At 65.7% G+C, this 56,135-nt stretch carries 53 protein-coding genes and 2 pseudogenes (1 of these 55 running past the window's edge); 25 read left to right on the top strand and 30 right to left on the bottom strand.

All coding sequences use genetic code 11. The features are described 5' to 3' along the window. Positions 1-472 precede the first annotated feature (472 nt). Both rpsT and AABA51_RS17115 read right to left on the bottom strand, forming a co-directional pair. Positions 473-739, bottom strand: a complete 267-nt coding sequence (rpsT, locus tag AABA51_RS17120) for a 30S ribosomal protein S20 (RefSeq protein WP_338273308.1) — start codon at positions 737-739, stop codon at positions 473-475. A 170-nt stretch (positions 740-909) separates the two neighbouring features. After that, positions 910-1,782 carry a LysR family transcriptional regulator gene (locus AABA51_RS17115; RefSeq protein WP_338273307.1) on the bottom strand — a complete coding sequence of 291 codons (873 nt, stop codon included), beginning with the start codon at positions 1,780-1,782 and terminating at the stop codon, positions 910-912. Positions 1,783-1,883: 101 nt separating this feature from the next. Here AABA51_RS17115 and glyA point away from each other — a divergent pair, with 101 nt between their 5' ends. Beyond that, positions 1,884-3,200 (top strand): serine hydroxymethyltransferase, encoded by a 1,317-nt coding sequence (gene glyA, locus AABA51_RS17110; protein ID WP_338273306.1) that lies wholly within the window; start codon positions 1,884-1,886, stop codon positions 3,198-3,200. A 164-nt stretch (positions 3,201-3,364) separates the two neighbouring features. On the opposite strand, the gene AABA51_RS17105 is transcribed toward glyA, so the two are convergent. Together AABA51_RS17105 and mutM are read right to left on the bottom strand one after the other, a co-directional pair. Next, complete coding sequence (locus AABA51_RS17105; RefSeq protein WP_338273305.1) at positions 3,365-4,141, bottom strand: enoyl-CoA hydratase; 777 nt, start codon at positions 4,139-4,141, stop codon at positions 3,365-3,367. A 75-nt stretch (positions 4,142-4,216) separates the two neighbouring features. Then, positions 4,217-5,095 carry a bifunctional DNA-formamidopyrimidine glycosylase/DNA-(apurinic or apyrimidinic site) lyase gene (mutM, locus tag AABA51_RS17100; RefSeq protein WP_338273304.1) on the bottom strand — a complete coding sequence of 293 codons (879 nt, stop codon included), beginning with the start codon at positions 5,093-5,095 and terminating at the stop codon, positions 4,217-4,219. 87 nt (positions 5,096-5,182) lie between these two features. Here mutM and ubiE point away from each other — a divergent pair, with 87 nt between their 5' ends. Together ubiE and ubiB are read left to right on the top strand one after the other, a co-directional pair. After that, positions 5,183-5,950 (top strand): bifunctional demethylmenaquinone methyltransferase/2-methoxy-6-polyprenyl-1,4-benzoquinol methylase UbiE, encoded by a 768-nt coding sequence (gene ubiE / locus AABA51_RS17095; protein WP_338273303.1) that lies wholly within the window; start codon positions 5,183-5,185, stop codon positions 5,948-5,950. Position 5,951: 1 nt separating this feature from the next. Beyond that, positions 5,952-7,481 carry a 2-polyprenylphenol 6-hydroxylase gene (gene ubiB, locus AABA51_RS17090; protein ID WP_338273302.1) on the top strand — a complete coding sequence of 510 codons (1,530 nt, stop codon included), beginning with the start codon at positions 5,952-5,954 and terminating at the stop codon, positions 7,479-7,481. A gap of 6 nt (positions 7,482-7,487) precedes the next feature. Here ubiB and AABA51_RS17085 read toward each other — a convergent pair whose 3' ends face one another. Together AABA51_RS17085 and AABA51_RS17170 are read right to left on the bottom strand one after the other, a co-directional pair. Then, entirely contained in the window at positions 7,488-8,147 is a 660-nt protein-coding gene (locus AABA51_RS17085; RefSeq protein ID WP_338273301.1) for a flagellar hook capping FlgD N-terminal domain-containing protein, read from the bottom strand. Between the two features lie 175 nt (positions 8,148-8,322). Beyond that, a pseudogene (locus AABA51_RS17170) lies at positions 8,323-8,616 on the bottom strand (flagellar hook-length control protein FliK); the annotation flags it as partial. Between the two features lie 1,659 nt (positions 8,617-10,275). On the opposite strand from AABA51_RS17170, the gene AABA51_RS17080 reads away from it, so the two are divergent. The 3 genes and pseudogenes from AABA51_RS17080 to AABA51_RS17070 all read left to right on the top strand — a co-directional run. After that, on the top strand, positions 10,276-10,590 hold the full coding sequence (locus tag AABA51_RS17080; protein ID WP_338273300.1) for a rod-binding protein: 315 nt from the start codon (positions 10,276-10,278) through the stop codon (positions 10,588-10,590). Next, a complete protein-coding gene (locus AABA51_RS17075; RefSeq protein WP_338273299.1) occupies positions 10,587-10,925 on the top strand; it encodes a hypothetical protein in 339 nt (112 codons plus the stop codon). Before AABA51_RS17080 ends, AABA51_RS17075 begins: the two co-directional genes overlap by 4 nt. A gap of 212 nt (positions 10,926-11,137) precedes the next feature. Continuing rightward, positions 11,138-11,224 (top strand): annotated as a pseudogene (locus tag AABA51_RS17070) (flagellin); the annotation flags it as partial. On the opposite strand, the gene AABA51_RS17065 reads toward AABA51_RS17070, so the two are convergent. The 5 genes from AABA51_RS17065 to AABA51_RS17045 all read right to left on the bottom strand — a co-directional run bounded on the left by AABA51_RS17065 (position 11,209) and on the right by AABA51_RS17045 (position 16,588). Then, positions 11,209-12,531: a flagellar hook protein FlgE gene (locus AABA51_RS17065; protein ID WP_338273298.1), complete on the bottom strand. Its 1,323-nt coding sequence runs from the start codon at positions 12,529-12,531 to the stop codon at positions 11,209-11,211. The pseudogene AABA51_RS17070 and the gene AABA51_RS17065 sit on opposite strands and share 16 nt — an antisense overlap. Before the next feature lie 100 nt (positions 12,532-12,631). After that, the gene (locus AABA51_RS17060) at positions 12,632-13,462 is read right to left on the bottom strand and encodes a flagellar motor protein MotB (protein ID WP_338273297.1); all 831 of its coding nucleotides are present in this window, start codon (positions 13,460-13,462) and stop codon (positions 12,632-12,634) included. 35 nt (positions 13,463-13,497) lie between these two features. Continuing rightward, on the bottom strand, positions 13,498-14,757 hold the full coding sequence (arsJ, locus tag AABA51_RS17055; protein WP_338273296.1) for an organoarsenical effux MFS transporter ArsJ: 1,260 nt from the start codon (positions 14,755-14,757) through the stop codon (positions 13,498-13,500). Next, the gene (locus tag AABA51_RS17050; protein ID WP_338273295.1) at positions 14,754-15,752 is read right to left on the bottom strand and encodes an ArsJ-associated glyceraldehyde-3-phosphate dehydrogenase; all 999 of its coding nucleotides are present in this window, start codon (positions 15,750-15,752) and stop codon (positions 14,754-14,756) included. Before AABA51_RS17050 ends, arsJ begins: the two co-directional genes overlap by 4 nt. Then, positions 15,749-16,588 (bottom strand): helix-turn-helix domain-containing protein, encoded by an 840-nt coding sequence (locus tag AABA51_RS17045; protein ID WP_338273294.1) that lies wholly within the window; start codon positions 16,586-16,588, stop codon positions 15,749-15,751. The genes AABA51_RS17050 and AABA51_RS17045 overlap by 4 nt, the downstream gene beginning before the upstream one ends. Positions 16,589-16,732: 144 nt before the next feature. Here AABA51_RS17045 and AABA51_RS17040 point away from each other — a divergent pair, with 144 nt between their 5' ends. Further along, a complete protein-coding gene (locus AABA51_RS17040; protein ID WP_338273293.1) occupies positions 16,733-18,418 on the top strand; it encodes an ABC transporter permease in 1,686 nt (561 codons plus the stop codon). A 67-nt stretch (positions 18,419-18,485) separates the two neighbouring features. Here the strand turns inward: AABA51_RS17040 and AABA51_RS17035 are convergent, their stop codons facing one another. Beyond that, positions 18,486-19,955, bottom strand: coding sequence for a fused MFS/spermidine synthase (locus AABA51_RS17035; protein WP_338273292.1), 1,470 nt, complete (start codon positions 19,953-19,955; stop codon positions 18,486-18,488). A gap of 147 nt (positions 19,956-20,102) precedes the next feature. Next, positions 20,103-21,122, bottom strand: a complete 1,020-nt coding sequence (locus AABA51_RS17030; RefSeq protein ID WP_338273291.1) for an extracellular solute-binding protein — start codon at positions 21,120-21,122, stop codon at positions 20,103-20,105. Between the two features lie 184 nt (positions 21,123-21,306). Here AABA51_RS17030 and AABA51_RS17025 point away from each other — a divergent pair, with 184 nt between their 5' ends. Continuing rightward, a complete protein-coding gene (locus AABA51_RS17025) occupies positions 21,307-22,482 on the top strand; it encodes an MFS transporter (RefSeq protein ID WP_338273290.1) in 1,176 nt (391 codons plus the stop codon). 248 nt (positions 22,483-22,730) lie between these two features. Here AABA51_RS17025 and AABA51_RS17020 read toward each other — a convergent pair whose 3' ends face one another. After that, the gene (locus AABA51_RS17020; RefSeq protein ID WP_338273289.1) at positions 22,731-24,032 is read right to left on the bottom strand and encodes a DEAD/DEAH box helicase; all 1,302 of its coding nucleotides are present in this window, start codon (positions 24,030-24,032) and stop codon (positions 22,731-22,733) included. A 445-nt stretch (positions 24,033-24,477) separates the two neighbouring features. On the opposite strand from AABA51_RS17020, the gene AABA51_RS17015 reads away from it, so the two are divergent. Next, positions 24,478-25,500 carry an aspartate-semialdehyde dehydrogenase gene (locus AABA51_RS17015; RefSeq protein WP_338273288.1) on the top strand — a complete coding sequence of 341 codons (1,023 nt, stop codon included), beginning with the start codon at positions 24,478-24,480 and terminating at the stop codon, positions 25,498-25,500. Positions 25,501-25,678: 178 nt separating this feature from the next. Next, on the top strand, positions 25,679-27,322 hold the full coding sequence (locus tag AABA51_RS17010) for a mucoidy inhibitor MuiA family protein (protein ID WP_338273287.1): 1,644 nt from the start codon (positions 25,679-25,681) through the stop codon (positions 27,320-27,322). A gap of 3 nt (positions 27,323-27,325) precedes the next feature. On the opposite strand, the gene AABA51_RS17005 is transcribed toward AABA51_RS17010, so the two are convergent. From AABA51_RS17005 to AABA51_RS16990, 4 genes are all read right to left on the bottom strand, one after another. Continuing rightward, positions 27,326-27,841, bottom strand: coding sequence for a hypothetical protein (locus tag AABA51_RS17005; protein WP_338273286.1), 516 nt, complete (start codon positions 27,839-27,841; stop codon positions 27,326-27,328). A gap of 45 nt (positions 27,842-27,886) precedes the next feature. Continuing rightward, entirely contained in the window at positions 27,887-28,198 is a 312-nt protein-coding gene (locus AABA51_RS17000; RefSeq protein ID WP_338273285.1) for a P-II family nitrogen regulator, read from the bottom strand. 5 nt (positions 28,199-28,203) lie between these two features. Beyond that, positions 28,204-29,184 carry a sodium-dependent bicarbonate transport family permease gene (locus tag AABA51_RS16995; RefSeq protein WP_338273284.1) on the bottom strand — a complete coding sequence of 327 codons (981 nt, stop codon included), beginning with the start codon at positions 29,182-29,184 and terminating at the stop codon, positions 28,204-28,206. A gap of 70 nt (positions 29,185-29,254) precedes the next feature. Continuing rightward, positions 29,255-29,905, bottom strand: a complete 651-nt coding sequence (locus tag AABA51_RS16990; RefSeq protein WP_338273283.1) for a carbonic anhydrase — start codon at positions 29,903-29,905, stop codon at positions 29,255-29,257. 141 nt (positions 29,906-30,046) lie between these two features. Between AABA51_RS16990 and AABA51_RS16985 the strand changes: the two genes are divergently transcribed. From AABA51_RS16985 to AABA51_RS16975, 3 genes are all read left to right on the top strand, one after another. Continuing rightward, positions 30,047-30,436: a hypothetical protein gene (locus AABA51_RS16985; protein WP_416914881.1), complete on the top strand. Its 390-nt coding sequence runs from the start codon at positions 30,047-30,049 to the stop codon at positions 30,434-30,436. Between the two features lie 63 nt (positions 30,437-30,499). After that, the gene (locus tag AABA51_RS16980; RefSeq protein ID WP_338273282.1) at positions 30,500-31,891 is read left to right on the top strand and encodes a leucyl aminopeptidase family protein; all 1,392 of its coding nucleotides are present in this window, start codon (positions 30,500-30,502) and stop codon (positions 31,889-31,891) included. After that, complete coding sequence (locus tag AABA51_RS16975) at positions 31,888-32,730, top strand: C40 family peptidase (protein WP_338273281.1); 843 nt, start codon at positions 31,888-31,890, stop codon at positions 32,728-32,730. The genes AABA51_RS16980 and AABA51_RS16975 overlap by 4 nt, the downstream gene beginning before the upstream one ends. Positions 32,731-32,829: 99 nt before the next feature. On the opposite strand, the gene AABA51_RS16970 is transcribed toward AABA51_RS16975, so the two are convergent. Beyond that, positions 32,830-33,168, bottom strand: coding sequence for a DUF2794 domain-containing protein (locus AABA51_RS16970; RefSeq protein WP_416916686.1), 339 nt, complete (start codon positions 33,166-33,168; stop codon positions 32,830-32,832). A 106-nt stretch (positions 33,169-33,274) separates the two neighbouring features. Between AABA51_RS16970 and AABA51_RS16965 the strand changes: the two genes are divergently transcribed. Both AABA51_RS16965 and AABA51_RS16960 read left to right on the top strand, forming a co-directional pair. Next, entirely contained in the window at positions 33,275-33,565 is a 291-nt protein-coding gene (locus AABA51_RS16965; protein ID WP_338273279.1) for a hypothetical protein, read from the top strand. Between the two features lie 133 nt (positions 33,566-33,698). Then, a complete protein-coding gene (locus tag AABA51_RS16960; protein WP_338273278.1) occupies positions 33,699-34,025 on the top strand; it encodes a hypothetical protein in 327 nt (108 codons plus the stop codon). 3 nt (positions 34,026-34,028) lie between these two features. Here the strand turns inward: AABA51_RS16960 and AABA51_RS16955 are convergent, their stop codons facing one another. After that, positions 34,029-34,898: a branched-chain amino acid aminotransferase gene (locus tag AABA51_RS16955; RefSeq protein WP_338273277.1), complete on the bottom strand. Its 870-nt coding sequence runs from the start codon at positions 34,896-34,898 to the stop codon at positions 34,029-34,031. 191 nt (positions 34,899-35,089) lie between these two features. Between AABA51_RS16955 and AABA51_RS16950 the strand changes: the two genes are divergently transcribed. From AABA51_RS16950 to dxs, 6 genes are read left to right on the top strand one after another with little or no spacing between them, the layout of a single operon-like run. Next, positions 35,090-35,605 (top strand): MarR family winged helix-turn-helix transcriptional regulator, encoded by a 516-nt coding sequence (locus AABA51_RS16950; RefSeq protein WP_338273276.1) that lies wholly within the window; start codon positions 35,090-35,092, stop codon positions 35,603-35,605. Then, positions 35,602-36,315, top strand: a complete 714-nt coding sequence (locus tag AABA51_RS16945; RefSeq protein WP_338273275.1) for a response regulator — start codon at positions 35,602-35,604, stop codon at positions 36,313-36,315. The genes AABA51_RS16950 and AABA51_RS16945 overlap by 4 nt, the downstream gene beginning before the upstream one ends. A 19-nt stretch (positions 36,316-36,334) precedes the next feature. Next, the gene (locus AABA51_RS16940) at positions 36,335-37,267 is read left to right on the top strand and encodes a histone deacetylase family protein (protein WP_338273274.1); all 933 of its coding nucleotides are present in this window, start codon (positions 36,335-36,337) and stop codon (positions 37,265-37,267) included. Further along, entirely contained in the window at positions 37,264-37,509 is a 246-nt protein-coding gene (locus tag AABA51_RS16935) for an exodeoxyribonuclease VII small subunit (RefSeq protein ID WP_338273273.1), read from the top strand. Before AABA51_RS16940 ends, AABA51_RS16935 begins: the two co-directional genes overlap by 4 nt. Before the next feature lie 3 nt (positions 37,510-37,512). After that, the gene (locus tag AABA51_RS16930; protein ID WP_425328824.1) at positions 37,513-38,379 is read left to right on the top strand and encodes a polyprenyl synthetase family protein; all 867 of its coding nucleotides are present in this window, start codon (positions 37,513-37,515) and stop codon (positions 38,377-38,379) included. Between the two features lie 21 nt (positions 38,380-38,400). Beyond that, entirely contained in the window at positions 38,401-40,320 is a 1,920-nt protein-coding gene (gene dxs / locus AABA51_RS16925) for a 1-deoxy-D-xylulose-5-phosphate synthase (protein WP_338273272.1), read from the top strand. A 47-nt stretch (positions 40,321-40,367) separates the two neighbouring features. On the opposite strand, the gene AABA51_RS16920 is transcribed toward dxs, so the two are convergent. Then, positions 40,368-41,156, bottom strand: a complete 789-nt coding sequence (locus AABA51_RS16920) for an ion transporter (RefSeq protein WP_338273271.1) — start codon at positions 41,154-41,156, stop codon at positions 40,368-40,370. A 12-nt stretch (positions 41,157-41,168) separates the two neighbouring features. After that, positions 41,169-42,401: a class I SAM-dependent RNA methyltransferase gene (locus AABA51_RS16915; RefSeq protein ID WP_338273270.1), complete on the bottom strand. Its 1,233-nt coding sequence runs from the start codon at positions 42,399-42,401 to the stop codon at positions 41,169-41,171. A 251-nt stretch (positions 42,402-42,652) separates the two neighbouring features. Between AABA51_RS16915 and AABA51_RS16910 the strand changes: the two genes are divergently transcribed. Continuing rightward, entirely contained in the window at positions 42,653-43,186 is a 534-nt protein-coding gene (locus AABA51_RS16910) for a hypothetical protein (protein WP_338273269.1), read from the top strand. A 78-nt stretch (positions 43,187-43,264) separates the two neighbouring features. Here the strand turns inward: AABA51_RS16910 and AABA51_RS16905 are convergent, their stop codons facing one another. The 6 genes from AABA51_RS16905 to AABA51_RS16880 all read right to left on the bottom strand — a co-directional run bounded on the left by AABA51_RS16905 (position 43,265) and on the right by AABA51_RS16880 (position 50,564). Continuing rightward, a complete protein-coding gene (locus AABA51_RS16905) occupies positions 43,265-45,127 on the bottom strand; it encodes an ABC transporter ATP-binding protein (RefSeq protein ID WP_338273268.1) in 1,863 nt (620 codons plus the stop codon). After that, positions 45,124-46,971 carry an ABC transporter ATP-binding protein gene (locus AABA51_RS16900; RefSeq protein ID WP_338273267.1) on the bottom strand — a complete coding sequence of 616 codons (1,848 nt, stop codon included), beginning with the start codon at positions 46,969-46,971 and terminating at the stop codon, positions 45,124-45,126. The genes AABA51_RS16905 and AABA51_RS16900 overlap by 4 nt, the downstream gene beginning before the upstream one ends. Before the next feature lie 39 nt (positions 46,972-47,010). Next, complete coding sequence (locus AABA51_RS16895; RefSeq protein WP_338273266.1) at positions 47,011-47,589, bottom strand: LysE family translocator; 579 nt, start codon at positions 47,587-47,589, stop codon at positions 47,011-47,013. A 227-nt stretch (positions 47,590-47,816) separates the two neighbouring features. After that, positions 47,817-48,971: a CCA tRNA nucleotidyltransferase gene (locus tag AABA51_RS16890; protein WP_338273265.1), complete on the bottom strand. Its 1,155-nt coding sequence runs from the start codon at positions 48,969-48,971 to the stop codon at positions 47,817-47,819. Next, entirely contained in the window at positions 48,968-49,561 is a 594-nt protein-coding gene (locus tag AABA51_RS16885; RefSeq protein ID WP_338273264.1) for a CoA pyrophosphatase, read from the bottom strand. Before AABA51_RS16885 ends, AABA51_RS16890 begins: the two co-directional genes overlap by 4 nt. After that, a complete protein-coding gene (locus AABA51_RS16880; RefSeq protein ID WP_338273263.1) occupies positions 49,545-50,564 on the bottom strand; it encodes an Hsp33 family molecular chaperone HslO in 1,020 nt (339 codons plus the stop codon). Before AABA51_RS16880 ends, AABA51_RS16885 begins: the two co-directional genes overlap by 17 nt. A 182-nt stretch (positions 50,565-50,746) precedes the next feature. Between AABA51_RS16880 and AABA51_RS16875 the strand changes: the two genes are divergently transcribed. Beyond that, positions 50,747-51,997 (top strand): glycosyltransferase, encoded by a 1,251-nt coding sequence (locus tag AABA51_RS16875; protein WP_338273262.1) that lies wholly within the window; start codon positions 50,747-50,749, stop codon positions 51,995-51,997. A 6-nt stretch (positions 51,998-52,003) separates the two neighbouring features. Here the strand turns inward: AABA51_RS16875 and AABA51_RS16870 are convergent, their stop codons facing one another. Continuing rightward, on the bottom strand, positions 52,004-53,128 hold the full coding sequence (locus tag AABA51_RS16870) for a polysaccharide biosynthesis/export family protein (protein ID WP_338273261.1): 1,125 nt from the start codon (positions 53,126-53,128) through the stop codon (positions 52,004-52,006). Positions 53,129-53,331: 203 nt separating this feature from the next. On the opposite strand from AABA51_RS16870, the gene galE reads away from it, so the two are divergent. Together galE and AABA51_RS16860 are read left to right on the top strand one after the other, a co-directional pair. Further along, on the top strand, positions 53,332-54,345 hold the full coding sequence (galE, locus tag AABA51_RS16865; RefSeq protein ID WP_338273260.1) for a UDP-glucose 4-epimerase GalE: 1,014 nt from the start codon (positions 53,332-53,334) through the stop codon (positions 54,343-54,345). Then, positions 54,342-55,358, top strand: coding sequence for an NAD-dependent epimerase/dehydratase family protein (locus tag AABA51_RS16860; protein WP_338273259.1), 1,017 nt, complete (start codon positions 54,342-54,344; stop codon positions 55,356-55,358). The genes galE and AABA51_RS16860 overlap by 4 nt, the downstream gene beginning before the upstream one ends. 104 nt (positions 55,359-55,462) lie before the next feature. On the opposite strand, the gene AABA51_RS16855 is transcribed toward AABA51_RS16860, so the two are convergent. Further along, positions 55,463-56,135 carry the 3' portion of a KpsF/GutQ family sugar-phosphate isomerase gene (locus AABA51_RS16855; protein ID WP_338273258.1) on the bottom strand. 293 nt of this gene lie beyond the right edge of the window, so only the last 673 of its 966 coding nucleotides appear in the window; the start codon falls outside the window, past its right edge; it ends in the stop codon at positions 55,463-55,465.

The following is a 56,135-nucleotide window of genomic DNA, read 5'->3' as shown; positions in this document are numbered from 1 at the left end:
TCCCTTCCCCCGTGCCGCGGTGGTTGCCGAAGTTCCGCTTTCAAAACACCGGGCTCACCCGATCCAACATCTTGGACCAGTCGTGCCGCACTCTGTCATGAACCGGAATTCCGGACATCCAAGGTCGATCTGAAGGAAAAAGAATGGCAAGGGATTCGGCCATGTCGGCTGCCCCACCATCTTGAACGACATTCGGGTCGTGCTGGCGCCAGAGGGTCAATATCCCGCTGGTGCTGGTCCGACTGTCCGCCGCTATCCCTCAAGTCCGCCCCCCGAGGCGCCTGAATCGCAAGGTTACGCTACCGGATGGCGCGATACGCCTGCAACGACTCTTCATTCTTGACAGATATGTGAAAGCGACGCGAATCTGCCGTCTCTGCCTAGAGGCTTATGCGCAAAGAATATTTTCGAATGAAAAAGGCGCGCCCGATGCCGGGCGCGCCTTGTGTCTCGACCGTTGTCCGGGCCGCGTTCAGGCCTTGAGCGCCTTGACCCGCGAGGACAGGCGCGACATTTTCCGCGCCACGGTGTTTTTGTGCATCACACCCTTGGTGACGCCGCGCATCAGCTCGGGCTGTGCGCTCTTGAGCGCCTCGGCGGCGGCGGTCTGATCGCCCGAGGCGATCGCCTCTTCGACCTTGCGCAGGAAGGTGCGGATGCGCGAACGACGGGCCTTGTTCACCGCGTAGCGGCGTTCGGCCTGGCGGGCGCGTTTCTTGGACTGGGGCGTATTTGCCATCGTGTGTCTCTTTCGTCTGTCGGGTCGCGTTCAATATCACTTGCGCGGGAGATCCCGACCCCGGGTTCGTTACCGGGCGACTCTGGCCATTGGCGGGCCTCACACGCATGTCTGGCGCGGCGCATAGCGGGAATCGACGCCGGATGCAAAGCCAAAAGCGCCGCGCCAGATCAGGACAGCGCGGCAAAGGCGGCACGCAAGGCCGCCGACATCGGGCCACGGGCGATCTCGGCCATCAGGACCCGGTCGACAGGCACGGACCCCGCGAAGGGCTGGACCAGGCGACCCGCCGCCAAGGCGCGGTCGAGCAATGCCAGATGACCCATCAGGACACCTGCCCCCGCTTCCGCCTCGGCGACCGCCATCCCGTAGAGCGAGAAATGCGTGCCGCGTGTGGTATCGCCGATCGCAACCCGGTTGGCCCTTGCCCAAAGCGCCCAATCCTCGGCCCAGCTCTCGTCGTGGATGAGCGTCTGGTCGGCCAGATCCGCAGGTCCCGCCAATTGCGATGCGAGCGACGGGGCGCAGACCGGGGCGATGCGATCCTCGGCCAGAACCAGCCCGCCGGGTATGGCATCGGGGCGCCGCATGAACAGGGCCACGTCGAAAATCTCGCGCAGCAGATTGGGCGGTTGTTCCAGGACCGTCACCGAGAATTGGGCATCCGGCAAGGCCGCGCGAAGCGCCGGCAAGCGCGGTTGCAACCAGAGCTGGGCCACGCTGGGCAAGGCGGCAATGGACACACGGCGACCGGGCGAGAGCGCGCGCAGATCCCGCACCGCTTCGCCCAGAGCATCGAAGGCACGCAGGAAGCCGGGCAACAAAGCCTCGCCAGCTGGCGTCAGCCGCACGCCTTGCGCGCGACGGCGAAACAGCGGGCGTCCGGTCCAATCCTCGAGGCTGCGGATGTGCTGGGATATCGCGCCCGGTGTCACGCCCAGTTCCTCGGCGGCGGCGGCGAACCCGCCCAGGCGCGCGGCCGCTTCGAAAGCGCGCAGCGCGTTCAGGGGCGGACCTTTTGGGCGTGGAGGGGATACGGGCATTTTCTAGGCTTAGGTTTTCTAAACTCAGAAATCGGTAATCTCCTTTGCCGCTTGGCGCAAGGCACGCCATCCTGACGCCATCATCAAGAGGAGCCACCAAGATGACGCTTGCCCATCGTGACTGGGTGCCCGCCGCATGCGAGGCGCAGGTGCAGAGGATCGCCACCGAAACCGCAGGGGAATCGGCCCCGGACCTGCTGGCGCGGATCGAGGCTTTGGCGATTGAAAACAAGCAGATACACGAAAAGGACTGCTTCAACCTGAACCCGGCGACCAACGTGATGAACCCGCGCGCCGAGGCGTTGCTGGCCTCGGGCATCGGGACGCGGCCGTCGCTGGGCTATCCGGGCGACAAATACGAGATGGGGCTGGAGGCCATCGAGGAAATCGAGGTGATCGCGGCCGAGCTGGCGGCGGAGGTATTCGGCGCGCGTTTTGCGGAAATCCGGGTGCCGTCGGGGGCGATGGCGAATCTCTTTGCCTTCATGGCGACCTGCAAACCGGGCGATACGATCATCGCGCCGCCCGCATCGGTGGGCGGGCATGTCACGCATCACGGGGCGGGATGTGCGGGGCTTTACGGGTTGCGGACCGTTCCGGCGCCCGTCTCGGCGGATGATTATTCGATCGATATCAAAGCCTTGGCCGATCTTGTCGAACGAGAGCAGCCCAAGCTGATCACGCTGGGTGCCTCGCTGAACCTGTTCGAGCATCCGGTGCGCGCGGTGCGCGAGATCGCCGACAGCGTGGGCGCGACACTGATGTTCGACGCGGCGCATCAATGCGGGATCATCGCGGGCAAGGCCTGGTCCGATCCGCTCGCCGAAGGGGCGCATCTGATGACGATGTCGACCTACAAAAGCCTTGGGGGTCCGGCGGGCGGATTGATCGTCACGAATGACGCGGAATTGGCCAAGCGCTTGGATCAAATCGCTTTTCCGGGGATGACGGCGAATTTCGACGCGGCGAAATCGGCGGCTTTGGCGGTCAGCTTGCTGGATTGGCGGGTGCATGGGCGCGCCTATGCGCAGAAGATGATCGAGGTCTCGAAGGCCTTGGCCGCGGCGCTGAAGGCGCGCGGGGTGCCGGTGTTCGAGACGCCGCGCGGCATGACCGACAGCCACCAGTTCGCGGTGCTGGCCGCAGGCTATGGCGGCGGGCAGGCTGCGTCCAAGACATTGAGAAAGGCTGGTTTTCTGGCCTGCGGCATCGGTTTGCCGGTGGCCGAGGTGCAAGGCGATCTGAACGGGCTGAGGATCGGGACGCCGGAATTGGTGCGCTGGGGCGTGGACATCGGCGATATCCCGGCGCTGGCCGATCTGATCGCGGAAGGGTTGCAGGCCAATGATCCGGGCGCGGTTGCAGCCCGGACACGAGCGATGCGGGCCGGGTTCGACCGGGTGCATTACGTGGTGTGAGGGGGTCGGGGAAAGAGCGGTGCGCCTGAAGGCGCACCCTACAGAGGGTTGAGAGAGTGTTGAGATTTGGCCCGGAACGTTGCCGAAGGGTTAATTTTCGGGGCCGAGTCCTGACGAAAGGTTGACGGGGACGTGGGGTGTCAACGCCCCGTCAACACATCCGCTCACTTGTCGCGGAATTGCGGCTCGCGCTTCTGGAGGAAGGCGGCCATCCCCTCTTTCTGGTCCTCGGTCGCAAAGAGGCTGTGGAACAGCCGCCGCTCGAAAAGGAGACCCTCGCGCAGCGTCGTCTCGTAGCTGCGGTTCACCGCCTCTTTCACGGCGAGGGTCGCGAGCATGGATTTCTCGGCGATCTTGGCGGCGGCGGCCATCGCCTCTTCCATCAGTTTCTTGGCGGGGACCACGCGGGAGACGAGGCCGCAGCGTTCGGCCTCTTCGGCGGTCATGAAGCGGCCGGTCAGGTGCATGTCCATCGATTTCGACTTGCCGACGAATCGCGTCAGGCGCTGGGTGCCACCCATGCCCGCCACGACGCCCAGATTGATCTCGGGCTGGCCGAATTTCGCGGTGTCGGCGGCGATGATGAAATCGCACATCATGGCCAGTTCGCAACCGCCGCCCAAGGCATAGCCCGACACGGCGGCGATGATCGGCTTGCGGGTGCGCAGCATCTGTTCGGCATCGGTGCCGAACATGTCCTCGGTATAGACATCGACGAAGGTCTTTTCGGCCATCTCCTTGATGTCGGCACCGGCGGCGAAGGCCTTTTCCGATCCGGTCAGGACGATGCAGCGCACCTTGTCGTTCTCGTCCGCCGCTTTCAGCGCCTTGGCCAGTTCGGCCAGAAGGGTGCTGTTGAGCGCGTTCAGCGCCTCGGGGCGGTTGAGCTTGATGAGCGCGATGTGATCCTCGATGTCGACGATCAGGGTCTCATAGGCCATGTTCCGGCTCTCCGGGATGTGGGTGCCACGGGGGCTTGAAGCGGCAGGGTTAGCACCCCGTCCCACGGTTTCAAGCTATCTTTGACAGGTGGCGCAATGGAAGCTGGACCGGCCCGATTGCACGGTGCGACGGATTATTCCTTCACATCCGGGGGTTTGGCAGGCTTCGCCCTCGCGGCCATAGACGCGGAAATTGTGTTGGAAATATCCCAGTTCACCATCGGCCTGCCGGTAATCGCGCAAGGAGGAGCCGCCCGCCTCGATCGCCTCGGAGAGAACCTCGCGGATGATCGGCACCAGGGCCGCGACGCGGGGTGCCGCGATGCGGCCCGCATGGCGCAGGGGCGAGATGCCCGCGCGATAGAGCGCCTCGCAGACATAGATGTTGCCCAGACCCGCAACGATCCGCTGGTCGAGAAGCGCGGATTTCACCGGGCTGCGCTTGCCCCGGAAGGCGGCGACCAGGTGATCCTCGTTGAAGGCATTGCCCAAGGGTTCGGGGCCGAGCCCCGAGATCAGCCAGTGCCGGTCGAGCGCATCGGTGGGGCAAAGGTCCATCGCGCCGAAGCGGCGGGCATCGTTGAAGGTAACGCGCGCGCCATCCTCGGTGTCGAGGATCACGTGGTCATGTTTCTCGGGCGCGGGATGCAGGTGGTGGAATTGCGCGAGCATGTCGCGCCCGGCGCCCAGCGCCGCATCGGGGGCGGAGACGATCATGCGGCCCGACATGCCCAGATGCACGATCAGGGTTTCGCCGGTGTCGAGATCGGCCAGAAGATATTTGGACCGCCGCCCCAGCCGGTCGATCCGCGCGCCGGTCAGACGCTCGGCCATGCGGGGCGGAAAGGGCCAGCGCAGATCGGGGCGATTGACCTGTGCGCGGGCGATCCGCGCGCCCTCGAGCACGGGGGCAAGGCCGCGACGGACTGTCTCGACTTCTGGAAGTTCGGGCACAGCGGGCTTTCCTTTGAGCGGGGCGAGGGTGTAACGCCCTGAGAAGGCCCTATAACAAGGGCGAGACATACGGAAGGACAAGCCCCGATGGCCGAGACTACAGACGGTCGCCCGGACAAAAGCACGACCCATTTCGGCTACCAGGAGGTGGCCGAGGACCAGAAGGCGGGTCTGGTGCATGGCGTGTTCACCAATGTCGCCTCGAAATACGACATCATGAACGACGTGATGAGCGTGGGCATCCACCGGGTCTGGAAAGACGCGATGATGGATTGGCTGGTGCCGCGCGACGGGCAGAAGCTGCTGGATGTGGCGGGGGGCACGGGCGATGTGGCGTTCCGGTTCCTGAAACGCGCGCCGGGGGCGAGCGCCACGGTTCTGGACATGACCGAGTCGATGCTGATCGAGGGGCAAAAGCGCGCCGAAGCCGCGCAGATGGCCGAAAAGCTCGACTGGATCGTGGGCGATGCCATGGCCCTGCCGTTTCCCGACAACACGTTCGACCGCTACACGATCAGTTTCGGCATCCGCAACGTGACGCGCATTCCGCAAGCCCTGACCGAGGCGTTTCGCGTGCTGCGGCCCGGTGGGCGGCTGATGGTGCTGGAATTCAGCCAATTGCCCAACGAGGGGCTGCAAAAGCTCTATGATCTCTATTCCTTCAACGTGATCCCGCGCATGGGGCAGCTGATCGCGGGGGACAGGGACAGTTACCAATACCTCGTCGAATCGATCCGGCGCTTCCCCGACCAGGAGACATTCGCCGACATGATCCGCGCGGCGGGGTTCGAGCAGGTCAGCTATCGCAACCTGTCGATGGGGATCGCCGCGCTGCATTCGGGGTGGAAGATCTGAGGTGAAGGGCCCCCACAACATCTGGCGGCTGGTCCGCACGGGCGCGACCTTCGAGCGGACGGGCGCGATGCAGGCCGTGCTGGAGGCGGTGGACGCGCCCCGGCCGATCCGCATCGCGGCGCGGGTTCTGGGCTGGCCGTTCAAATGGCTGGGGCTGCGGGGCGACCCGAGCGTGCCGCCGGTGCCGCGCGCGCTGACGGCACTGGGGCCTGCCTATATCAAGTTCGGTCAGATCCTGTCGACGCGGCCCGATGTGGTCGGCCCGGGAATGGCGCTGGAATTGCAGGTCCTGCAGGACAAGCTGCCGCCCTTTGCCATGGCCGAGGCGCGGCGCGTCGTGGAACAGGAGATGGAAAAGCCGCTGGAGGCAATGTTTTCCGAGTTTTCCGAACCGGTCGCGGCGGCATCGATCGCGCAGGTGCACAAGGCGCGGCTGGTCGAGGATGGGCGCGCGGTGGCGGTCAAGATCCTGCGCCCCGGCATCGAACGGGCGTTTCGCAAGGATATCGACGCCTTCTACCTGATCGCCTGGCTGGTCGAGACGTTGTCGCCCGCATCGCGCCGGTTGCGCCCGCGCGACGTGATCGAGCATTTCGAAGGCGTGGTGATGCAGGAACTGGACCTGCGCATCGAAGCATCGGCCTGTGGGGAGTTTCACGCCAATACGGGCCGCGACGAGGGATTCGTCGTGCCGGAGGTGGAATGGTTCCTGTCGTCGCGGCGGATGATGACGCTGGGCTGGGTCGAGGGGATCACGCTGTCCGATCTGGCCGCCATCGACGCGGCGGGCCATGACAAGAAGGCGCTGGGCGCGCGGGTGTTGCAGATGTTCCTGCGCCATGCGCTGCGCGACGGGTTCTTTCATGCCGACATGCATCAGGGCAACCTGAAGGTCGCGGCCAATGGCGATGTGGTGGCCCTGGATTTCGGGATCATGGGGCGGCTCGATGTCTATACGCGCCGGGTCTATGCCGAGATCCTGATGGGGTTCATCCGCAAGGATTACCGCCGCGTGGCCGAGGTGCATTTCGAGGCGGGATACGTTCCGGCGGATCGCAGCATCGACGAATTCGCCCAGGCGTTGCGGTCGGTGGGCGAGCCGATCTTTGGCATGGATGCGAGCCGGATCTCGATGGCGCGGCTTTTGGCCTATCTGTTCGAGGTCACGGAACGGTTCGGGATGGAGACGCGGACCGAGCTGATCTTGTTGCAGCGGACCATGGTGGTGGTCGAGGGCGTGGCGCGGTCGCTGGACCCCGACATCAACATCTGGGTCGTGGCCCGGCCCGTGGTCGAGGAATACATCACCGAGCATGTCGGGCCCAAGGCGGCGCTGCGCGACCTGTGGCAGACGGTGCGGGTGCTGTCGCGGTTCGGCCCGAGGCTGCCCGCGCTGGCCGAACAGGCGCTTTTGGCGCAGGCCAACCCGCCGCGTCCGCAACGGCGCAACCCCTGGCCCGAGCGGTTGGGATACGGGGCGGCGGGGCTGGCGATCGGCGGCGTGGTGGCGGCTGTTCTGGCGCTGATCTGAGGCAGATCAGGGCGCGCGGCGCAGGCCGAGGATGGATTGGGCGGCGACGGATTGGCCGCCCTGCAAGCGCAACCAGACGGCCCCATCGACAAGCCGCGCCTCCTCCACGATGGCGTGGATCGTGGCGGGGGATTCGTCGAGCATGGTTTCGCCCGACCAGCTTTGCAGGGTGAGGTCATAGGTGCCCGGCCGGACGGGCGTACCGGAGGGGCCGGTTCCGTCCCAGTCGAAACGGTCCGAGCCAAGCGGCACGGGCACACGTTGGACGATGGCGCCGCGCGTGTCGCGGACGACCAGTTCCAGCCGGTCGGCGCGGGCATGGGCGGCGGCCGACAGGGTCACGGGATCGCCCTGAAAGGTGACGGGCATCTGGGCCTGCGCCTCCATCCCGATCCAGCCGCCGATCTGGCCCATGCCGAGCGTGGCGAAATCCGCCTGCATCCCGGTCAAGAGCTCGTTGGTGCGAACCTGTTGTTCGACGCCGGAGAATTGCGCGAGCTGGCTGGCGAATTCCGTCGATTCCATCGGGTTGAGCGGGTCCTGGTTCTGCATCTGGGTGGTCAGAAGGCGCAGGAAGGTCTGGAAATCGGCGGTGATGGCGCTGGCGGCGGTGGCCCCCGCACGGCGCGTCGGGGCATCGGGGGCTGCGGCGGAAAGCTGGTCCATCTGGGCATATCCTTTCTGGAGGGGTGGGCAGCGGGTCAGAGCCGCAGGTCAAGCCCATGGGAGAGGGGGCGGCGGGCGGGCATGGCCGCCGTCGGATCATCGGCATCGGCCCCTGAGGGGGGCAGGCCGGGGGGCTGGGCAGCGGGGGTATGACCACCCCCGCGCCCTGCCCGCCCTGATGCGAGATCTGCACGGCGGGTGCATCGACGCCGGCGCGCAGGAATTCATCGGCCAGAAGCACGAGATGGCGGCGCATGAGATCGGCGGTTTCCGGGCGTTCGACCGAGATGCTGAGGCTGAGGATTCCATTCACCTCGACCATGCTGAGGCGGACGCGCCCCAGTTCCGGCGGATCGAGGGCGATGTCGATGGGAGCGCCGGTGGCCCGGCCAAGATCCTCCTGCGCGGCGCGGGCGATCTGTGCCGCAGCGCTGGCGGCAAGGGTGTGCGGGGCATGCGGCGCGGGCATCTGTGCCGTGTCGGGCAGGCGGGCAAGTGTCAGCACCTCTGGCCGGGGGGGGATGTCGGGGCGGGCAAGGTCGGGCGCTTGGGATGGCACGGGGTCAGCGGGCGGCAACGGGCGCGATGTCGCCGCGCCGGCGCCGAGGCTGGAGCGGGGCGCGGTGGGCGCGGTGGTGTCCCGGGACAAGGGATGGGTGGGGGAAGTCGAGACCGGCGGCACGACGGCATCGGGGGGCACCGCGCCGGGTTGAGGGATGGGCGACAGCGTCGCGGCAGGATTGGGGGCCCCGACGGTGGGCAGGGGTGCAGGGACCGAGACCAGCGGCAGGGATGCCATGGCCAAGGGTGGTGCAGGCGCTGGCCGAGGGGCCGGTGGAGGCGGATCGGTATGGGCGGACAAGGTCGGTGACGGCGACATGGGCGGCGCGGGCGGCGGCAGGGTGGGCGCGGATTGAGCAGGTGCGGATTGGACGGGCGTGGATTGGGCGGGCGTGGATTGGGCGGGTGTGAAAACAGACGGCGTTTGCGGGACGGCCTGCGGTTGCGGGTGTGGTTGTGGCTGTGGCACTGGGGGTGCCGCCTGCCCGTCAAGGGCCGGGAGTGGCGGGGCGGAAGGCAGGGGCGCAAGCACCACGGGCCCTTGTCCGGGATGGGACTGTGACGGGACGGGCAAGGTGGCCGCTGGGGACGGCAGCGCCATCGGCGCCTTGGTTGTCGGGCGGTCGGGGGGCGCGATACCCACGGCCATGGGAGCGATGGGCGGCATGGGGAAGGGAACGGGTGGGCCGCCGGGCGAGGCCAAGGTTGGGCCGGTAGGGAGCGGCGCGAGCGGGGCATCGGCGCTTTTGGGCGCGACACCGGCGAAGGGGGGCGGCAGCCCGGTCGAAGGCTCAGGCGATGTCTGCTCCGCCCCTGCGGGCGGCGCTGGCAGCGCAATCTGCAACCCGATCGGGGGAGCGGTGGGGACCGTGGCATGGCCGGGTGTCGCATCCTCCACCCCGGGGTCAAGCCGCCATGGCCATATGGCATCGACGGCTGCGGGCAAGGCGGGCCTGGGTGGGATCGCGGCAAGCGGGGCCTGCACCGGGTCGGGCGCGGCTTGGCCGGGAGGGGTTGCGGGACCAGATAGAATCAGCGCGGCGGGATGGGTGAACAGGGGCGGCCACCAGGTTGGATCGCCCGCGCGCAAGGCTGCCTGCGGTGTTGGTGGCAGGCGGGGCGCAGCGGCGCTGGCTTGCGTCACGGCAGGGGATCTGGACGCCGGTGGGGGTGCGGCGCGATCCGGTGCGACGGCGACGGGTGGACCCCCAAGGGGCAGAGGGATCGCCATGCCGGGATCGAGCGGATCGGTGGAAGGATCGGAGGGCGCGGCCGCATCCGTCACCACCTGACCCGAGGCGGGCTGGTCGGATGTTTCGGGCCCTGCCACGTCATCGGGTTGCAGCATCGCCAGAAAGCCCGCGAGCGCATCCGGGGCGGCCACAGGCAAGCCCGACTTGGCGGCCGAGGGCAGGAAGCCGGGCCAAGGGGGCGGAATTGCGGACAGGTCAGGCATGGGCGGCCCCGGTTTCTCTCGATCCGGGACGGTATCGCGCCAAAGAGCTTACGATTTCTTTACGCCCCCATGCGAGGTTTTCGGAAAACCCCTAGAATTGGCGATATCCGGATGCTCCTGCCCCTGACCCCACCATCCGTCCCGCCCGATGGGCCAGCCGCACCCGACGCGCCCAGCGCGGATCAGGAGGCGTTGCGGCGGGCAGCACAGGCCCTGGAGGCGAGTTTTCTTGCGGAAATGTTGAAACAGGCGGGATTCGGGGAGAGCCGCGACAGTTTCGGGGGCGGGGTGGGAGAGGCGCAATTCGCCTCCTTCCTGCGGGCCGAACATGCCCGCGCGCTGGCCGAAAGCGGGGGAATCGGTCTTGCCGAACAGCTGTTCCGGTCGCTGGTCGCACGCGCAGGCCCGGTGGAGCGCGCGCCGTGACGGGGACCAATCGCAGCCTTGCGCGGATCGAACGGCTGCTCGACGGGCAGCGGCGCGCGCTTCTGGCTGGCGATCTGGCGGCACTGGCCGCGATGCCCGAACCGATGGAGGCGGCGCTGCGAAGCCTTGAACGCGACGCGGTCGCGCATGACGATCTTGCGCGCGTGGCGCGGATGGCGGCGCGCAACGCGGAGCTGATCGGCGCGGCGGGACAAGCGGTCGCGCGCCTGCGTACCAGCCGGCAGGCGCGGGGCGCGGCGGAGCTTGGCACCTATGACAGGGCCGGTCAGCGCGCGCCCATGATCGGTTCGGGCCGCATCCTGGCGCGCGGCTGAGACCGCGGGCGATCCCGTAAAATCCGCCCGAAATTCAGCGCGCGATTAGGACATTCTTCAGGGCTGCATCCCAGATTGGCCGCAGCACCCCGACGGGTGGCGTGGCCCGGATCACAGGGCCGCAGGTGTCAGAAGGACATTCCCAGGGGGCCGTGCGACGCCCCCACGCGACCGGCGCCGAATCCGCGCCCTGAACATGAAAGGGGACGAAAATGTCCAGCATTCTGACCAACAACAGCGCCATGGTGGCGTTGCAGACCCTGAAATCGGTGAACACCAACCTTCAGAAGACACAGGCGGAGATCTCGACCGGGAAATCCGTGGCCACGGCGCGCGACAATTCCACGGTCTGGATGATCTTGGCGTTCGAGGAATAGGCCCGCTGGGTCTGGATCAGCTGCGTCAGCTCGGCCGCCACATCGGTGGCCGATTCCTCGCGCGCATAGCCGACCATCTCGCCCGTCGGCCCCTCTCCCGCGTTCCAGAGGAAGAACTGGCCGCTGTCGGGCGAGATCGAATAGGTCTGGTTGTCGCCGGTGGTCAGCCCGTTGAGATTGGGCACATCGACCACCGGGATCTGGTAGATCACGCGGGTGATCCCGCTGTCGTAGATCGCGTGCAGGAACCCGTTGGCATCCACCTCCACCCGGTTCAGATCGCCCACGGGCGAGCCGTTCTTGACCACGGGCGCGCGCGAAAACGTGTCGGACAATTGCGTCAGCCCCCCGGTCTCCCCGGCGCGGCCGATGCGCAGGTCAAGCGGCCCCCCCGCCACGGTCAGGGCGATGCGCCCGGTCGCCGCGTCATAGGCCCCGCCAGACAGAACCGTGACACCTTCCAGATTGCCGCCATTGCCCCGCGCATCGTCGAAGGTGACGGTATATTCGCCCACCACCGCCCCGCCCGAGCCGCTGTCGCGGATCTCCATGTTCCATTCATGGCTCATGCCGCTGGCGGGAACATTGGGGGTAAAGGTGATCTCCAGGTATTGCGACGTGCCCAGGTTGTCGAAATATTCCGCCGACATGACAAAGGGTTGCCCGTCCCCCGTCGCATCGGTCGAGGTCGCGGGCAGGTTCACCGACAGATCCATGTACGTGGTGGGATCGCCCGCGAACTGGTTGGTGTTGATCACCACAGGCTCCAGCCCGTCAAAGGTGTCGCGCGGGAAATTCGGGATCGACCCGTCGGCATTGGCGGGCCAGCCCATCAGCACCTCCCCCGTCTGGGTGCGCAAGACCCCCTCCGCATCGGGGCGAAAGGACCCGGTCGTCATCAGCCGCACGGGCAGATCGTCGCCCGGCCCGTTCAGCGCCGCGGCACTGGTGACGGGCAGCATGCCGCGCCCCCCGATGGCCAGATCGGTCGGATTCGTGGTCGTCACCAGCGTGCCGCGCTGATCGATCATCCGCGAGGTCGAGGCGCGCACGCCCCCCGCCGAATAGCTGCCGTCGTTCTGCGTGATCACCAGCGAATGGAAATCCGCCACCACCCGCTTGTACCCATAGGTGCTGGAATTGGCGATATTGTCGGCGATGGTGGCCAGCCGCCCGGCATTCACCTGAAGGCCCGCGACCCCGGAATTGAGCGAGGAGGAAATCGTCATCTCATGCGCCTTTCTGCTGCATCAGGGTTTGGGCCGACCATGGGCACCGGGGCTTAAGGACGGCTTAACGGATAAAATCCAACGCATTTCGGCGCGCGCGCTACAGATCGCGGCGCAGCACGATCACCTCCAGCCGGTCGTTGCGCAGCGCCATGGGGTTGGCACCGGTGGCTTGCCGGTCAGCATGGCCCGTCACGCGCTGGATGCGGCGCGGGGCCAGACCGCCGGCCTCCAGCATCGCGCGAAAGAGCTGCGCGCGGTCGGTCGACACGCGCCACCGCGTCTCGCTGGCCACGACGACGGGTTCAGCCGCGACATGGCCACCCAGCGCGACATCATTGATCACCGTCCCGAACAGCTCGGCCATCACGCGCGCCAGTTCGGGCAACCAGATCGCGGGCTGGCCCGTGTCGGGGTCGAAAATCTCCTGCCCGGGGCGCGAGAAGATCTCGATCACCAGGCCCTCGTCGCTCAACCGTGTCTGCACATGCGCCATCAGATCTTCGGAAAGCCGGCTGTCGCCGGTCAGCGCCGCCTCCAGCGCGGCAAGGGCGGCGGTGTCCTCCGCCACGGCCTGCGCATGGTCTGTGCCCGACAGGCCCAGACTTTGCCGCCCCTCGGTCGGGCGCAGGTTGGTCGCCCCCGTCCCGTTCTGCGCGATGGACGTTTCCGAAAACGGGCTGTCGCCGCCGAATGCCCCGTCGCCCCCGCCCGAGATGCGCGTGATCGGGATGGTGGGCGAGAAATAATCGGCGATGCCCTTTCGCTGCTGTTCGGTCGTGGCGTTCAACAGCCACATCAGCATGAAAAAGGCCATCATCGCGGTGACGAAATCGGCATAGGCCACTTTCCACGCACCGCCATGGTGACCGCCCCCGGCGATCACCTTCTTGCGTTTCACGATCAGGGGGCGCGTCTCGTTTCCAGCCATGCGGACAGGGCTAGCAGCCGCATCTGAACACCCCGTTAACGCGCGCGCGCATCAAGATTGCGGGCGGCCAGCGCGCTCAAACCCAGCATCACGGCCGCCGTGCCAAGACAGGCGGGCAGGCCCCCCAGCTGGTAGGACAGGCCCGACAACAGCGTCCCGATCAGCCGCCCCGCCGCATTGGCCATGTAGTAGAACCCCACATCCATCGTGACCCGTTCCGCCTTGGTGAAGGCCAGGATCAGGTAGGAATGCAGCGCCGAATTCACCGCGAAAACCGCGCCAAAGACCAATAGACCCCCGACCACAACCGCCGTCAGCCATGGCGCGGGCGCCCCCGCCCCCCAGACCAACAGCGCCAGCGCCGCGGGCAGAAAGGCCAACCCCCCGGCCCAGATCCAGGCCTGCCCGATCAGTGCCGCATCGCCCCGCGTCTCGGCGCGCAGGATGCGCGGGGCCGAGGCCTGGACCGCGCCATACAGGATGATCCAGAAGGCCATGAAACTCCCGATCATGAAAAAGGCCGCGCGGTTGCCCGCCACCGTGCCATCCGACAGGACCGCGTAGAAATAGATCGGGATGCCGACGACGAACCAGACATCCCGCGCCCCGAACAGGAACACGCGCGCCGCCGACAGCCAGTTCACATTGGCGGATTTGGAAAAGACCTCGGTGAATTTCGCGCCCTTGCGCCCCATGGGCAGGCCCGGCGGCATCCGCCATGCGATCACGATCAGGATCAACGCCAGAACCGCCGCCATCGCCAGAACCGATCCGACAAAGCCGACGAGGGCGAGCATCGCCGCCCCGAGGAGGAAGCCCAACCCCTTCACCGCGTTCTTGGACCCGGTCAGCACCGCAACCCAGCGAAACAGCGCCCCGCCCTGCGCAGGCGCCAAGAGCTTGACCGCCGATTTCGACGACATCTTGGCCAGGTCCTTGGCCACGCCCGACAACCCCTGCACGACCATGACAAAGGCGACCGAGGCGGCGATGCCCCAGCCGGGGTCCAGCTGCGCCAGCGCGATCAGCGCCACGATCTGCACCCCCAGCCCCGCATAAAGCGTCGTGGTCAGCCCGAACCGCGCCGCGATCCAGCCCGCCGACAGGTTCGTCACGATCCCCGCCAATTCATATAGAAGAAACAGGTAGGCCAGCTGCACCGGGGAAAAGCCCAGCGTATGGAAATGCAGCAAGACCAGCATCCTGAGCGCGCCATCGGTCAGCATGAAGGCCCAATAGGCCGCCGTCACCGCCACATAGGCGGCGAAACCTTGCGGGCGCGCGGTGTCGGTCACGGGGCCGCACCCACCATCAGGGCGACATCGACCAGCCGATGGGCATAGCCCATCTCGTTGTCATACCAGGCGTAGATCTTCACCTGCGTCCCGTTCACCACCATCGTGCTCGGCGCATCCACGATGCCCGACCGCGTGTCATTGGTGTAATCGGCACTGACCAGCGGCCGCTCCTCGTAGCCGAGGATACCGGCCAGCGGACCCTCCGCCGCCGCCTTGAACAGCGCGTTGACCTCCTCCGCCGTCGTCGCGCGCTCCACCTCGAAGACGCAATCGGTGATCGAGGCATTGAGCAGCGGCACCCGCACGGCATGACCGTTCAGCTTTCCTTTGAGCTCGGGGTAGATCAGCGTGATCGCCGTGGCGCTGCCCGTGGTGGTGGGGATCAGGCTGTTCAACGCCGACCTTGCGCGGCGCAGATCCTTGGCCGGGCGGTCCACGATGGTCTGCGTATTCGTCACGTCATGGATCGTGGTGATCGAGCCATGCTTGATCCCCAGCGCCTCGTGGATGACCTTGACCACCGGGGCCAGGCAATTGGTCGTGCAGCTTGCCGCCGTCACGATCCGATGCTGGCTCGGGTCATAGATGTCGTGGTTCACGCCATAGACGATATTGGCCGCCCCCCCGTCCTTGACCGGGGCGCTGACGACCACGCGCTTCACGCCCGCGTCGAAATAGGGCTGGATCTTCGCCGCCGTCTTGAACACGCCCGTGCAGTCGATCACGACGTCCACGCCGTCCAGCGGCAGCTTGGCCGGGTCGCGTTCGCACAACACCGGCAGGCGCACACCGTCGATGGTGATGGCGTCGTCATCGGCCGAAATATCCGCCCGCCACCGCCCATGCACCGTGTCGAATTCCAACAGATGCGCATGCATCGCCGGATCGCCCACCGCGTCGTTGATCCAGGCGATCTTCGCCCCCCGCTCCAGCAGCGGCCGCAGGGCCAGCTTTCCGATCCGGCCCAACCCGTTCAGCGCATAGGTGGTCATGCCGCGCCCTCCGCGCCCGCGATCCCGTCCAGCGCGCGTTGCAGCGAGATCCGGTCCAGCGTGCCCAGCGGCAGCGCGGTAAAGGCGAGGATGCGGTTGCGCAGCATCCCGTAGGCGCTTTGAAAGGCCAGCATCCGCTCCGCCTCGGTGCCTTGCGCCTTCACCGGGTCGGGCGTCGACCAATGCGCCGACATCGGCTGACCGGGCCAGGGCGGGCAGGCCTCGTTCGCGGCGCGGTCGCAGACGGTAAAGACGAAATCGAACACCGGCGCGCCCACGCCCTGGAACTCGGACAGGTTCTTGGACCGCAGGCCCGAGGTCTCGTGCCCCTTCAGCCGCAGCATCTCCACCGCCATCGGGTTCAGCGCCGATTGCGGCTGGGTTCCGGCGGAAAACACCTCGAACCGGTCGCCCGCCATCTCGCGCAACAGCGTCTCGGCAAAGATCGACCGGGCCGAATTGCCGGTGCAGATGAACAGGACCTTGTAGCGGTCATGGGGCATGATGCGGTCTCCGTCAGGGGCATCGAGGGGTAGGGCCGCGCACAGGTCTGCACGCCCTCTGCAACACTCGCGCAACAGGCCGTCGGTCATCGCGCTGAGGCCAGCCATGTCGGCCCCGTAACGCAGCGATGTGCCAAGCCGGTCGCGCGTGATCAGCCCGGCCTGCATCAGATCGGCCAGGTAGGCGCTCAGCGTATTGGGCTTCAGCCCCAGAACCTCGGCGATCTCGCCCGCCGGAACCCGGTCGGGGTAGCGGCGGATGAGCAATTGCACGACATCCAGACGGGCCGGATGGCTGAGGGCGGCGAATCGATCTGTGAGTGTTATTTCCATATTTCTCGAAGTACCGAATAATGCACCGCGCTCAAGTGAAGCTTTTGCGACAGAGCCGCCCGCTTTCGCCCCGGTCGCTTGCATTCACGGCAAATCCCGACAAAAGGTGTCGGATTGAAGGACCGCCCGAAAGCATTCCCGCCCATGGCCCAAAGCGCCCGCATCCACCGCCTGTCCGCCCTTGCATGGGGGGCCGCCGCGATCTGCATCCTGCCGATGGCCGCCGTGGCCATCGCCGCCCTGACCGGCGGCATCGGCACGCTGTCGGGCCTCGCCGGATCGGTCCTGCCGCGCTACGCGGGCACCACGGCGCTGCTGGTGGTGATCGTGGGCATCGGCACGGCACTCATCGGCACCTCGACCGCATGGCTTGTCACCGCCACCCGCTTTCCGGGGCGGCGGCTCTTTGAAATCGCGCTGGCCCTGCCGCTGACCTTTCCGGCCTATGTGCTGGCCTATGCCTATACCGATCTGCTCGACCATCCCGGCTGGGTGCAATCGACGCTGCGCGATCTGACCGGCTGGGGGCCGCGCGACTATTGGTTCCCCGAAATCCGAAGCCTGGGCGGCGCGGCGGCGATGCTGATCCTCGTCCTCTATCCTTACGTCTACCTGCTCGCGCGGGCGGCTTTCCTGCGGCAATCGGCAACGGCCTATATCGCCGCGCGCACGCTGGGTCAGGGGCCATGGGGCGCGTTTTTCCGCGTCTCTGTCCCCGTGGCACGCCCCGCCATCGCGGGCGGCGTGCTGCTCGCGCTGATGGAAACGCTCGCCGATTACGGGACCGTCGCCTATTTCGGCGTTCAGACCTTTGCCACCGGCATCTATGTCAGCTGGTTCGGCCTCTTCGACCGGGGGGCGGCGGCGCAACTGGCGCTCTGCCTTCTCGTCGTGGCGCTCACCTTCGCCACGCTCGAACGCCGCCAGCGCCGCCACCTGCGCCACCACGACGCCGGCCGCCGCTTCGAACGGATGGAGCCTGTGCAGCTGCGCGGCCGTGCCGCCTTGGGGGCCATCGCCATCTGCGGCCTGCCCGTGTTTTTCGGCTTTCTCCTGCCCACCGGCATCTTGCTCACCCTCGCCTCCGGGGCGAGCCAGCTCTTGTTCACCCCCCGCTACCTCGGCTTCTTGCAGCATTCGCTGACGCTGGCTTCCATGGCCGCCCTATTGACGGTGGCCGCCGCCATCACGCTGGGGTTCAACGCGCGGCTCCATCCGACCAAGACCTCCCAATCCGCGCTCCGCATCGCGGGCATTGGCTATGCCGTGCCGGGCGGCGTGATCGCGGTGGGGCTTCTGTTTCCCTTCGCCGCCTTCGACAATGCGCTCGACCGGTTCATGGAGGCGAATTTCGGCATCGACACCGGGCTTTTGATCACCGGCTCCATCTGGCTGATGATCATGGCCTACATGGTCCGCTTCATGGCCGTGGCGCTGAACACCTACGAATCGGGGCTGGCGACCGTGAACCCCAACATGGATGCCGTGGCCCGCACGCTGGGCCACGGGCCTGCCCCCATGCTGCGCCGCATCCACGTGCCGATCCTGCAACCCTCGATCCTGACCGCGCTCCTGATCGTCTTCGTCGACGTGATGAAGGAATTGCCCGCCACCCTGATCCTGCGGCCCTTCAACTACGACACGCTGGCGGTGCAGGCCCACCGCCTCGCCTCCGATGAACGGCTGGCCGAGGCGGCGGTGCCCAGCCTCGTCATCGGCGCGGTAGGGCTGATCCCCGTCGCCATCCTGTGCTGGTCCATCGGCCGCGAGGGCCGCCCGATGCGCAACGCCATCGACGCCGCGCAGGCTCAGGCTCAACGCACGACGTAGGGTGGGCAATCTGCCCACCAAACCCCAAACCACCAAAGCTCACGCGCACCGGTGGGTTCCACCCACCCTACCGATACCCCACCCAGCCCCGATCATCCGTGAACGCCCGCGCGGGCGAAATCGCAGCCATCTCGTACCCCTCGGGCAATGCCTCCAACGCGTCCAGCGGCACGGGCGAGGCGGCCAGCATCACATTGCCCAGACCCGTCGGCCCGACCGGCCCGCGCACGGCGATGACATGGGGGTATAACTCGCTCAGGATCGCATGGGTGCCGCGCGCCAGTGGCCCATCGGGCGCATCGATCAGGTTCACATAGACAGGTCCCGTCACGATCTCGCGCAACCGGGCAAAGGTCTCGCGCGTGACCAGATGCGCAGGCACCGAAGCGGATGAAAACGCATCCATCACCGCCGCATCATAACGGCGGACCGTTTCATTCAGATAGACCCGCCCATCGGCATGGACGATCCCCAACCGTCCGGGGGCGGCCCCCTCGCCCGGCCCCTCGACCCCGGCCTCATAGCCCGTTTCCGCGATCATCGCGGCGGCGCGCGGCAGATGCCGGCGCACCACCTCCGTGATCAACGGGTCGATCTCCACCGCGATGGCCTGCGCCTCGGGTCGGCTTTCCAGCAATCGTGTCGGCAGGGTATAGCCCCCGCCCCCTACGAACAGGACCGATGGCGCAGCCCCCAGATCGGCATCCATCCGCGCCCAGATCCAGCGGGTATAGGGAATGACCAGATCCTCCGGGGCATCGGCCCGCGGGACGGGTTCCGCCGCCTGATGCGTTCGGTCGGAATAAAGGCTGATCACACCGCCCGTCCGCGTGATGTCGATGCAGGACAGACCCGATTCGTAGCGACAGACAGGGCCCAGCGCCGCACTCCCCAGAACCAGCGCCGCGATGGGGATGAGCGGCGCAAGCGACGGTTTTTCCCCCTCCTCGCCGCCGCCCTGTCCCCGGTCGCGCAGGAACGGCACGCACAAGAGCGCCGCAGCCCCACACCCCGCGAAGGTCGCCACCGACCCGGCAAAGGGCAGCGCCACGAAGCCCGCCAGAACCGCACCCAGGATCGCCCCCAGCGACCCCGCCGCCAGAACCATGCCCAGCGACGACCCCTCGCGCCCCGGCCGCGCCTCCACCGCCAGCCGCGCCAACAAAGGCGAGGGCGCAGAGATCAGAACAGAGGCCGGGAAAAACGCGACGATCACGCTCACCAGCATGCCCCCCGTGCCCCTTGCCCCAAGACTGTAGATCAACCCAAGGATCAGGGGCGACAGCGCGGCCAGCACCGCCGTGCCCACCAGCACCGCCCGCACCTGCCTCAGCGCCACCGCGCGCTCGCGTTCGGCCATGAAGCCCCCCAGCGCATTGCCCAGCGAAAAGCCCGCCAGAACCGTGGCGATCACGGCCGTCCATGTCACCAGCGAGGTGCCGAAAAACGGGGCCAGCACGCGGCCCGCCGCGATCTCGTAGGTCAGGCCCAAAGCCGACAGCACAAGTATCAGGGCAATCGCCGTCCAGAATTTCATCGGGGATCTCTCGCTCTCGCTTCTGCCGCGCCCTCATGGGCCAAAGGACCGGACCCCGCAACATAGCCGCAGCACCTGCAGGGGCGAGCCCCCAAAACGAAACGGACGCCCGAAGGCGCCCGTTCCCGGCTCACCATATGGCCGGGATCATTCCCAACCGGCGCTGTTCAGCACCTCGACCGCCATCCCGACATTGGCCGCGATATCGCTCAGATCGATCGTGTCGGGCCGGAAAATCCCCAGCGCCGCAACCGACGGCGACAGGCCCACACCCGGCACGGCGGGGTATTCGTCGTTGCCCGCCGAGAAATACTGCTGCGCCTGGTCGGAGGCGAGGTATTCAAGGAAAGCGATCGCATTCTCGCGGTTCGGCGCATGGGCCGCCACACCGCCCCCCGACACGTTCATATGCGCGCCCAGATCGTTCTGGTTGGGGAACACCCAGCCGATATTGGCCAGCTGCTCGGGCGTGATCTGGTCATCGCCTTCCCGGATGATGCGCGAGAAATAATAGGTGTTGGACATCGAGATGTCGCATTCCCCCGACGCGATGCCGCGCAGCTGGTCGGTGTCGCCGCCCTGGGGCGCGCGGGCGAAATTGCCCACGACCGCCGTCGCCCAATCCTCGACCGCCTCGGCGCCCAGATGCGCGATCAGCGCCGCGGTGATGTTCTGGGTATAGACGTTCGACGACGACCGGATGCAGACCATCCCCGCGTATTCCGGATTCGCCAGGTCCTGGTAGGTCTGCGGCGGGTTCGCCACATCGGTCTTGTCGTAAAAGATGATCCGCGCGCGCTGCGAGAAAGCGAACCAGTTGTTGGCGTCATCTTGCAGATAGGCGGGGATGCGCGCCTCCAGCACCTCGCTCTCGACCGGCTGCAAAAGCCCCATCTCGGTCGCGCGGGCCAGCCGCACGGTGTCGACGGTCAGAAACACATCGGCGGGGCTGTTTTCGCCCTCGGCCTGCATCCGCGCGATCAGCTCGTCGGCATTGCCTTCGATCCGGTTGATCGTGATGCCGGTCAATTCGGTGAAATCGGAATAAAGCCGCTCGTCCGTGTCGTAATGGCGCGAGGAATAGAGGTTCAGTTCCTGCGCCTGCGCGGCGGTCAGCGTCGAGACCGCGATGGCGGTGCCCATCAGGGCGGCAAAAGTCCGGGTCATGGAGGAGGCTCCGTTGTTGTCCAAATCATATACCTGACTGAAATACTCAGCTGGGTTGCCGCCCTTGAACAGCATCTCCGACCCCATGTCAATATTCCCGACAAAAAGTATCGGAAACCGCGCCCGCTTGTCGCGGCCCCGCCCCCGGTGCAGAACCCTCCCAACACGGGAGAGAGGGGGCACCATGCGCGCCGGGATCGCGTTTCTTGTCGTGGCCTATACGCTCAGCCAGTTCTACCGCGCCTTTCTCGCGGTGCTGGCCCCGGCGCTTCAGGCCGATATCGGGGCCACGACCGGCGATCTGGCGCGGGCCTCGGGGCTGTGGTTCGCGGCCTTCGCGCTGATGCAATTGCCCGTGGGCTGGGCGCTCGACACGATCGGGCCGCGCCGCACCGCCTCGGTCCTGTTCCTTGTCGGGGGCGCGGGCGGGGCGGCGGTCTTTGCCATGGCCGAGGGGCCGGGCGCCATCACGCTGGCGATGATCCTCATCGGCATCGGCTGCGCCCCGATCCTGATGTCGACCTATTACATCTACGCCCGCCAGTTTTCCCCCGCCGTCTTCGGCACGCTCGCGGGGGTGACGGTGGGCCTGTCCTCGCTGGGCAACATCTTGTCGGCAGCCCCCCTTGCCGCGCTGATCGAGCTCTTTGGCTGGCGGCAGACGGTGGGCGCCTTCGCGGGGTTCACCGCGCTCATGGCGCTGGCCATCGCGGTGCTCGTGCGCGACCCGCCCAAGCCTTTGGGCGAGGCCAAGGGATCGCTCCTCGACCTCGTGAAAATGCCCGCGCTCTGGCCGCTTATGGCGATGATGTTCGTCTGCTACGCGCCTGCCGCCGGCCTGCGCGGGCTCTGGATCAGCCCCTATGTGACCGAGATCTTCGGGGCCGACCTGTCACGGATCGGCATGGCGACGCTCGTGATGGGCTTGGCTATGGTGGCGGGCAATTTCCTCTATGGCCCCGCCGACCGCCTCTTCGGAGGCCGCAAACGGCCCATCCTCATCGGCAACGGGCTGGTGGCGCTCCTGCTCCTGTCCTTCTGGATCGCGCCCCCCTCCGGGCTTTGGACCTCCGTCGCGCTTTTCGCGGCCATCGGCCTTCTGGGGGCCTCCTATCCCATCGTCATCAGCCACGGGCGCAGCTTTTGCCCCCCGCATCTGACGGGACGGGGGGTGACGCTTCTGAACCTGTTCGGAATGGGCGGGGCGGGGGTGATGCAATTCGCCTCCGGCCCCACCTTCGCCGCCCTGTCCCAAACCCGTCCGCCGGTGGAGGCCTATGGCACGCTGTTCGCGATCATCGCGGTGATGATCCTGATCGGACTGGCGATCTACTGCCGCGCCGAGGACCGGACAGGGTGATCTTGGGGTGGGGGAAACCCACCAAATCCCTCCACCGGTGGATCATGCTGCGCGTGAACGCACACCCTACATCCGACGCGCGGTGGCTGGGTAGGGTGCTGCCTTCAGGCGCACCACGAGAACGCGCCCCCACCCTGCGGTGCGTTACCTTGTGCGTTGGATAATGCTGCGCGTGAACGCACACCCTACGCGAGTCGGGCGCAGATTGTGGGTGGTGCGCCTGTCACGGCGCACCCCAACCCCCCGCCTCACGCGGCCCGACGACGGCGCGGCCCGCGGCCCTGCGGCTTGGCATCGGCAAAGGGCCGACCATGGGCGGGCTTGCCCGGACCTTTGCCCGATCCCTTGCCCTGTCCCTGGCCCTGACCCGGCCCACGACCGCGCCCGCCGCCACGCTGGGGCTTCTCCATCTTGACCGCCTTGGGGCGCGTCCCCGAGGCAACCGGGATCTCCACCTTCATCAGCTTCTCGATCTGCACCAACAGATCGACCTCCTCGGCGCAGCAAAACGCGATCGCCTCGCCCTCGCGGCCCGCCCGTGCGGTCCGGCCGATCCGGTGGACGTAATTGTCCGGCGTATCGGGCAATTCGTAGTTGATCACATAGGCCACGCCCGGAATGTCGATGCCGCGTGCCGCGACATCGGTGGCGACCAGGATGTTGATCTTGCCATCCCGAAACCCGTTGATCGCCCGGTCACGCTGGCCCTGGCTCTTGTTGCCGTGGATCGAGGCGGCGTTGAACCCGTCATCGACCAGCCCCTTCATCAGCTTTTCCGCGCCATGCTTGGTGCGGGCGAAAACCAGCGTCAGCGCCTCGGGATCGCGGCTCAGGATCTCGCGCAGGACCTTGGGCTTTTCGCCCTTTTCCATGTAGCGGATCGATTGGGTGATCTTGTCGGCGGCCTTGCCGGGGGGCGACACCTGCACCCGGCGCGGATTGGTCAGATAGGCGCGGCTCAGCTCTTCCATCTGCTTGGGCATCGTGGCCGAAAACAGCATGGTCTGGCGCGGCGTGCCCAGCGCGGGCGCGATCTTGCGCAGCGCATGGATGAAGCCCAGGTCGAGCATCTGGTCCGCCTCATCCAGCACAAGGTGACGCGCCTGCCGCAGATCGACCGCGCGGCGGTCCATCAGGTCGATCAGGCGACCGGGCGTGGCCACAAGAATGTCGACGCCACGGGCCAGCGTGCCGATCTGGCGGTTGATCGACTGGCCGCCCACGACGGTCGCGATCTTGATGGGCGTGTTCATCGTGAAATGGCGCAGGCTGTCGGCGATCTGGTTCACCAGTTCGCGCGTCGGGGCCAGGATCAGCGCGCGCGCCGTCCGCGTCTGGGGGCGCGTCTCGTCTTCCATCAGATGCGCGATGAGCGGCAGGCCAAAGGCCAGCGTCTTGCCGGTGCCGGTCTGGGCCAGGCCCAGGATGTCGTGCCCTTCCAGCGCAAGCGGGATCGCCTGGTTCTGGATCGGGGTGGGTTTGTCAAAGCCGCCGGCCTTGAGCGCGTTGCGCAGAACCTTGTTCAGGCCAAGCATGTCGAAGTCGAACAAATCGTATCCTTTCGGGCGCCGCGCCGATGCGCGCGCCACAGGTGATGCCCCGGCATGGGTGCCGGAACGGACGAGGGTGCGACCGGGCCTCTCTGGCCGCGATCGTCAGAACCCTGCGTGAAGGGGAACTGGGGTTTGCCTGTCGCCGTCAGGTCTGCGCGACGCGTCTTTCTTGCGTCCACGCTCCGACTGCTCACGCGGCAGCGCGGCGACATGAGGGGCACATGCGCTCTCGGGGGCCACAAGTCAAGCCGGGTCCGGTCACCTCTCCCGCTGTCGTTACAGATGCACGACAGCTTCCCGACAGGATCACGACACGAACCCTACGGCCCCGATCCCGGCTTTTCGGCCACATCCCGCCCCCGCCGCGACGCGCTGCCCCTTCCCCTCGCAGGGCACCTCCTGTAAGCGCGCAGCCATTCATTACCCCGAAGGACCAAGGATCATGGGATACCGAGTCGTCGTCGCGGGTGCCACGGGCAACGTGGGCCGCGAAATGCTGAACATCCTCGCCGAGCGGGAATTCCCCGTCGACGAGATCGTCGCGCTGGCCAGCCGAAAATCGCTGGGCACCGAATGCAGCTTTGGCGACAAGACCCTGAAAACTAAGGATCTTGATACCTTCGATTTCACCGGTTGGGACATCGCGCTGTTTGCCATCGGCTCCGAGGCGACGGCGATCTACGCGCCGAAAGCGGCCAAGGCGGGCTGCGTCGTGATCGACAATTCCTCGCTCTACCGCTACGACCCCGAGGTCCCGCTGGTGGTTCCCGAAGTGAACCCCGAAGCGGTCGAAGGCTACGCGAAAAAGAACATCATCGCGAACCCCAACTGCTCCACCGCGCAGATGGTGGTGGCGCTTAAGCCCTTGCACGACCGCGCAAAAATCAAGCGCGTCGTCGTCTCGACCTATCAATCCGTCTCTGGTGCGGGCAAGGCCGGGATGGATGAATTGTGGGATCAGACCAAGGGTATGTACGTGCCCGGCCAGGAACGCGCGCCCGCGAAATTCACCAAGCAGATCGCCTTCAACGTGATCCCGCACATCGACAAGTTCATGGAGGACGGGTCGACCAAGGAAGAATGGAAAATGGTGGTCGAGACCAAGAAAATCCTCGATCCCAAGATCAAGGTCACCGCGACCTGCGTCCGCGTTCCCGTCTTCGTCGGCCATTCCGAAGCGATCAACATCGAGTTCGAGGAATTCCTCGACGAGGAAGAAGCCCGCGATATCCTGCGCGAAGCGCCCGGCATCATGGTCATCGACAAGCGCGAGGACGGCGGCTACGTCACGCCCATCGAATGCGTGGGCGATTACGCCACCTTCATCAGCCGCATCCGTCAGGACAGCACGCTCGACAACGGCCTGAACCTGTGGTGCGTCTCCGACAACCTGCGCAAGGGCGCGGCGCTGAACGCGGTGCAGATCGCGGAAACGCTGGGCAACCGCGTTCTGAAAAAGGGCTGATCGGTCCTTTTCCCAATGGCTCGAGCGGCTGGTCGGACCCTGTCTGGCCAGCCGCTTTTCGTTTTCTCCTTGAGCAAAGCCTTGCCGGATCGGGCCGATCCCGTGGCATGTTATTGTGCGACAGCCGCCAAAGGCGCACCCCTTTTGCGGGACCATCGCCACCAAGGAACATCCGAAAATGCGTTTTGCCCTGAGCCTGACCGCGGCCCTTCTGACCGGCACTGCCGCGCTTGCCGATGACATCGTGATCCGCGCCGATATCGACGCCGCGACCGTTTTCCTGTCCGGGGCCGAAATCACCCAACGCGCCAGCGCCACGATCCCCGCAGGCACCCATCGATTGCTGATCGCCATGCCCGATGCAGCCCGCGTCGACCGGATCGGCATCACCGGACCTGATGGCCTGTCGCTGGGTCTGCCGCAGCCCTTTTCCGGGCAGGTGATCGCCGAGGGCGCGCTCGACGATGCCGAACAGGCGACTGCCCGCGCCGACGTGGCCGCCGCCCAAGCGGCGTTGCAAGCGGCACAAGATGACCTGGGCGCGGCCGATGCCGGGCTTCGCGCATTGGAGGCGCAACTTGCCTACCTGACGGCCCTGTCGCGTGGCGGGCCGGAGGGTGCGGCGATGCCCGTAGACCCCGCGACCCTGCCGCAGCTTCTGGCCACATTGGGGGCCGAGACGGAGCGGGTTCAGGCCGCCATCCTTGCCGCGCAGATCACGCGCCGCGATCTCACCCAAATCCTGCAGGACAGGCAGGCCGATCTTGCCAGCGCCATGGCAGCGCTGGATCGGTTGCGCCCGTTCGGCACCAGCATCGACGGTGTCGAGGTGACGGTGACGACCGAAACGGAGCTAAGCGCCGAGCTTGTGCTCGATTACCTGAGTTTCGACGCCGGGTGGGAGCCCTCCTACGAATTCCGGCTGAACAGCGAAACGGGCGTTCTGGATATCGCGCGGCACGTCACGCTTTACACCGATGGCCGCACGCGCTGGCACGATGTCGCCGTCACCGTTTCGACCGCCGAACCGAACCGCCAGCGCCTGCCGTCAGAGGTCTATCCGACGCCCGCGCGGATCATGGAACCCGCCCCGCCCATCGCCATGGAAACAAGCCGTCTGGGCGGTCCGGGCCTCGAGATGGCCGATGTCATTCCCATGCCTGCCCTTGTCGCCGAACCGATGGCGGCTGTGGCGATCGAGGGGCTGTCGCTCAGCTATGTTCTGGCCGGTCCGGTCAGCATCGGGCCGGGGGGTGAGGCGGTTCTGCCGCTCGACACAATGACGCTTGCGACCGAGACCACGGCGCGCGCGGTGCCACGGGTGGATGACACGGCCTTTCTCATCGCTGCCGGTCGGAACGACACGGGCGAGCCGATCCTGCCCGGGCATGCCCGCTTTTTCCGCGACGGGGCGCTGGTGGGCGAGGATGTGACTGACCTGATCCCCGCCGGGGCCGAGATGGAGCTGGCCTTTGGCCCGCTGGACCACCTGCGGCTGATCTGGATCGACCGGACGCTGGCCGAAGGGGATCGGGGTGTCTTCACAAGCTCGAACACCCAAGATCGGCAAATCGCCTTCGGGGTCGAGAACCTGTCGGATCGCGCGGAAGAGGTGCGGCTGGTCTATGCCACCCCCTTTGCCGAACAGGAGGATCTGGAGATCGAGGTGACGCTGGCCCCTGCCCCCGATGCGCGCGATATCGACGACCGGCGCGGCGTCCATGCCTGGGACCTGTCGGTTCCGGCGGGCGCGACGCGGCTGATCGAGATGGGTGTCGCGCTGGAATGGCCCGAGGGGCAGGTGCTGACCTGGTGGCCGTGAGGATCAATCGGGTTCGATGAGGACAGGGTCGTCATCATCCCAGACCGGTGAGGCGGGATGCATCATCGGGGCTGAGGCCGGATCGCCGCCCAGGATGCGGGGAACGAGATGCCGGTGGGAATGGCCCGGAAAGGGGGCCCGAAACCGGCGCATCAGATCGGCATAAGCCGCCCCGATCTCGGACCCTTTGCAGAGCCTTTCGCCGTCGGACAGGCGATGGAGCGCAAGCCCGCCGCCGCGTTCGCGAAAGATGTAGCCCTTGGCCCGCATGCGGGATTGAAGATCGTCCCACCCGGTGGCCTGCCCGATATCGGCGGCGACGCGCGCCCGGACGGGCGCAAGAAGCCGTTCCTCGGTCCGTCCGGACCGCGTCACGGCGCAGGGATCGGGGGGCAGCGATTTCCGCAATCGGTGGCGCAATTCCGCGTGCAGGCTGCGGCCCTGTGCTGCCGCCGCTTCGGACAGGGCGGCGAACAGGGGCTCGGGCAGGTCAAGGATCAGGCGGCGGGTTGCACTCATGCCCGCAGCCTCGGCCAGATTGGTTAAGGCGGGGTAAACCGCGCCTCAGAACCTTTCGGCCCGCAGAACCTCGCAATCGGTGACGGTGACGACGCCGATATGCCGTTCGACCACGGCAAAGGCCGCATCCAGCAAACCGTCCAGCCGGTCAGGCCGGATGATGCAGACGACGCTGACCATGCCGCCCGCGCGACTGACCTGTCCCTCGCGGCTCCATTGGCCGGACCGCCCCGAGCCCCCCAGAACCGGAAGGATGGTGAAACCCGTCACCCCCGCCTTGATCAGGGCGTTGGTCAGCCGCGTCTCCATCACCGCTTCGATGGTGATCTCGACCCGTTTCGCCTTGTGGGTCTGCATGTCTGTCAGGCTCCGGTCACGAGGCTGGCGACCGCGAGGTAAAGCGGGATGCCCAGCGTCAGGTTGAAGGGGAATGTCACCCCCAGGGACAGCGTGAGATAGACCGATGGGTTGGCCTCGGGAAGGGCGACGCGCATCGCGGCGGGCACCGCGATATAGGAGGCGGAGGCGCAGAGCGTCATGAACAGCACCACGCCGCCCGTCGACAGGCCCAGCAAAAGCCCCGCCACAAGACCAAGGCTCGCCCCGATGGGCGGCATGATCACCCCGAACAGGAACACGCCCGGTGTCAGCACCGAGCGCGCCTCGCGCAGGCCGCGCCCCGCGACAAGGCCCATGTCGAGCAGGAACAGGCACAAGACCCCCTGAAAGGGCGCGACGATGAAGGGCGCGATCTTGTCCATCCCCTCGGCCCCGGTGATCCAGCCGATGAGAAAGGACCCGACCAGCAGCACGATGGACCCGTTGAGCAGGATTTCCCGCATCAAGCCTTCTTCCATCTCGGGGCCGGTCTTGCCGTAGCGCGCGATGAGCCAGAGCGCCGACAGGATCGCGGGCGCCTCCATCACGGCGGCGACGGCGACCATGTAGCCTTCGGAACTCAACCCCGCCGACCCGATGACGGAGGTCGCGGCGACGAAGGTCACGATGGAGATCGAGCCGTAATGGGCGGCGACGGCAGCGGCATCTGTCACGTCGAGCCGCGTCATGGTCCGCAACAGGGCAAAGGCGATCAGCGGAATGGTGAAGGACAGGATCAGACCCGCGAGCAGCGACAGCAAAAGCGTGCTGTCGATGCCGTGATCCGAGACGCTGACGCCACCCTTGAAGCCGATGGAGACGAGCAGATAGATCGACATGCCCTTGGCGATCGCCTCGGGGATGGACAGGTCGGATCTTGCGAAGCTGGCCAGAAGCCCGAGCGCGAAGAACAGGATGATCGGCGACAAGAGGTTTCCAGCCGCAAGCGCCAGTATTCCGTCCATCGTCAGTTCCCTTGCGTCAGGTCAGGTCAGGTTCGGGCCCGTTTAGGCGGTGGGCCCTTGGGGGTAAAGCTCAACCCTTTACGAAATGGCGGACCGTGCCGTCGAAGGTTTCGAGGTTCATCTCGGCCAGATCGGTCCATAGCCCGTGCAAGGTAAGATCCCCGGCATCGACGGCTTCGGCGACGAAGGGGTAGCTCAGGAGATTCTCGAGGCTGATGTGGATGCCTTCCTTTTCGAGCGCGGTCTGGCGATCCTCGGGCGAGGTGATGTCGGCGATGCGCGCAACCGCGGGCCGCAGGGTATCAAGCCAACGTCCGATAAAGCTTTCCTGCCGCTCGAGATCGGGGGCTTCGCCCGCGCACATCTGGAGACATCCACGCACACCGCCGCAATTGGAATGACCCATCACGATGATATGGCCGACATGCAGGTATTTCACCGCGAATTCGACCGCCGCCGCCGTGCCGTGGTGGCGTCCGTCGGGCGTGTAGGGAGAGACGAGGTTGGCGATGTTGCGATGCACGAAAACCTCGCCCACCTGCTGGGCAAAGACGGCCTCGATGGCGACACGGCTGTCGCAACAGGCGATGACCATGGCGCGCGGTGTCTGGCCTTCGATGGCGAGTTTGCGGAACAGGTCGCGGTTGCCCGGAAATTCGTGGGTCTTCCAGTCGCGATAGCGGTGCAACAGGTAGTCGGGCAGGGATTTGACGCGGTGCATGGGTCTTGGCCTTGATCTCGTTGCGGTTGAATAGACCGGATTGCCGACAAATTGGAGGTTCTTCTTGCCGCGCCCTCAAGGGTTTCTTCAGGGCACTTGGGCATCTTGCCGCCATCCCGTGGTGGGGGTGATCTTTGGAGCGTGTTGATGACGGCGGTGGTGACGATGCTTCCGCTGGGGGAACCTGCGCGGTTCAACCCCGGCCAGCTTGAGAAATTATGCGAGAAACTGGGCGATCTGCGTGCCGAAACCGAAGTGGCCCATGCGCTTGACCGCCTGTCGGTGCTGCTGGACGATCTGGCGCGCTGTCGCCGAAGCGGGGATCACGCCGATATGGGCGCGCTGCTTGCGGCCTTGGTGCATGATGCGCAGCTGATCGGCATGGCCACCTTGGCGCGCGTCGGGCAGGATGTGCACGATTGCCTGCACAGCGGCGACCCCACGGCCTTGGCCGCCACGCTGGCTCGTTTGCTGCGCGTCGGCGACAGGTCGATCCATGCGATCTGGGACCTCGAGGATGTTTCGGGCTGAGGCCACTTGCGGCGGCGGGGGCGGGCGCTAGTGTGCGCCCCGAGCGATCAAGGCCGTAATCACATGTCACAGACCCTGCATTTCGCCCCCGCCACCGACGATGCCATTCCGCTGCACCTGATCGCCCCCGCTGGGGTGGATGCGGTGCTGGCAAAGCTTGGCGCGCCGCAACAGGCCTGGGCGCGCCATCATGGCTTTGCCGGCGCGCTGGCCGAGGTCTGCGCCCTTCCCGGCGAGGACGGTCGGCCCTCCGCCATCCTGATCGGCACCGGCACGGCGCAAGACCGGCTGCGCAAGCGGTTCGCCATCGGGGCCGCCATTGCGGCCCTGCCCGATGCGACCTATGCCTTGGCCGCGCCGCTTGACGGGGCCGAGGGTGAGGAAATCGCGCTGGGCTACCTCTTGTCGCTCTATCGGTTCGACCGCTACCGCCCGCAATCCCGACCCAAGGCCCGGCTTGTCGCGCCAAGGGGCGTTGACTGCGCGCGGCTGGAACGGATCGCCGCAGCCGAGGCGCTGACCCGCGATCTGATCAACACGCCGGCCGAGGATATGGGCCCCGACGCGCTGGAGGCGGCAGCCCGTGATCTGGCCGCACAATTCGGGGCAGAGATCACCGTCACCGAGGGCGAGGCGCTTTTGGCGTCCAATTTCCCCCTGATCCATACCGTGGGCCGCGCCGCGGCACGTGCGCCGCGCCTGATCGACCTGCGCTGGGGCAAGGGTGGGCGCAAGCTGACCCTGGTGGGCAAGGGCGTCTGTTTCGACACCGGGGGTTTGAACCTCAAACCCGGCGCGTCCATGGGCCTGATGAAAAAGGACATGGGCGGGGCTGCAACGGTTCTGGGCCTTGCGCAGATGATCATGGCCGAAGGGCTGGACCTGTCGCTGCGGGTGCTGATCCCGGCGGTGGAAAACGCGGTTGCGGGCAATTCCTTTCGGCCCGGCGACATCTTTACCGCGCGCAATGGCAAGACGGTCGAGATCAACAATACCGATGCCGAGGGGCGGCTGGTCCTGGCCGATGCGCTGGCCCTGGCCAACGAAGACCCTGCCGATCTGACGATTTCCATGGCGACGCTGACCGGGGCCGCCCGTGTCGCGCTTGGCGCCGATCTTGCGCCGTTTTTCACCGATGACGAGGGGTTCGCCAGCGCCCTGACCCAGTCCGCGACCCGTGTGGCCGATCCGGTCTGGCGGCTGCCGTTCCACGCGCCCTACGAGGGCATGATCGAACCGGGCATCGCGGATCTGGACAATGCGCCCTCGGGCGGGATGGCGGGCGCGATCACCGCGGCGCTTTTCCTGCGCCGTTTCGTGCCGGATGTTCCGAAATATGCCCATTTCGACATTTACGGCTGGTCGCCGTCAAATGCGCCCGCGCGGCCCAAGGGCGGCGTCGGCATGGGCGCGCGCGCCATCTTCCAGGCCTTGATCGACGGAACCGCACCATGACCCGTGACATGCGCCTGACGCCCTCGAACGGTCGTGTCGCCCATGTCTCGCTCGAGGGCGAGGTGGAGGCCGAACGCTTCGTCAAAGGGCGCTGGATGAGTGTCCAGCAACCCATGGTCAACATCACCGAAACGCCGCGCGGGGCGCGGGCAAGCCAGCTTTTGTTCGGGGAACGGTTTCTTGCGCTGGAGACCGACGAAGGCTTCACCTTCGGCATGGCCGAGCGGGACGGGTATTGCGGCTATATCCTGTCCGGCGCGCTGACCGGCGCGGTGGAGGCGACGCATTGGGTCATCTCGCCCGCAACGCATCTCTACCCCAAGCCCGACATGAAGGCCGCGCCGGATGTCGCCCTGTTTTTCGGCAGCCAGGTGCAGGTGACGGGCGAGCGCGACGGGTTCCAGCGAATCCACACCGGGCATTACATCCCCGGCCAGCACCTGATGCCGATCAAGGCGCGATTTTCCGATCCCGTCGGCATTGCCGATCTTTTCCTCGGCACCCCCTACCTGTGGGGCGGATGCAGCCGATGGGGCATCGATTGTTCGGGGCTGGTTCAGACCGCGCTGGTGGCCTGCGGCATCGATTGCCCGCGCGACAGCGATCAGCAATTCGCCGCCCTCGGGCAGGATGTGCCCCAAGATGCGCCGCTGGAACGGGGCGACCTGGTGTTCTGGCGCGGGCATGTGGGCATGATGTCGAGCGACACGATGCTGCTTCATGCCAATGCCCACCACATGGCGGTCGCCTATGAACCGCTGGCCGAGGCCGCCGAGCGGATCGCGGCGCGCGAATTCGGAGACATCACGGCCATTCGCCGCTTGCCGGGTCTTGGCTAGAGCGCATCGCGTTCATTCGCATTCACGCGCCGCTCTCTAACCTATGATTTTGCATGTCCGGGGAGCGCAAAACCGGTTCCCACTTTTGCGCGACATGCTTTAGGGATCGACCGCGCGGATCAGCTTGCGTTCCAGCACGCGCAGAACGGTCCTGAGGTCATGCCCGCGCTTGAGGATCTGCCCGTCCATGCCGATGACGGCATACATGCCCTGCCGCTCGCGCAGGCGCGGGCGTTTCTCGATCCGGTAGATCGGGTGTTCGGCCGTGCGCCGGAAAACGGAAAAGACCGCGACATCGCTCAGATGCGAGATCCCGTAATCCCGCCATTCGCCCGCGGCCACCATGCGACCATAGAGCGTCAGGATCACGCCCAGCTCCTTGCGGTCGAAGGCAACCTGATCCGTGCGCGCGGCGGGCCCGATGGGCTGGAACTGCATGACCATGGGGGAATGGTGGGGGCGATGGGGGCGGAAATCAAGAGAAAGGGAACCCGGGCCTTTTCGGATTCACGAATTGTAAAGGAATGTCTATATTGATGGGATCATGACCAAGGTGATCGATCAAACCCTTTTTACGGCGATACACGATGTAATTGTGCGTGAGCTTCGCCCTGCACGGATCGTGCGGGTGGACGTGGCACGCGATCTGGACCACGACGGCGACCCGATCTTGCGGATCAAGATCGTGTTCGAAGCCGAAAATGACAGGCTCAATCCGACAGCCGTAAGGGGCTTGATACGCAATCTGCGTGAGGCGCTCATTCCCCTCGACGTTAACGAATTCCCGATGTTCAACTTCGCGACCGTCAAGGAAGACGCAGCTGCAGCCGCTTGACCTTATCCAAACGGCAAAACTCTTAGTGACGAGGCGTTCATCGCGCAGGCCTCGACAATCCGACCTGAAACGCGCGGTCAGCAGCGCATATTACGCCCTGTTTCATGAGGTCTGCAGAACAGTAGCCGACGGAATGATCGGGACTGCCGGGTCGATGCGAAGCGCGCCCGCATGGCGCCAAGCCTACCGTTCGGTCGAGCACGGGTTCGCCAAGGCCCAATGCAGCAATGGCAAGGTGATGACGAGATTTCCGCAAGAAATCCAAGACTTCGGCAACTTGTTCGTGAAGTTGCAGGAGGATCGGCACAATGCTGATTACGACCCCATGTCACGCTTCCAACTCAGCGATGTCGTGCAGATCATCGATGCCGTGGAAGAAGCAATCAGGCTTTATCGACGGACGGACAACAAGGATAGACGGGCCTTCGCGGTCTGGGCGACCATGAAGGCCCGTCACTGACCCTCAGGCCCGAACCAGCGCCTCGTAAGCGTCCGACATGTGGCGCGTGAGCGATCCCACCTCGAAATTGTAGTCGCCGATCTGGCCTACCGGCGTGACTTCGGCGGCGGTGCCGGTCAGCCAGCATTGTTCGAAACCTTCCAGCTCCTCGGGCATGATGTGGCGTTCATGGACCTTGATCTGGCGCTCGTTCAGCATGCCGATCACGGTCTGCCGGGTGATCCCGTTGAGGAAGCAATCGGGCTTGGGCGTGTGCACCTCGCCATCCTTGACGAAGAAGATGTTCGCACCCGTCGCCTCGGCGATATAGCCGCGGTAGTCGAACATCATCGCATCCGAGCAGCCCTTGGCCTCGGCGGCATGCTTGGACATGGTCGCGATCATGTAGAGGCCCGCAGCCTTGGCCTGATAGGGTGCGGTTTCGGGGGCCGGGCGGCGCCATTTCGCGATGTCGAGCTTGGCGCCCTTGGTCTTTGCATCGCCGTAGTAATTGCCCCAGCTCCAGGCCGCGACGGCCATCCGCACCGGGTTGCGCTTGGACGAGACACCCATGTCGTCGCCCGCACCCCGCCACGCGATGGCGCGGACATAGGCGTCGGTCAGGCCATTGGCCTGCATGACCTCGTATTTCGCGGCCTCGATCTCGTCGACGGTATAGGGGATCGGCATGTCGATCATCTCGCCCGATTTCAGCAGGCGCTCGGAATGCCAGCGGGATTCAAAGATCTTGCCGTTATAGGCCCGCTCTCCCTCGAATACGGAGGAGGCATAGTGCATCGCATGGGTCAGGATGTGCACATTGGCCGACCGCCAATCCACCAGCGCCCCATCCAACCAGATCTTGCCGTCACGATCGTCATAGGCCCCGGCCATCGTCCTGATCCTCGTCTCTGTCACCGGCTCTTCCCACCGGATGGTTTTTCGAATGTTGCGCGAAAAATGCCCGAAGCGGACATATTATTGCGCAAAACGCCCTATTCGCTAACAATTGATTCTTGGAAAGTCAACAAGGCTGACTTAAACTGCCCCAAAATCCCGAAGGGGAAAACGGAAGGGACAGCCAGATGGCAGATCGCAACGCGGCGAACCTGATGGGGCGCGGGGAAAGCCTTCTGTTTCTCACCGACGACCAGTTGCGCCGGGGGATCGAGGCCATGTTCTTTGCCTATCGGGGCTTCACCGCCGACCCTGACCGCATCTTGCAGGATTACGGATATGGTCGCGCGCATCACCGGGCGATCCATTTCATCAACCGCTCACCCGGCACGACGGTGAACAACCTGCTCTCGATCCTCGGGGTGACGAAGCAATCCCTGAACCGCGTTCTGCGCACGCTGGTCGAGGATGGCCTGGTGGACAGCCGCGTCGGCACCCGCGACAAGCGTGAACGCCACCTGTTCCTGACGCAAAAGGGCGCCGATCTGGAGCGCGCCCTGTCCGAGGCGCAGCGCAACCGGATGCGCGATGCCTTTCGCAATGCAGGGCCCGATGCGGTCGCGGGCTTTCGCGCGGTGCTGGAACAGATGATGGACCCCGACATGCGCCGCCACTACCAGGAAGGCGGGGACGGCACCCGATGACGACGGATATCGGCGCACATCTGCTGATCGTGGATGATGACGAACGCATCCGGGGTCTTTTGCAGAAATTCCTGATCCGGCACGGCTTCATGGCGACGGTGGCGCGCGATGCGGCACAGGCGCGGCGCTTGCTGGCGGGTCTGGCCTTTGACCTGATCGTGCTCGACGTGATGATGCCGGGCGAGGATGGCCTGAGCCTGTGCCGCGACATCCGCGCGGCCCATGGCACGCCCATCTTGCTTCTGACCGCACGCGGCGAAACGAGCGACAGGATCAGCGGGCTGGAGGCCGGGGCCGACGATTACCTTGCCAAGCCGTTCGAGCCCAAGGAATTGCTGCTCAGGATCAACGCGGTCCTGCGCCGGATGCCCAAGCCAGAGCGCGAGACCGAGGTGCCCCAGATCCTGCATCTGGGCCCCATTCGCTACGATCTGGACCGGGGTGAATTGTGGCAAGGCGCGCAGCCCGTGCGCCTGACCGCGACCGAGGCGGCGCTGATGCGCATCTTCACCGGCGGGCCGAACAAGGCGTTCAGCCGCGCGGAACTGGTGACGCTATTGAACCGGGACAAGATCGGGGGCGAGCAGGTTCAGGAACGCGCGGTGGATGTGCAGATCACGCGCCTGCGCCGCAAGATCGAGCCGGACCCGAAACAGCCGCGCTATTTGCAGACGGTGCGCGGCGCGGGTTACATGCTGTCACCCGATTGACCCCAAAAGGCGCAAGACCATGACGCTTCTCGTCGAAAACCCCGCAGGGCTCGACCATCTCACGCCGCCCGGCCACCCCGAGCGGGTCGAGCGGCTGGAAGAGATCAACGAAGCACTGTCCGCCCCGGAATTCGACAGCCTGACGCGGATGATCGCACCCATGGCCAGTGAAGCCGCGCTGCTTTTGGGTCATCCGCAAGACTACATCGACCATGTGCGCGCCCGTATCCCCGAAAGCGGGATGGCAGGGCTCGACCCCGACACATGGGCCAGCCCCGGTTCGTGGGAAGCGGCGCTGCGCGGCGTTGGCGGATGCCTTGCCGCGGTCGATGCCGTTCTGGCGGGAACCCACCGCAACGCCTTTGTCGCGACGCGCCCGCCCGGCCACCACGCCGAACGGGACCGCGCGATGGGGTTTTGCCTGTTTTCCAACGTCGCCATCGCCGCGCGCCATGCGCTCGAGGTGCACGGGCTGTCCCGCGTCGCGGTGGTGGATTTCGACGTGCATCACGGCAATGGCACGCAGGACGTGCTGTGGAATGAACCCCGCGCGCTGTTCATCTCGTCCCAGCAGATCCCGCTTTATCCCGGCACGGGTGCGGCCAGCGAACGGGGCGGGTCGAACAATGTCCTGAACCTGCCGCTTCCCCCCGGTTCCGGCGGCATCGAGATGCGGCGCGTATACCAGGCGCAGGCCTTTGACCGGTTGCGGAGCTGGCAGCCCGAACTGATTTTGGTTTCGGCGGGCTTTGACGCCCATGTCGATGATCCGCTCGCCAACCTCGCCTGGACCGAGGAAGATTTCGCCTGGCTCACGCGGTCCTTGTGCGACATCGCGGATGAGGTCTGCGCCGGGCGCGTGGTCTCGACTCTCGAAGGCGGCTATGATCTGCCCGCACTCGCGGCATCTGTCGCGGTACATGTCACGGAATTGAAGGAGCGGGGCGCATGAGCCAGGGCAAGCCGATCGGCGAAATGAGTTTCGAAGAGGCGATCCGCGAACTGGAACAGGTCGTGACCGCGCTGGACCGGGGCGATGTCGCGCTGGAAGAGTCGATCAAGCTCTACGAACGCGGCGCGGCGCTCAAGGCGCGCTGCGAGGCAAAGCTCAAGGAAGCCGAGGAAAAGGTCGCGCAGATCACGCTCGACGCGGGCGGCCAGCCCACAGGCACGACACCGGTCGAGGGTCTCTGACAGGTGTTCGCGCAGGCGCTCGATGCGGCCCAGCGGGCCATCACCGGTTTTCTCGCCGAGGAACTGGCGCGGCTTGGCCCGGACCGGGTGGCCGAGGGGATGCGCTACGCCACCAATGGCGGCAAGCGGCTGCGCGGGTTTCTCGTGCTGGAAAGCGCGGGCTTGTTCGATGTGCCGCCAGCGCAGGCGCTGTTCGCGGCCGGGGCGGTCGAATGCCTGCATGCCTATAGCCTTGTCCATGACGACCTGCCCTGCATGGATGACGACGATCTGCGGCGTGGCCAGCCCACGGTTCATGTCAAATGGGACGAGGCGACCGCCGTCCTGGTGGGCGATGCGCTTCAGACATTCGCCTTTGAACTGCTGGCCGATGCGCGCGCAGGCGATGCGGAGCAGCGTGTTGCCCTGATCGGCAGCCTTGCCCGCGCCTCGGGGGCGCAGGGGATGGTTCTGGGGCAGGCACAGGATATCGCCGCCGAAACCGCCGCCCTGCCGCTGACGCTGGAACAGATCACCGAATTGCAGGGCAACAAGACGGGCCGCCTGATCGAATGGCCGGCCGAGGCGGGCGCGATCCTTGGCCGGGCGGACCCTGCCCCGCTGCGCCGCTATGCGCGGGCCATCGGCCTGGCCTTCCAGATCGCCGATGACATCCTCGACGTGACGGGCGATGCGGCGACGGCTGGAAAGGCCCTGCAAAAGGATGCGGCGGCGGGCAAGGCGACCTTTGTCTCCCTGCTGGGTCTTGACGGGGCCAAGGCACGCGCCGCCGACCTGGTCGCCGAGGCCGAGGCCGCGCTCGCCCCCTATGGCGAAAAGGCGCATAACCTTGCCGCGCTGGCGCGCTACATCATCGACCGTGACAGATAAGCCCGGAAGGAGGTCACGCCCATGACCGACCGCCCCAGCACACCGCTGCTTGACCGCGTGACAGCGCCTGCCGATCTCAAGCGGTTCAGCGATGGCGACCTGCGCCGCCTGGCCGATGAATTGCGGTCGGAAACCATCTGGACGGTCAGCCAGACCGGGGGCCATTTCGGCGCGGGCCTTGGCGTGGTCGAGATGACGGTCGCTCTCCACGCCGTCTTCGACACGCCCCGCGACAAGCTGATCTGGGACGTGAGCCACCAATGCTACCCGCACAAGATCCTGACGGGCCGACGCGGGCGGATGGGCACGATCCGGCAAAAGGACGGGCTGTCGGGTTTCACCAAGCGATCCGAATCGCCCTATGACCCCTTTGGCGCGGCGCATTCTTCGACCAGCATCTCGGCGGCGCTTGGCTTTGCCGTGGCGCGGGATCTGGGGGGCGATTGCGACACCGGTCATGGCGATGCGATTGCCGTGATCGGCGATGGCGCGCTGTCGGGCGGCATGGCCTACGAGGCGATGAACAACGCGGGCCATCTGGGCAAGCGGCTGATCGTGATCCTGAACGACAACGAGATGTCGATCGCGCCACCGACGGGCGCCATGTCCTCCTACCTGTCGCGGCTTTACGCGGGCGCACCCTTTCAGGAGCTGAAGGCTGCGGCCAAGGGCGCCGTGTCGCTTTTGCCCGAACCCTTCCAGGAAGGCGCGCGGCGCGCCAAGGAATTGCTCAAGGCCGCGACCGTGGGTGGCACGCTCTTCGAAGAGCTTGGCTTTTCCTATATCGGGCCCATCGACGGGCATGACATGGACCAGCTTCTGGCGATCCTGCGCACGGTCAAGGCGCGCGCCGATGGGCCGGTCCTGATCCATGCGATCACGAAAAAGGGCAAGGGCTACGCCGAACACCGCCCCGACCGGGGACATGCCACCGCGAAATTCGACATCCGCACGGGCGAGCAGAAAAAAGCCCCCGCCAATGCGCCAAGCTATACCAAGGTCTTTGCCCAGACCCTGATCCGCGAGGCGGAGGATGACCCCCAGATCGTCGCCGTCACCGCCGCCATGCCCGATGGCACGGGGCTAGACCTGTTCGGGGAACGCTTTCCGGCGCGCACCTTTGACGTGGGCATTGCCGAACAGCACGCCGTCACCTTTTGCGCTGGCATGGCGGCCGGGGGCCTGAAACCGTTCTGCGCCATCTATTCGACCTTTCTTCAGCGCGGCTATGACCAGATCGTGCATGACGTGGCGATCCAGCGCCTGCCCGTGCGCTTTGCCATCGACCGCGCGGGGCTGGTGGGGGCCGACGGCGCGACCCATGCGGGCAGCTATGACGTGGCATTCCTCGCCAACCTGCCCGATTTCGTCGTCATGGCCGCCGCCGACGAGGCCGAATTGCGCCACATGGTCGTGACCGCGCTTTCGATCGGCGACCGCCCCTCCGCCTTCCGCTTTCCGCGCGGCGAGGGTGTGGGCGTCGATCTGCCCGAGCGGGGCGAGGTGCTGGAGATCGGCAGGGGTCGCCTCATCGCAGAGGGCAACAGGGTCGCCATCCTGAATTTCGGCGCGCGGCTGAAAGAAGTGCGCGAGGCCGCGGAGGCATTGGCGCAAAAGGGCATCACGCCCACCATCGCCGATGCCCGTTTCGCCAAGCCGCTCGACCGCGACCTGATCTTGCAGCTTGCCCGCCACCACGAGGCGCTGATCACGCTGGAGGAAGGGGCCGTGGGCGGCTTCGGCTCCCATGTGGCGCATCTGCTGGCCGAGGAAGGCGTATTCGACACCGGGCTGAAATACCGCTCCATGGTCCTGCCCGACATCTTCATCGATCAGGCCAGCCCCGAGGACATGTACGCCGTGGCGCGGATGAACGCGTCGGATATCGAGGCAAAGGTTCTCGATGTGCTGGGCGTGGCGCGGATGGAGCGGCGGGCGTAGGGTGGGCGATCCGCCCACCATTACCACCGGTGGGCAGATTGCCCAGCCTACTTCAGCCGTTCCTCGATCTTGCGCAGCCGTTCCAGCACCTCGTCGCGATAGGCATCCGTCGCGGCGTTGCTTTCCTCGGCATGGGCGTCCTGCATGGAATTGACCACAAGACCCACGATCAGGTTCACCACGGCGAATGTCGTGACCATGATGAAGGGCACGAAGAACGCCCAGGCATAGGGATAGACCTCGAGCACGGGGCGCACGATGCCCATCGACCAGCTTTCCAGCGTCATCACCTGGAACAGCGTGTAAAGCGACGCCCCGATGGAGCCGAACCATTCCGGGAAACTGGCCGAGAAGAGCTTCGTCGCCATCACGGCACCGATGTAGAAGATGATCGACATCAACAAGAACACCGATCCCATCCCCGGCAACGCGGTCAAAAGCCCCTCGACCACGCGGCGCAGCGACGGCACCGCCGAAACGATCCTGAGCACCCGCAAGATGCGCAGCGCGCGCAGCACAGACAGCCCCTGGGCCGAGGGCACCAGCGCGATGCCAACGATCACGAAATCGAAGATGTTCCACCCCGAGCGGAAGAACCTTGGCCCAAGCGCCACCAGCTTCAGCACCAGTTCCACGACGAAAATCGCCAGACAGGCGCGGTCGAGCAGCAAGATCACCGGCCCCGCCACGGCCATCACGCTTGACGATGTCTCTAGCCCCAGGATCACCGCGTTGAACAGGATCACCCCGATGATCGCATTGCGGATGGTTGGCCGTTCCAACCATGCCTCAAGCTGTCCGCGAAACCCCGCATCCTCGATACGCACGTCGCTCATTCTTTCCCTCGCTCAGTTTGCGCTGAGATGGGGCAGCGACAGGCTGGCCGCAAGCTCCACATGAGGGGACCAGCGAAATTGATCGACGGGTTGCACCCAATTCAGGCGATAACCCGCCTGCGTGAGCAAGGCCGCGTCGCGGGCAAAGGTCACGGGGTTGCACGACACCATGGCGATGCGGGGCACGCGCGCCTCGGCCAACGCGCGGGTCTGCGCCTCGGCCCCGGCGCGGGGCGGGTCGATGACCACGCCATCGAACTTGGCCAATTCCTCGGGCAGGAGCGGGCGACGGAACAGGTCGCGGGTTTCCGTGGTGACCGGGCGCAGGCCCTGCGCATGACGGGCCGCTTGCGACAGCGCGGCGGTCAGGCTCTCATCGCCCTCGACCGCATGGACGGGGGCATGGGTTGCCAGCGGCAGGGCAAAGGTCCCGCAGCCCGCAAAGAGGTCCGCGATGCGCGCCGCACCGGTCAAGGCCTCGGCCACGGCGGCGCGCAGGGCGGCCTCACCCTCGGCCGTGGCCTGAAGAAAGGCACCCGGCGGCGGAGCGACGGCAACAGGCCCAAAGGACAGGCGCGGCACCGCATCGGCATAGACGGGCTCACCCCCCCATGTCAGCCGCGTGATCCGATCACGGAACCGGGGCAGCGCCGCGCGCAGCGGGCCATCCAGCGGCTTGCCCCCCGACACAGCGCAATCGACGCCGGTCTCGGTCAGGGTGAGCGCGAAGGAGAGCGTGGCCGAACGTGACCCGCCCAGTTTGACGATCTCTTCCAGCACCGGGATCAGCGCGAACAGGTCAGGCGCGATCACGTGGCATTCGGTCAGGGGCACGATCACGTCCGACCGCCGCCCGTGAAAGCCCACAAGCGCCCCCTTTTTCGTGCGCCGGCCGGCCAGCGTGGCCCGCCGCCGCGACCGCGCGGGAGAGGTAGCGGTGGCCCGTATCTCGGTCGTCAGGTCATGGGCGGCCAGCGCCGTTTCTATCACCTGCGCCTTCCACCCGGCCACGAAACCGTCCGAGGCATGCATCAGCGAACAGCCCCCGCAGCTGCGGAAATGGGCGCAGGGCGCGCGCACCCGGTCGGGCGAGGGCGTGACGATGCGCGGCGCCTCCATCCGGTCGCCGTCGACCGCGCCCGCCACCACTTCGCCGGGAAGCGTCAGGGGGACAAAGACGGGACCGGGCGCGATGCCGTCGCCCTGGTGGCCCAATCGGTGGATGGTGACTTGGGTATCGGTCATGCTGTTATTTTTCGTCAATTTTCCATCACTTGCCTCGCTCGGCGCTCAAGCTCAATGGCTTCCTGCTTGGGACACCACAATCCACTTTACCAGCACCATAAGACAACAGAGCTAGAAGCCAGCCATCATTTACGAGTAGCCTTGCTCCTCTTTAAGTCGAAGATAGTTGAATTTCTGTAGGCTGCGAAGCATGATACACGATATCTTCGCTTTTTGTGCCAACTTTCAGTTTCGCGTGTGTGAGAAACAATATGTACGACAACAAGGTTCCACCATATAATTTCGCCCCTTTTCACTCATTAGCCGATAACTATGTTGACTATCGCTCCAGAGAACTCTTGCTGAGTATTCTGACTCTTAACTTAATGCTTTCTGTTTTCATTATTGCTTCTTTTGCTCTCATTCCTTGGCAAATATCTTTGATTTCAAGCTTGGCCATTTTGATCATCGTTCAAGGTTTTGAATTAACCTGGGTTTACAACCATAACTGTGATCTAGAGGGACGAGGTTCCGTTGATATTTTCCCCCTTTTTTATATTTCGATCTTAATTCGCGCGCCTGAAAAGTCCGCAGATGAGTGCTGGAAGGCCGCGGAAATACACCTTGTAGAATCGATGAAAAAATACAGACGCGCTAGGCAAAGCTTTTTTCACAATTTTATCGGCGCGTGTATTGGCTTGTCGGCAAAGGTGATTTTAATGGTGGCTTTTTGCGGATGGATTGGGATAAAAATCAGAGAAAACTTTTTAATAATGCTAGATCTTGAAATATTTGCAGGATTATAAGCCTATTCCTCGACGCTCATATATCTGTAAATCACATTTTTTGCCCCACCGTGAGATCCAAAAAATTCAAAAATTTATTTATTCCGCCGCGTCGTTCAAACCGATGAAGCCACCCGACTGGCGGTTCCAGTAGCGCGCGTAAAGCCCGCCCTGCGCCAAGAGGCTGTCGTGGGTCCCGTCCTCGGCGATGCGGCCACGATCCAGCACGACGATCCGGTCCATCGCCGACAGAGTGGACAACCGGTGCGCGATGGCGATCACGGTCTTTCCGTCCATCACCTGCCCCAGCGTATCCTGGATGGCGGCCTCCACCTCGCTGTCGAGCGCGCTGGTCGCCTCGTCCAGAACCAGAACCGGCGCATCCTTGAGAAAGGCACGTGCCAGCGCGATCCGTTGCCGCTGACCGCCGGACAGTTTCACGCCGCGCTCGCCCAGAAAGGCACCGTAGCCCGTGCGCCCGCGATGGTCGATCAGCCCCTCGATAAAGCCATGCGCCTCGGCCCGTTTCGCGGCGGCGTGAACCTCGGCCTCGGTCGCGCCGGGGCGACCATACAGGATGTTGTCATAGGCAGAGCGATTGAACATCGCCGTGTCTTGCGTGACCATCGCGATCTGACGGCGCAGGCTGTCTTGCTTGATCGTCCGCACATCGACGCCATCCAGCGTCACGCGCCCCCCTTCGGCATCGTAGAGCCGCAAAAGCAACGCCACCAAGGTCGATTTCCCGGCACCCGAGGCGCCCACGATGCCGATCTTCTGCCCCGGTTCGACCACCAGATCGATACCATCGACCCCGCCGCCGGTTTCGCGCCCATAGGCGAAACTGACCTTTTCAAAGGCGATACGCCCCTTGGCCGCCGTCAGCTCGACCGCGCCCTCGGCATCGGTCAGGTCATGGGGCGGGGTGAGGGTGCGCATCCCGTCCTCGACCTCGCCGACATTGGCGTAGATGGCCATCAGCGTGAAACTGACCCAGCCGGTCATCTGGGCGATGCGCATCGAAACGGCACCGGTCGCCGCGATCTCGCCCGCCGTGACGCTGCCCGCCTGCCACAGGACGACAGCCCCCAGGACCAAGGCCACCGGCAGCGCCCCCGCCGTCGCCATCAGCGCAAGACGGAACCCGGTGGACAGGAACCCGAAATCAAGCGCGGCGCTGCGATAGCCCTTCATCGCCTCGATCGCGGTTTCATCCTCGTAATCGACATGACCGAACAGCTTGACCGTCTTGATGTTGGTGATCGTGTCCACGATCTGGCCCGTCACATTGGCGCGCGCCGCCGCCCGTGTTTTCGACAGCTTGCGGATGCGCGGCATGAACCAGCGGATCATGTAGAGATAGCCGACCGTCCAGACGAGCAGCACCAACCCGATGCGCCAATCTATGGCGGCCAGCATCACCACCGCACCGATCAGCGTGGCGATGGCAAAGGCACCCGCGTTGATGACCTCGGTCACCACGTTCACCAGCGCGGCTGCGGTCTGCATCTGCTTTTGGGCGATGCGGCCTGCAAAATCATTGTCGAAAAAGCTCACGGCATGGCCAAGCGACCAGCGGTGCAGCCGGCTTTGGATCAGGGGGGCGAGGTTGGGGGGCAAAACGATCCCGTTGAACGCCGCCGAGGCCCCGAAAAACAAGGGGCGCAACAACAGGTAGAACCCGACATAGACCCCGATCAGCAGCGCGTTTTCGGCGAAATATCCCTCGGGACCATGGGACAGCGCGCTGTCGATCACCACGCCCAAGAGCCAGGCGGAGGCCACCTCCATCCCGCCTGCCAGCGCGGAAAACAGTGTCGCGACCCAGATCACGGGCCAGGCCCCGGCAAGACACCACCGCAGGAATGGCCAGAGCGTGCGGGGCGGCGCGCCTTCGGCGGGGGCGAAACCGTCGATCAGATCGGCAAGCCACAACAGGATCGGACGGAACACGCGGGTCATTCCGCCGCCTCCGTCTCGGTTCCGATGAAGCCGCCCGATTGCCGCGCCCAGAATCCGGCATAAAGCCCGCCCTTGGCCAGCAATTCGGCATGCGTGCCTTCCTCGGCGACATGGCCCGCATCCAGCACCACGATCCGGTCCATCTGCGCGATGGTCGAAAGCCGATGCGCGATGGCGATGACCGTCTTGCCCTGCATCACGCCGTAAAGCGTGTCCTGGATCGCGGCCTCGACCTCCGAATCCAGTGCCGATGTCGCCTCGTCCAGCACGAGGATCGGCGCATCCTTGAGGATCACGCGCGCAAGCGTCACGCGCTGGCGCTGACCGCCGGACAATTTCACGCCGCGTTCGCCGACATGGGCGTCATAGCCGCGCCGGCCCTGCGGATCTTCGAGGGTCAGGATGAACTCATGCGCTTCCGCCCGCTTGGCGGCGGCGATCATCTGCTCCTCGGTGGCGTCGGGGCGGCCATAAAGAATGTTGTCGCGGACCGAGCGATGCAGAAGCGAGCTGTCTTGCTGCACCATGCCGATCTCGCGGCGCAAACTGTCCTGCGTCACGCGTCGGATATCCTGCCCATCGATCAGGATGCGCCCCTCCTCGACATCGTAGAACCGCAGCAAGAGCTTGACGATGGTGGATTTTCCAGCGCCTGAGCGCCCGACAAGGCCCAGTTTCTCGCCCGGTCGGATCGTCAGGGTCACCCGGTCCAATCCACCCGCCCCGCGCCCGTAATGGTGGCTGACGGCGTCGAAGGTGATTTCGCCCTGTGCCATCTGCAGCGGCTTGGCATCGGCGGCATCGGTGAGCGTGATCGGGTCTGCGATCGTCTCCATCCCTTCGGCGACAACGCCGAGCGAACGGAACAGCGTGGAAACGGCCCACATGATCCAGCCCGTCATCGCGTTGAGGCGCAAGGTCAGGGCCGTCGCGGCGGCAACCGCCCCGACCGAGGCGGCACCGGCGGACCAAAGCCAGAAGGCCCAACCGACAACCGAGACGATCAGCAGGCCGTTCAACGCGGTCAAGGCCACGTCCATGATGGTAAAAAGCCGCATTTCGCGGGCGAAGGTCTGCCGCGTCTCTTCGATCGCTTCCTTGGCATAGGCGATTTCGCGGTCGTGATGGGCGAAAAGCTTGACCGAATGGATGTTGGTATAGCTGTCGACGACCCGCCCCGTCGTCATGGAGCGTGCATCGGCGCTGGCCTTGGAGGCGGGGCCGATGCGGATGATCGTCCAGCGCAAAAGCAGGCCGTAGAGCGCAAACCATGCCAGAAGCGGGATCGCGAGACGCGGGTCGGCATCGGCCAATAGGATCGCGGCGCCGACGAGATAGGCGAGGGAAAAGGTAATTGCATCAAAGATTTGAAAGATCGCGTCGCCCGCGCTGCCGGGGGTCTGCATGATCCGGTTGGCGATGCGGCCCGCGAAATCATTCTCGAACCAGCCGACCGATTGGCGCAGCACCTGCCGATGCGCGCGCCAGCGGATCAGCGCGCCGAATTGCGGCAGGATCGAATTGTTCAAAAGCGCGACATCGAGGCCCTGGATCAGCGGGCGCAGCGTCAGGATGAAGATCGCGGCGACGATCAATTCCCAGCCATGGCTGGCCAGAACGCTGCTCGGATCGCCCGTGGACATCAGGTCGACAACGCGGCCCATATACCAGATCAACCCCACCTCGACGACCGCGACGATGACCGACATCAGGGCCGTCAGGGCGAATACGCCCTTGAAAGGTTGGGAATATTCCCAAAGGAAGGGCCACAGCCGACGCGGCGGCGCATCGGTTTCGGAATAGGCCGTGTAGGGATCGACCAGATTTTCGAAGAAGCGGAACATGGGGGCTTTCGGTCCTGAGCCCCTGATATAGGTCGAAGATCACAAAAAGACCATGACGGCCGAGGCCGCGAGACCCGTTGCCATCACGCGGGAAAAGATGCGCCAGGCCAGGGGCGTGGTCAGAAGAAGCGCCAGGAGCGAGCCCGCCCAGGACCAGAACAGGCAGACAAAGAGGTTGAGACCCGAGAAGGCGAGGGCGAGGCGCTGGGCTTCTTCGATTGGGGGGAGACCGGCGGCATAGCCCGAGGCGGCGGCCAGTGCGACGGCCCAGACCTTTGGGTTAACCCATTGAAAAAGAATGGCTTCAACCATGGTGAAGGGGCGCGCGCCGGCGCTCGAACCGCCCGAGGCAGAAGACCGCCAGAGGCTCAGGGCCATCCATCCGATCCAGAATGCGGCGGCGATTTTCAGCGCGAGCGCGAGTGCGGGTTGGGCGAGAAGAAGGGCGGCGATGCCGAGCCCGGTGAGGCCCGCGGTGATGCCCACACCCAGCGCGACGCCGAAGACATGGGGCAGCGTGGCGCGGAAACCGAAGCGCGCGCCGGAGGCCGTGAGCAGGATCACATTCGGGCCGGGGCTGAAAAGACCAAGGAAAACGAAGGGATAGAGCGGGTCCACGGCGGGCTCCGAAAGGGATGTGGCGCGAGGTGAGGGCGCGGGGCGGCGAATGTCAAGCCGCGCGCTTGGACCCCCCGCTTCGGGAGCCTCCGGCGGGGATATTTTCGAAACGGAGAAGCGGAAGCGGGGCGCGCGTTAACCTTGATGCGGGGTTGACGGGACGGGGCAGATGTAAAGGAAGGGTGAAGATCGGGGCGGGAGTATTGAGGGAAGCTTAACGCGAAAGGTTAACGCAGGCTGGCGAGGAGTTCGGCGCGGGTCAGGGTGAAATCGGAGGCGATCCAGCGCGCCTGAAGCGTCTTGAGCGCGGCGCCGAGATCGGGTCCCTGAAGGCCCGGCATCAGGTCGGCGGGGCGGACCGGAAAGACGGCGGCGGCGCCGGTTTCGACCTCGGCCAGCGCGGCGAGATCGGGAACGGTTTCGAAGAGGGCGGCGCGGAGCAGGAGGATGTCGCGCGCGGTCGCGGCACCATGGGCAAAGCCCAGCGCGCCGGGCGGATCGGCGGATGCCAGACCGGCGCGGAGCGTGGCGAGCCGGTCGCGGTCGGCGCGCGACAGGCGGAGGGTCGCCGCGACATCCGTCCCGCCCAGCGCGGCGAGGCGGCGGATCGGATCGGGGGGCAAGTCCCCCTCGAAAGCGACGAGGAGGGGGAGGAGGCGCGCCTCCGATCCGGGCAGGAGCCGGGCGAGCACGCCCAATTGCGCCATGGTGGCGACCGCAGGGGCGGGATCGGGGGCGGCGAGGAGTTTGAGCATCTCGGCCCCCACCCGTTCGCGGGAGAGGCGTTCGAGGCGATCGGCAAGCGCGGCGCAGGCGGCCAGACCCTCGGCGTCGAAGCCGCCCGCAGGATCGGCATACCAGGCGTGGAAGCGGAAGAAGCGCAGGATGCGGAGGTAATCTTCGGCGATGCGTTCGGCGGGGTCGCCGATGAAGCGCAGGCGGCGGGCGGTCAGATCGGCAAGGCCCGTGCCATTGGGGTCGAGGATCGTGCCATCGGCGCGCGCATAAAGTGCGTTCATGGTGAAATCGCGGCGGGCGGCGTCATCCTCCAGCCGGTCGGTATAGGCGATGGTGGCGTGGCGGCCGTGGGTTTCCACGTCGCGGCGGAGCGTCGTCACCTCGTAGGGGCGGTGATCTGCGACCAGCGTGACCGTGCCATGGTCGATGCCGGTCGGAACCGCCTTGATGCCCCGTTGCGCGGCGAGGTCCATCACGCGGTCGGGGCGGGCATCGGTGGTGATGTCGATGTCGAGAACCGGCGCGCCGATCAGCGCGTTGCGGACGGAGCCGCCGACGAACCATGCGCCATGGCCGCCCGCCGCGAGCATGTCCATCACGGCCATCGTGCCGGGGGTGGTGAGCCAATCGGCGGTGAGCTTCATGGCGTCACCCGGTCGGCCAGCGCCTTGAGCATGCGCGCGGTTGCGCCCCAGATGTAATAGGGGCCGAAGGGCACGACGTAATATTGCCGCCAGACCCCGCGCCAGCGGCGTTTCTCGATCCGGTAGCGGGCCGGGTCGAGGACATGGGCGAGGGGGACGCGAAACACCTCGGCCACTTCGGCGGGGTCGGCGGTGGGGGTGAAGTCGCGCTCGATCCGGGCCAGAACCGGATTTATGAGATAACCGGTTACAGCCTCGTGGGTGGGCAGATCGGCCAGCACGGTGACGCTGGCAGGGTCGAGGCCGATTTCCTCCTGCGCTTCACGAAGGGCGGTGGCGGTGGCATCGGCATCGGTCGGATCGACCTTGCCGCCGGGAAAGGCGATCTGGCCCGGGTGATGTTTCAGGTGGGAGGCGCGTTTGGTCAGGATGAGCTCGCGCCCCAGGACCCCGATCAGCACGGCGGCCGGTCGCAGCACGCGCCCCTCGGGCGGGGCTGCGGCGGCGTTCAGGTCGTAATCCGACGAGGGGCGCTGCGGCGCAAGCTCGAGCGCTGTCAGAAGTCGGTCGAGATCAACGGGCGCTGTCATCGCCCCCCTCCGCCTCGGGCGGCAATTCGGCCTCGAACCCCAGCGTGCGGGGGTCGAATTCGTAATGCGCGCCGCAGAACTGGCAATCGGCGGTGACGCGGCCATCCTCGGTCGTCATGTGGCCGATGTCGCGGGCGGAATAGATCGACAGGCTGGTGCGGACGCGGTCGGCGGAACAGGTGCAGCCGAATTGCACGGGCAGGGCATCGTAGACGCGCGGCCCTTCCTCGTGGAAGAGGCGCAGGAGGAGGTCGGTCGGCCCGACGCTGGGGCCGATCAGTTCCAGCGCCTCGGCGGTGTCGAGCAGGATATTGGCGCGGGACCAGTTTTCGCCCTCTTCCTCGTCCAGGAGATCGGTGGCGGCGAGAAGCCCGTCTTCGCCGGAGGCGCCATCATTGGCCATGAGCGGCGAGGCCTTGGGCATGTGTTGCAGCATGACGCCGCCCGCGCGCCAATGGGCGGGCTGACCCGGTTCGCGACTGAGGCCGTAGCTGAGTTCGAAGCGCGTGGGGAGCTGTTCGGATTGGGCGAAATACGCCTCGGCGCAGGCGGCGAGCGATCCGCCCGCAAGCGGCGTGATCCCCTGGTAGGGGGTGGTGCCGCTGCCCTGGTCGATGAGGATGGCGAAATAGCCCTTGCCGATCTGACTGAAGGGATCGGCGCCTTTGACCAGTTTCTCGGCATCGTAGCTGGCATAGGCGCGGATGCGGGCGGGCGTGTCATCGTCGCCGGGCGCGAAGAAATCGGTGGCGATGAGGCGGATCGCCCCGCTGCCACGGACCTGGAGCGAGAATTTCCAGCGCAATTTCATGGTCTGGCCGATGAGCGCGGTCAGAAGGGCGGCCTCGGCCACCATCGCTTCGACCTCGGTCGGGTAGTCGTGTTGCGACAGGACCTGATCGAGCGTCTGGTCGAGCCGGGCCACGCGGCCACGGATATCGGAGCGGTCGAGCTGGAACGGCAACACCGTGTCGTCCCATGCGATCCTGGTGGTCAGGGTCATGTGATTGGCTTCCTGCGATTGCGGGATTTGGCTGTCATATAGGGGCTTGTCCTGCAATCCCAAATTAGGGCCCAAATTCGGGCCCAAATCGGGGGCCAAATCGGGGATCAGGCGGCGCGAAGGCTTGCTGTCGCGGGTGGCTTGGTCGAAAGTGTGTCGCGTCACCAAAGAGCAGGCAGGCGATGAACATCCTTTTCGTGCACCAGAATTTTCCCGGCCAGTATCGGGAGCTGTTTCAATGGCTGGTGGCGCAGGGCGGGCATCAGATCGTGTTCCTGACCCAGCGCAAGGGTCTGCCGGAGGCCAAGGGGGCGCGGATCGTCGTCTACAAGACGCATCACAAGCCGGCGGAAGATGCCTATGCGCCGACGAAATACTGGGAGGAATGTGTCGGCAACGGTCTGGGCGCGGCCTTTGCCGCCGAGCGGCTGGCGGCCGAAGGGTTCCGGCCCGATGTCATCATCGGACATGTGGGATGGGGGGAGCTGACCTTTCTCAAGCAGGTCTGGGCGGATGTGCCGATCATCGGGTTTTACGAATATTATTTCCTGGCGCAGGGGGGATCGGTGGGGTTCGACCCGGAATTCCCGGCATCCGAGCATGCACGGTTCATGATGCATGCGCGCAACGCGGTGAATTTCGCCAATCTGCATAGTGTCGATCTGGGCCAGTCGCCGACGCTGTTCCAGCGCGACACCTATCCGGAGGCGTTCAGGTCTAAGATCTATGTCGAGCATGACGGGATCCGCACCGACAAGCTGCGGCCCAGGGCGGAGGCCTCGGTCCCGCTGACAAGGCTGGGGCGGGCGGTCACGCGCGACGACGAGATCTTTACCTATATGGCGCGGAACATGGAGCCGACGCGGGGCTTTCACAAATTCATGCGCGCCCTGCCCCGGATCCTGGAGGCGCGGCCAAATGCACGGGCGCTGATCATCGGGGGCAACGAAGTGTCCTATGGCAAGGCGAGCGGCGCAAAGGGCGGCTACCGGGCCGAGATGGAGCGGGAGCTGGGCGACGGCCTGGATTGGAGCCGGGTGCATTTCCTGGGCAAGGTGCCCTACGCGGCCTATCGGGAGATCATCCAGGTGTCGCGGTGCCATGTCTATCTGACGGTGCCCTTTGTGCTGTCGTGGTCGAGCATGGAGGCGATGTCGATGGGGGCTGTGATCGTCGGTTCGGACACGCCGCCGGTGCGGGAGGTGATGACCCATGGCGAGACCGCGATGCTGGTCGATTTCCACGATCACGAGGCGCTGGCACGGCAGGTGATCGAGGTGCTGGAGGCGCCCGGCGATTTCGCGCATCTGGGGCGGAACGCGCGGGCGCATATGGTGGAGCGCTACGATTTCACCACGCGCTGCCTGCCCGTGCATCTGGAGAAGATCAACGGGCTGGTGCCGAGGGGCAAGGCGATTGCCCTGCCGCGTTGAGCGGGGTCAGTTCGCGAGGTTCGCCGTCTGGTTGGCGACGCCGAAGACCGAGCCGATCAGGCCGAAGATGGTCTGGGCGGAAGTGATCGGGCTTTCGGTGACAAGGACGAGATCGCCTGCGTGGATGTCGAAGTTGCGGGCGCTGAACAGGCCGTCGGCCGAGGTCAGATCGAGCGTGAACACCACGCGCGGCAGGGCGGGGCCGGTGCCGTCGGTGCGCAGCGCGCTGTCGGGATATTCGCGCAGGATCAGGATACCGCCGGGATCGGCGCGGCGGCTGTCGACGCCGCCGATGATGGCCATGGCATCAAGTGCCGTGACGCGGTCCTGCGGGAAGCGGTGGTGGCTTTGCTGGCCCGCCGCGCCGAGGGACAGGAACTGGCGGGGGTCCTGTTCGACGATGACCTGATCGCCGCCATGCAGGAGCGTGTCGAGGCCCGGATCGGCATAGAGCCGCGCGACGGAGGTGCCGTAGATGCGGCCCGAGCGGCGCAGGCGGATCTGGGGATTGACGAGCGCGGGTTGCACGCCGCCGCCCGCGGCAATCAGGTTCAGCACGGTATAGTTGCGGTCGGGCAGGGGATAGGCCCCGGGATTGCCGACACCGCCCACCAGATCGACGGAATTGGTGCGCCCCTCGGCCATGGAAAGCTGGACCTGCGCGGAGGCGACGATGGCGTCGATGGCATCTTGCAGATGTTCACGGGCGACTTGCAGCGTCATGCCGGAGACGCGCGTATCGCCGACATAGGGCACGAAAACCGTGCCATCGGGCGCGACGGTGAGGGATTGGATCTGCACCTGCCGCTGGCCGGGCGCGGAGAGGAGCGAGTTTTCGTTGCTGTCCCAGATCGTCAGTTCGAGCGTATCGCCCGGCGCGATCACCTGTGTCCGGGCGCCGCCGCTGGCGGGCAGCCAGCCAAGGGGTGCCGGCCCGGTCGCGGGCCAATGGGCGATCTGGTCGAGAAAGGTGCTGTCGACGGTATGGACCTGGAAATCGGCGGTTTCGCCCTGCGAGACGGCCACGATCTCGCGTTCGACGGCGGCGCTGCGGGGGAGGGATTCGCATCCGGCAAGGGCTGCAACCGCAAGAAGGCCAAGGGCCAGACGACGCAGATGCGACACACTCATTACCACCTCTTGGCCCTGGGGGACCGGAACACGAAACTGGCCGCACCCTACGCAACTTGTCGGGGGGGTCAACCGGACATGACACCATATTGGGGGAGCGATGCAATTCTGCCCCGCCCCCAGACAGGGGACCGCCGGGGGTTGTGTTGCGCGCGAAAACCGTGATTGCGTCACTGGCGACTGCGAAGGTGCCAAGACGGACGATGACGAAACGTATTCTTTTGACCGGAGGGGCCGGGTATATCGGCTCCCATACCTATGTCGCGCTGGTCGAGGCGGGGCATGATGTCGTGATCCTCGACAATTTCTGCAACGCGCGGCGCAACGTGGCCGAACGGCTGGAGCGCATCACGGGCCGTCCGGTGCGGGTGATCGAGGGGGATACGCGCGACGCGGGCAAGTTGGCGCAGGTCTTTGGCGCGGAGGATTTCGACGCGGTGGTGCATTTCGCGGCGCTGAAGGCGGTGGGCGACAGCGTGGCGCGGCCGCTGGAGTATTTCGATTGCAACATCGGCGGGCTGACCACGTTGTTGCAGGCGATGGACAAGGCGGGGTGCCGCAAGCTGGTCTTTTCCTCCTCGGCCACGGTCTATGGCATCCCCGACGAGACGCCGACGCCGGAAACGGCGGAGTTCCGGGCGATGAACCCCTATGGGCAGACCAAGATCCTGGGCGAACAGATGCTCGATTGGCTGGCGCGGTCGAACCCGGACTGGGCATTCGGCGTGTTGCGCTATTTCAACCCGGCGGGCGCGCATGCATCGGGGTTGATCGGGGAAGACCCCAATGACATCCCCAACAACCTGATGCCCTTCGTGGCCAAGGTGGCGACGGGCGAATTGCCCAAGATCGCGGTGTTCGGGGATGATTACGACACGCCCGACGGCACGGGCGTGCGCGATTACATCCATGTCGAGGATCTGGCGCGGGGGCATGTGCTGTCGCTTGAAAAGCTGTTCGAGACCGGGCGGGGGCATTGTGTGAACCTTGGCACCGGGCGGGGTTATTCGGTGCTGGAGGTGATCGCGGCCTATCAGCGGGCGAGCAACCGCGCCCTGCCCTACGAGATCACGGCGCGCCGCCCCGGCGACGTGCCGGTTTACGTGGCGCGTGCCGACAAGGCGGCCGAGGTTCTTGGCTTTCGCACCGAGAAGACATTGGACGAGATGTGCGCGAGTTCGTGGAAATGGGTGTGCAACGACGGGATACGGGAATGACGCGCAAGGCTCTTGTAACCGGTTCTTCTGGGTTTATCGGTTTTCACCTCTGCACGAGGCTGTTGGCCGAGGGCTGGGAGGTGGTCGGCGTCGATGCGATGACCGATTACTACGATGTCCGGATCAAGGAACGGCGGCAGGCGATGCTGATGCAGAACGCAAGGTTCCGCGTCGTCAACGACAGGATCGAAGCGCCGGGCCTGCTTCATGGGTTGATGGAGGAATTCCGCCCCGATGCGGTGATCCACCTGGCCGCGCAGGCGGGCGTGCGCTACTCGATCGACAATCCCGAAAGCTATGTCGAAGCCAATCTGATCGGCACCTTTCGCCTGCTCGAGGCGATCCGGGCCTTTCCGCCCGAACATAGCCTGATGGCCTCTACCTCTTCGGTCTATGGGGCGAATACGGACATGCCGTTCGCCGAGACGCAGAAGGCGGATACGCCGATGTCGTTCTATGCCGCGACCAAGAAGGCGAACGAGGCGATGGCGCATTCCTATGCGCATCTGTACGGGCTGCCGGTGACGATGTTCCGGTTTTTCACCGTCTACGGGCCATGGGGGCGGCCCGACATGGCGCTGTTCAAATTCACCAAGGCGATTTTGGAGGACCGGCCCATCGACGTCTACAACCACGGCGACATGAGCCGGGATTTCACCTATGTCGCCGACCTGGTAAGCGGGATCGTGGGGTTGATCGACGCGGTGCCGGTCCGGCCCGCCACGCCCGATGCCGTGCCCGAGGGCGACAGCCTGAGCCCGGTCGCGCCGTTCCGGGTGGTGAATATCGGCAATTCCGACTCCGTGCGCCTGACCGAGTTCATCGAGGCGATCGAAACCGCGACGGGGCGGCGGGCGGCGCGAAATTACATGGACATGCAGCCGGGCGATGTGCCCGCCACCTGGGCCGATGCGAGCCTGTTGCAGAGCCTGACAGGCTATCGCCCGCAGACCAGTGTCCAGGACGGCGTGGCGCGGTTCGTCGAATGGTACCGGGGGTATTTCGGGGTGTGATCAGAGCGCGTCGCGTTCATTCGCATTCACGCGCCGCCCTCTAACCTTTTGATGTCGCATGTCCGAGGAGCGCAAAACCGGTTCCCACTTTTGCGCGACATGCTCTAGGCGAGCCCTGCGCGCAGGCAATCGTGCAGGTGCAAGAGGCCGATGGGCTGGCCATCGGGATCGACCACAAATAGCGCCGTGATGCGGTTGCCGGACATGACCGCCATCGCCTCGGCCGCGAGATCGTCGGGGGCGATGACGCGGGGTTTGCGGGTGGCGACCTGACCCGCCGTGCGGTCCATCAGATGCGCGATGTTGCGGCGCAAGTCGCCGTCGGAGATGACGCCGACCAGCCTGCCCCCTTCGGTCACGCCGGCGATGCCGAAGCTTTTCTCGCTCATCACGATCAGGGTGTCGGCCATGGGCAGATCGGCGGGCACGAGCGGCAGGGCATCGCCGGTGTGCATCAGCTGCGCCACCTTGGAAAGCTGCGCGCCCAGCTTGCCGCCGGGGTGGAAGGTGCGGAAATTCTCAGGCAGGAAACCGCGCCGTTCCATCGTGGCCACGGCGAGCGCATCGCCCAGGGCCAGCGTGAGCGTGGTGGAGGTGGTGGGCGCCATGCCGATCACGCAAGCCTCGGGCGCTTGCGGCAGGACAAGGCGGTAATCGGCGGCGCGCATGAGCGTGCTGTCGGCGCGGCCCGAGATGGCGATCATGGGAATGGCGAAACGGGCGACATGGGCGACCATGTCCCGCAATTCGGCGGTTTCCCCGGAATTGGAGATGAGG

Source organism: Roseicyclus marinus (genome assembly GCF_036322625.1).
Taxonomy (GTDB): Bacteria; Pseudomonadota; Alphaproteobacteria; order Rhodobacterales; family Rhodobacteraceae; genus Roseicyclus; species Roseicyclus marinus_A.
The sequence above is the reverse complement of the archived record's forward strand: the minus strand, read 5'-3'. Positions and strand labels throughout refer to the sequence as shown.

Coding starts and splice junctions, on each gene's coding strand:
- rpsT (WP_338273308.1), bottom strand. CDS start 739: ATGGCAAATACGCCCCAGTCCAAGAAACGCGCCCGCCAGGCCGAACGC.
- AABA51_RS17115 (WP_338273307.1), bottom strand. CDS start 1,782: ATGCCCGTATCCCCTCCACGCCCAAAAGGTCCGCCCCTGAACGCGCTG.
- glyA (WP_338273306.1), top strand. CDS start 1,884: ATGACGCTTGCCCATCGTGACTGGGTGCCCGCCGCATGCGAGGCGCAG.
- AABA51_RS17105 (WP_338273305.1), bottom strand. CDS start 4,141: ATGGCCTATGAGACCCTGATCGTCGACATCGAGGATCACATCGCGCTC.
- ubiE (WP_338273303.1), top strand. CDS start 5,183: ATGGCCGAGACTACAGACGGTCGCCCGGACAAAAGCACGACCCATTTC.
- AABA51_RS17085 (WP_338273301.1), bottom strand. CDS start 8,147: ATGGACCAGCTTTCCGCCGCAGCCCCCGATGCCCCGACGCGCCGTGCG.
- AABA51_RS17080 (WP_338273300.1), top strand. CDS start 10,276: ATGCTCCTGCCCCTGACCCCACCATCCGTCCCGCCCGATGGGCCAGCC.
- AABA51_RS17065 (WP_338273298.1), bottom strand. CDS start 12,531: ATGACGATTTCCTCCTCGCTCAATTCCGGGGTCGCGGGCCTTCAGGTG.
- AABA51_RS17060 (WP_338273297.1), bottom strand. CDS start 13,462: ATGGCTGGAAACGAGACGCGCCCCCTGATCGTGAAACGCAAGAAGGTG.
- AABA51_RS17050 (WP_338273295.1), bottom strand. CDS start 15,752: ATGACCACCTATGCGCTGAACGGGTTGGGCCGGATCGGAAAGCTGGCC.
- AABA51_RS17045 (WP_338273294.1), bottom strand. CDS start 16,588: ATGGAAATAACACTCACAGATCGATTCGCCGCCCTCAGCCATCCGGCC.
- AABA51_RS17040 (WP_338273293.1), top strand. CDS start 16,733: ATGGCCCAAAGCGCCCGCATCCACCGCCTGTCCGCCCTTGCATGGGGG.
- AABA51_RS17035 (WP_338273292.1), bottom strand. CDS start 19,955: ATGAAATTCTGGACGGCGATTGCCCTGATACTTGTGCTGTCGGCTTTG.
- AABA51_RS17030 (WP_338273291.1), bottom strand. CDS start 21,122: ATGACCCGGACTTTTGCCGCCCTGATGGGCACCGCCATCGCGGTCTCG.
- AABA51_RS17025 (WP_338273290.1), top strand. CDS start 21,307: ATGCGCGCCGGGATCGCGTTTCTTGTCGTGGCCTATACGCTCAGCCAG.
- AABA51_RS17015 (WP_338273288.1), top strand. CDS start 24,478: ATGGGATACCGAGTCGTCGTCGCGGGTGCCACGGGCAACGTGGGCCGC.
- AABA51_RS17010 (WP_338273287.1), top strand. CDS start 25,679: ATGCGTTTTGCCCTGAGCCTGACCGCGGCCCTTCTGACCGGCACTGCC.
- AABA51_RS17005 (WP_338273286.1), bottom strand. CDS start 27,841: ATGAGTGCAACCCGCCGCCTGATCCTTGACCTGCCCGAGCCCCTGTTC.
- AABA51_RS17000 (WP_338273285.1), bottom strand. CDS start 28,198: ATGCAGACCCACAAGGCGAAACGGGTCGAGATCACCATCGAAGCGGTG.
- AABA51_RS16995 (WP_338273284.1), bottom strand. CDS start 29,184: ATGGACGGAATACTGGCGCTTGCGGCTGGAAACCTCTTGTCGCCGATC.
- AABA51_RS16990 (WP_338273283.1), bottom strand. CDS start 29,905: ATGCACCGCGTCAAATCCCTGCCCGACTACCTGTTGCACCGCTATCGC.
- AABA51_RS16980 (WP_338273282.1), top strand. CDS start 30,500: ATGTCACAGACCCTGCATTTCGCCCCCGCCACCGACGATGCCATTCCG.
- AABA51_RS16975 (WP_338273281.1), top strand. CDS start 31,888: ATGACCCGTGACATGCGCCTGACGCCCTCGAACGGTCGTGTCGCCCAT.
- AABA51_RS16970 (WP_416916686.1), bottom strand. CDS start 33,168: ATGCAGTTCCAGCCCATCGGGCCCGCCGCGCGCACGGATCAGGTTGCC.
- AABA51_RS16965 (WP_338273279.1), top strand. CDS start 33,275: ATGACCAAGGTGATCGATCAAACCCTTTTTACGGCGATACACGATGTA.
- AABA51_RS16960 (WP_338273278.1), top strand. CDS start 33,699: ATGATCGGGACTGCCGGGTCGATGCGAAGCGCGCCCGCATGGCGCCAA.
- AABA51_RS16955 (WP_338273277.1), bottom strand. CDS start 34,898: ATGGCCGGGGCCTATGACGATCGTGACGGCAAGATCTGGTTGGATGGG.
- AABA51_RS16950 (WP_338273276.1), top strand. CDS start 35,090: ATGGCAGATCGCAACGCGGCGAACCTGATGGGGCGCGGGGAAAGCCTT.
- AABA51_RS16945 (WP_338273275.1), top strand. CDS start 35,602: ATGACGACGGATATCGGCGCACATCTGCTGATCGTGGATGATGACGAA.
- AABA51_RS16940 (WP_338273274.1), top strand. CDS start 36,335: ATGACGCTTCTCGTCGAAAACCCCGCAGGGCTCGACCATCTCACGCCG.
- AABA51_RS16935 (WP_338273273.1), top strand. CDS start 37,264: ATGAGCCAGGGCAAGCCGATCGGCGAAATGAGTTTCGAAGAGGCGATC.
- dxs (WP_338273272.1), top strand. CDS start 38,401: ATGACCGACCGCCCCAGCACACCGCTGCTTGACCGCGTGACAGCGCCT.
- AABA51_RS16920 (WP_338273271.1), bottom strand. CDS start 41,156: ATGAGCGACGTGCGTATCGAGGATGCGGGGTTTCGCGGACAGCTTGAG.
- AABA51_RS16915 (WP_338273270.1), bottom strand. CDS start 42,401: ATGACCGATACCCAAGTCACCATCCACCGATTGGGCCACCAGGGCGAC.
- AABA51_RS16910 (WP_338273269.1), top strand. CDS start 42,653: ATGTACGACAACAAGGTTCCACCATATAATTTCGCCCCTTTTCACTCA.
- AABA51_RS16905 (WP_338273268.1), bottom strand. CDS start 45,127: ATGACCCGCGTGTTCCGTCCGATCCTGTTGTGGCTTGCCGATCTGATC.
- AABA51_RS16900 (WP_338273267.1), bottom strand. CDS start 46,971: ATGTTCCGCTTCTTCGAAAATCTGGTCGATCCCTACACGGCCTATTCC.
- AABA51_RS16890 (WP_338273265.1), bottom strand. CDS start 48,971: ATGAAGCTCACCGCCGATTGGCTCACCACCCCCGGCACGATGGCCGTG.
- AABA51_RS16885 (WP_338273264.1), bottom strand. CDS start 49,561: ATGACAGCGCCCGTTGATCTCGACCGACTTCTGACAGCGCTCGAGCTT.
- AABA51_RS16880 (WP_338273263.1), bottom strand. CDS start 50,564: ATGACCCTGACCACCAGGATCGCATGGGACGACACGGTGTTGCCGTTC.
- AABA51_RS16875 (WP_338273262.1), top strand. CDS start 50,747: ATGAACATCCTTTTCGTGCACCAGAATTTTCCCGGCCAGTATCGGGAG.
- AABA51_RS16870 (WP_338273261.1), bottom strand. CDS start 53,128: ATGAGTGTGTCGCATCTGCGTCGTCTGGCCCTTGGCCTTCTTGCGGTT.
- galE (WP_338273260.1), top strand. CDS start 53,332: ATGACGAAACGTATTCTTTTGACCGGAGGGGCCGGGTATATCGGCTCC.
- AABA51_RS16860 (WP_338273259.1), top strand. CDS start 54,342: ATGACGCGCAAGGCTCTTGTAACCGGTTCTTCTGGGTTTATCGGTTTT.